We start from the raw sequence: 57,671 nt of genomic DNA on the forward strand, positions 1-57,671 counted from the left end.
ATAACCCAGATTAAAATGCGAATCTGTTGTATAATTTCCCCGGCTTGAATTGTGCCCATGTTCCTGCTCATGCAACCAGCGAGGCTCGCGTTCTTCCCTGTTATCGCGGTAATTTACATTTTCGTGTCTCATAGCTTTTAATTATAGTTTGTATCTTTTTTACGGCTGTTAAGCACCTTTAGGTTAGCCCGTTATCATGCACAATTGCAACTTAGCTTCTAACCCACAGTAGCAATTGCCCGTTTAAAAAGGTACAACAAAAGACAATTTGAGCTATGGAAGGAATAGATTGGTATAGTAAAACCGGATACACCGACTACCGAAACCATTACCGCGGAGACGACCAGCCTTTAGACCCAAGTGTATACAGGGGTGCATACAGACTGGATACTTACAGCCCTGAGAGGGATAGAACCACATACTATGGATTTGAAAGAGACAGGCACCAGGAAGAGCGGCATGGCAGAAACTATGCACTAAACCGCTCCGGCAATATGCACTATGAAAACATGAAATGGGATGAGCGCGACAGAGGCGATTACAACCGCCGTTCTGACTATGAATCTGAGAACCGTTTTGCCAGAAACCGTGACGAGCAATACAGACCAGACAGAGATGAAGCCCGGTATGGCAACCAAAACAGAGACAATTTCAGAGATGAGCGCGACTGGGACCGTGACCAATATAGAAACAGGCGCAATGAAAACTATGGCAACATGGCTGGCTCGCTGAGTGTTGGATATGATGGCGATTATTACCGGGAGCAGGAACGCACACGCCATTACGACCCACTGACCGGGCAACTGCGTAACCAGCCTCGCCGCTACAACTCACCAAACGAGTATGGCTTTAACCCTGATTACGAACAATATTAATAAACAACAGCATAGCGTACAGCCGTGCTTCCTAATTACTTAAACATAAACTCCTATGAAAGCGAACGAAAAAGATAAATCGAAGAACGAGAATAAGAACATGAACCAAGGCAATAAAATGCCTAATGTACAGGGCCAGAACGCAGACAAAGATAAGATGATGAAAGGCCAAGTGGGCGGCGCACCATCGCAGAAAAGCGGCAGCCGTGGAAGTGCCGATGTACAGGACGGCGGCCAGGATATGGGCAGCAGTGCCGGTAGCCACTAAGTATAAATTACAAACAAAAAAGCCAGGCAAATGCCTGGCTTTTTTGTTTAAAACGCAACGTAATCTTTTCGGCAAACAGCTATATGTAAACTAACTGATGAACCTCAATCCGTAAGCATAGTAGCCTTCGTACATTTGCTTAAACAAAGTAGTTTAATAGCTTGTTACCGGCGTGCAAATCTCCGTTCTGATGACCATACTTACTAAAAAATATATTGCTTCGCTTTTACAGCTGTTGCTTATCTCTAGTATGGTGTTGGCTTGCCAGGCACAACCGGCAGCAAACCAATTAAAGGCAAACCATATACTATGGACACAACTCTTACAAAAGCATGTTGAGCCCAATGGCAATGTCAGCTACAAAGGTTTTATACAAGACAAAGCAAAGCTGGATATGTACCTTGCACAGCTGAGTAAAGGCATTCCGGACGAAAAAACCTGGAGCACAGAAGAACAGCTTGCTTACTGGATAAATGCTTATAATGCCTTTACAGTAAAGCTTATAGTTGATAACTACCCTGTTAAAAGTATAAAAGACCTGAACGGCAAACTGGCAGTACCACTTATAAATACAGTCTGGGATAAGAAATTCTTTAAACTGGGCGGTGTTGCGTATTCACTGAATAACATAGAGCATGATATCCTACGCAGGAAATTTAAGGAGCCTCGTATTCATTTTGCTATCAATTGTGCTTCCAGGTCTTGCCCGGTATTACGCCGCGAAGCTTATACTGCTGCCAAACTGGAACTCCAGCTAACAGAACAAACACGCCTTTTCCTGAATGATCCTACTAAAAACAGGATTACGCCTGAAAAACCGAAACTTTCAAGTATATTCAATTGGTTTAGCAGCGATTTCACCAAGAATGGCAGCCTGGTCAGTTTTATTAATCAGTACGCGAAGGTAAAGATCAAACCTGGCGCCGAAATTACCTACCTGGACTACGACTGGAGTCTGAACGAATAATTGCCGATGCAGCAACACGAACATCTTGTTATAATTGGGAATGGCATTGCAGGCGTAACACTGGCGCAGCAGGTTCGCAAACGCAGTAACGTCCGTATCACGCTCATTTCAGCTGAATCTGCCACGCATTTCTCGCGCCCCGCGCTTATGTATGTTTACATGGGGCACATGCGCTACAAGGATATTGTACCTTACCCCGACTGGTATTGGCGCAAAAATAACATTACCCTAGTTCATGACCGGGTTGTAAGTATAGATTTTGAGCAGAAACAGTTGCATCTTCAAAAAGGCGAACCCATTACTTTCCATACTTTAGTACTTGCCACCGGATCTACCACTGCTTACTATAACTGGCCCGGCCAACACCTGAAAGGTGTGCAAGGGCTGGTAACCCTGCAGGACCTGGAGCAGATGGAAACGCAAACAAAAGGTATAAATGAGGCGGTAATTGTTGGCGGCGGACTCATAGGTATCGAAATGGCCGAGATGTTGAAGAGCCGTGGAATAGCAGTTACGATGCTGGTACGTGATAAACTATACTGGCAAAATGTCCTGCCAGGACAGGAAGCAACCCTGATCACACAGCACATTCAGAACCAAGGCATTAACCTGAAACTAACTACTGAACTCGATGAAATTTTGGGCGATACTGCCGGGCAGGTAGGCGCTGTAAAAACAAATACCGGAGAAACTATACCGTGCCAGTTTGTAGGCATTGCAACCGGTGTAAAACCCAATACAGATTTTCTCAGAAATACAGCGCTTCAGCTTAACAAAGGTATACTTATAGATAACCAGTTTAAAACCAATATCCCCGGTGTATATGCCATAGGCGACTGTGCCGAATTCCGAGAAAAATACGAACAACAACCAGCACTTGAACAGCTCTGGTATACAGCACGCCTGCACGGAGAGGCGCTGGCTGCTATACTATGCGGCAAAGCACAAAACTATGAACGTGGCCCCTGGTTTAACTCGGCAAAATTCCTGAACATTGAGTACCAGACCTATGGCTATGTGCCAAATAGTTGGGATGAAACAAAATACGATTCGCTTTACTGGCAAAACACAGCTGGCACCAAAGCTATTCGCTTATTTTATGAACGCGATACCGAAATGCTCAAAGGTATAAATCTGCTAGGTATACGTTACCGCCACGACCTCTGCCACCATTGGCTGAAGCAAAAGTATAAACTACAAGATGTAATCTATGAACTGGAAGCGGCCAATTTTGATCCGGAGTTCTATCGCCACTACGAGCCTGAGCTGAGACAACTTTACTTCAATAAATTTCCTGACAAAGCGCAGCAAAAAAAGCAAAATAGCTGGTGGCAGCTGCGCAAGAAATTTGGCTTGGCTATGCATCTAGAAAACTCCGATAAGCCACTATGACTACAACTTATACTTTCTACACTTCTGCCAAAATTTTAAAAATTGTTGGAGTTATACTTATGGCTGCTGGTTTGCTAGGTGTTTTAGTAGCATTTGCAGGGTATCAGGTTATTTCGCCGGTATACTTTGGACTTGGCGGAATTATGGCATTTTGTGCGGGTGGACTTATCACCATCTGGCAGTTAAGAATGCAGAAGCCGGTGGCTGAGCAAAACAATTATACCTGGCAAAAGGATATTACTGCACGTGGTATTACCGGCTGGGTAATAGCCTTGGTACTGACAGGCTTTTATATTTTACTCTATTGGTTTCCGAATACCCTGAAGGGACTTGTTTTGGCTGTTGAGCCACTCAGCCGCTTATTGCGCCATAAGCCCGCCGATCAGTGGTTCCTGTATGGCACGTTTTATACATTGGCGGTACTGGTAATGGGCGTGCACGCATTGCTTAAATATCGCAACAACCGTTACCACATTATCCGCACCATTTCGGTTATGTTCTTTCAGCTCGGATTTGCTTTTCTGTTACCTGCACTCTTACTATTGTTTAACAAACCAGAGTTTTACTTCAGCTATTTCTGGCCGCTTAAGTATGATTATCTTTTCCCGGGAACGGTAAGTTATTTAGTGCAAGATGGCGCTGCAATGGGCACATTTATGGTATTTTGGGGAGCTATTCTTTCCTTTATAGCCACACCTGTGCTTACCTACTTTTACGGCAAAAGGTGGTATTGTTCATGGGTATGTGGCTGCGGCGGTCTTGCGGAAACTGCCGGCGATCCATACCGTCATTTATCAGATAAAAGCCGTTCAGCCTGGCGCTGGGAAGTGGCCATCATCTACCCTGTTTTTGGTTTTATTATACTTACTACCCTGCTGCTCTGGCTAAATTCCTGGAGCGAGGGCCGCATTTTAGGCAGTTTATCCCAGGGCTTTTCGGCTACCTATGGCTTTTTTATCGGGGCTATTTTTTCGGGTGTGGTAGGCGTTGGTTTTTACCCTATACTTGGCAACAGAGTTTGGTGTAGGTTTGGGTGCCCGATGGCTGCTTACCTGGGTTTGCTGCAAAAGCATTTATCGCGCTTCCGGATTACAACCAATGGTGGCCAGTGTATCTCATGCGGAAACTGCTCAACGTATTGCGAAATGGGGATAGATGTGCGCTGGTATGCACAACAGGGGCAACCTGTTATCCGGGCCTCTTGTGTGGGCTGCGGCATTTGCGCACATGTTTGCCCGAGAGGAGTGCTTAAACTGGAAAACGGTCCTACAGAAAACCGGTATGCGGCATCAGTACTAATAAACCGGAACGATGTGGACTTTTTAAGCTAGGTTTATACTTTCATCAGCAAGTATAACATGCTCGATTTTTGTAAAAGCAAAGTCATACTTTATATAAAGGGACTCAGAAAAAGTATCTAAATATAAATTGCGGCTGGCTATTGAAGTTCTTCCTGCTCCATATACTCCCACATTGCATCTTCGCTGGCACCGTTCTTGGCAGCATAAATCAGCATGGTTGTATATACTCCGATAAGCAGTAAGCTAAGCGGGATTGAAAAGACAAAAGATACTATAAGCGTTTTCACCGGATCTGGCTTAGATTTCATTTTGGTAGAAGCATACCAAAAGAAAAGAATGTTGAAAATCCCAGAAAGTGCGATGAAATTGATAATATCTAGCATTTGCTAAAAGTTAAGGTTAAACCATCATAACCAAGAAGCATGCCATGCCGCTTTCCAGCCAATACATTTCCTCTTTTTTTGATTATAACAGCCACAATAAAACCAGTTAGTACTTAATTACTTAACCCTTTTCTAAAACAGGATAATGCAATTTAACAGCCACACGCTTAATATACAAGCTTATTCTCTAAAAAATTTACAAACCAAAATTCATACTGAATCCGAATGCTTTTGTAAATCCTGCTAAGTTGTGCAGCTTTCTGATAAATGACTTTTTCGGCTTAAAAGTTCAGCATGCATACTTTTAAAATCATAACTCTGCTTAAGCTTAGCTTAATACAGGTAAGTTTTTGTTATAACTTCAAAGTTGCACTTTAAGCTTAACAAGGTTTACAAATTATTGTATCGCAGCTATTTGCAAAATAAGCTAAACAGAAGAAAGGCATCTATAATATTATAGATGCCTTTCTTGCTGGTCAAAATATTCAGGTAAATCTTAGCTATATTTTCTTCTGGCGTGGTCTGTATCCGATACTGCAACAAAAGAGACAAGTAATATTAAAAGTTGTTTACTTATTAATGCGAATTTTTCCATAGTGATAGTATAATTTTAAATAGGCGGCTAAAATTGACGGAGCGCCTACCCTACTTAGCTTCCTATTCCGGCTCCGCCTGTAGGTTTAACGGGTTTTTGCCTGATACGTTCGGAAAATTTACCTGTAAATCTTAAGTTTTAGCCATTAAATTAGCTCATAAACAGCTTATTGCCGTTTTAAACGTTGTTACGCCATAGTTTTTATATATGTAATACTTCTCACTTTTTAGCCGTAATAAAAAAATCCGCCGAAGAATTAACCCCGACGGACTTTAATTGTATTATATTTTGGCTGTGTTAAAGGCTCATGGTCAGAATCTGCTCCACATCGCCTACCTGAATATCAGCACGCTCGCCCAGGTTCTTCACGCCACGTTGTTCAAACCGCTGCACAATCTCCCGGATTGTTTCTTTATCAACATCATAATCCTTCAGCCTGGTGCGTATGTCCAGCGACTCAAAAAAGTTTACCGTAGCCTGTATAGTCGCCTCAATTCGTTCTTCTTCCCTGCCCTCAGTAATTCCCCAAACACGTTCGCCATATTGTAGTAACTTTTCACGTTTGGTATCGCGCTTGTAACGCAGCAAAGATGGTAATACAATTGCCAGCGTACGGGCATGGTCTATACCATGCAGGGCGGTAAGTTCGTGGCCAATCATGTGCGTTGCCCAGTCGGTTGGCACACCTACCCTGATCACCCCATTCAGGGCCATAGTGGCACACCACATAAAGTTAGCCATTACATCATATTTAGTTGGTTGCGCCAATACCTTCGGGCCTTCTTCTTTCAAAGTAATAAGTATAGATTCAGCCATGCGGTCCTGCAGCGGTGCGTTTACTGGGTAGGTCAGGTACTGCTCCAGCACGTGCGTAAAGGCATCTACCACACCATTGCTTAACTGGCGAGGCGGCAAAGTATAACAGGTTTCTGGGTCAAGTACCGAGAACTTAGGAAAAGTGAACGGACTTCCGAAAGAAAACTTTTCTTTGGTTTCTTCGCGTGTAATCACAGATCCGGAGTTCATTTCAGAGCCGGTAGCCGGCAAGGTCAGTACCACACCAAAAGGTATGGCATGCGTTACCGGCGTCTTTTTGGAAAGGATGTCCCAGGGCTCTTCGCCTTTAAACGGAATAGCTGCCGCGATCAGTTTGGTACCGTCTATTACCGAGCCACCTCCTACTGCCAGGATATAATCGATCTGCTCAGCCTTTGCCAGTTCAACTGCCTTCATCAATGTTTCGTAGCGCGGGTTCGGCTCTATGCCGCTAAATTCTACAACCTTGTGGTTCTTCAGCGCATCCATCACCTGTTCATACACACCGTTCTTTTTAATACTGCCTCCGCCATAGGTCATCAGAACGCGGGCTTCGGTTGGTATTTCCTTGGCAACAGCTTTGATTTCGCCTTTTCCAAAAATGATCTTAACCGGATTATAGAATGTGAAATTGTTCATATTAATATGCTAATGATATACTTGTTACTACCTGGGGTAACCCAGAGATAAAATTTTTAAGGAAGAGAAATCAGGAACATACTTTATACTTGTTTTTAGGTATGCTAACGCCCTGCGCCACTATACTCGGCTACCTTTACGAGCTGTTTGCCAATGTTCTCGCCTTTAAACAAGCCCAGGAAAGCATGCGGTAATTGGTCGAAGCCTTCCAGAATATTCTCTTCGTACTGCAATTTACCTTCTTTTAGCCAACCTGCCAGCCCCGAGGCTGCTTCTCCAAACCGCTCCATATAATCACTGACTATAAAACCTTTCATCAGTGAGCTGGTCTTCAGGAGGATAGGCTCTACGCGCGGCCCTGTTGGGCGCGAAGTAGCATTGTAAAAAGCGATCTGACCACATACTGCAATGCGGGCAAATTTATTCAGCAAACTATAAACTGCGTCCGATATCTCGCCACCTACATTGTCAAAGTATACATCTACGCCGTTAGGGCAGGCAGCAGCCAGGGCCTCCTGTATGTTACCTGTAGTTTTATAGTTAATGGCTTCATCAAAGCCCAGGTCCTGCTTCAGGTAGTTAACTTTATTATCGGAGCCAGCAATGCCTATTACGCGGCAACCTTTTATTTTAGCGATCTGCCCGACAACCGAACCAACTGCTCCTGCTGCCCCCGATACAACCACCGTTTCGCCTTCCTTCGGATCTCCTATAAAGATTAAGCCGCAATAAGCTGTCAGGCCGGGCATGCCAAGTATACCCAGGTGGTAACTTAATGGCGCCAGATTAGGGTCGATTTGAGTTAGCCCGTTACCATTAGATATGCTATAGGTTTGCCAGGGCAGGTTACCCATTACCACGGCGCCTTGTGGCAGCTGCTTGTTCCTGCTTTCTACTACTTCCGCTACTATACCACCTGTTATTGGCTCGTGTAGCTGATAAGGCGCCACATAAGATTTTGCCTCGCTCATGCGCCCCCGCATGTAGGGGTCTACGGAAATATAAAGTGATTTTAGCAGCACCTGTTCCTCCTGCAATTCCGGTAAGTCGTCTTCAATAAATTTAAACGTGTTATCGGTTGGCATGCCCTGCGGGCGCTCATTTAGTAATATGCTTCTTGCTCTCATAGTTAATAAATCAGGTATACACTGATTACACGCATAACCAAAGACAGGAGTTATTGTTTGCCAGCTATACTGAGGATTCAGGACTTAAATAAGCATTCATGTAAAAGTAAAAACCTCCTGCTTATAGTCTATCATCAACTATAAACAGGAGGCCATAAGTTAACATCCCTATACTTCAGGATGCCGTTTTATACTTTAGATTGCCGGATCAGCTGGCGTATTCGGGTTAGTTAACCTTTCCTGGTCTGGGTAAGGATAAAAATTCCGGTTACGCTCTGTGGTATTATCAGGAGGACCAGGGCGGCCAAAACGACGGCTATCTTCCCACTTCTGGCCTGTTAAGTATAACTCAGCAGATCGTTGTTTGTATACTTCCAGTAACAAAGCCTCTTGTGTAACCGGCCCATTATAAGCTGGCAAAGCGGCATTTACACCAAAAGGGTCTCCGGAGGTTTGTGTTCTCACTTCATTGATAAAAGCCAGCGCCTCATCAAGCGAGCCATTGCTGCGAAGTATAGCTTCGGCTTTTATCAGCTTTATCTCATCTGTTAAGTATACTGGTATATTGGAAGTCTGTGTATCGAAGAAACCTTTCAGCGTTCTTACCGGATCGCCGTTCACAACCGCGCTTGGGTCTGTCAGGTAAAACGCTTCGCGTGCATCTCCTTCTTCAAATAGCCCAGCTGGCAATCCAAAGTTATCGCGGGGTCTGAAATACTTAAGTATAAAAACAGTATTGTAGATCGGGTTTGGGCTTAAGGTACTGTACACATACTCCGACTTTTTAGACAGATCTACCAGGTTAGCATTGGCAAGTGCAGCCGCATAGTTGCCGGCATAAAGGTTATACCTTGCATTGAACGCGTAAAGGGTATTCTTAAGGTCAAAAGCCGAGCCTGTTACCAGCGAATTAAACTCCGGTGAAACCGGGGTGGCATTAAGAAGAGCAATTGCCTCGTCCAGATGAGAAATGGCTGTCGCCAGTACTTCAGCTCTTGGCCTAAATGTTACTTTTTCAGTTGTGCTGGTTTCTGTGTTTGCCTGCTCAAATGCAAGGGCTAATGTACCTAAGGCCATTGCCTTATACAAATGCGCATGTGCTAAAACACCGCTTAAGGTACCGCCGGTTAAAGTAGAAATATTAGGAGCATTTACCAGAATCTGCTCACTCATACTCATGGTGCGCTGCATTCTGGACCACAAACCAAGTATGTTACCGTTAAAAGTAGGAAGTGCTGTGCCGCCTGCTTCCAGTTCCAGTACGTTAGTAAAAGTGGCAACGCCTTTCATCTCACGGCCTGTTACGCCTGGGTAAAGATAAGCTGCCTCTAACCCGGAAGTAGAGTAAAACTGCCTAACGCCTACGCTCAGGGCAATAATGCCATCACGTGAGTTAAGCACTTCAACATCACTTGCAGCATTGGGGTTTGGTATATCAAGGTCGCATCCGCTCGCAAGCATCAGGCAACCTGACAGTGCACCTATTTTTAAAAATGAAGTTATATTTTTCATGTAATTATCCGTTTGAAATAAAGAAGATTAGAACGATACAGTAACACCTAAGGCATAGGTTCTTGGTATCGGCACCTCTACAAAGTCAAAACCGCGAACAGCAGTAGTCTGGCCGGCAGCGTTTACTTCCGGGTCATAACCGCTATAATCATCTATGGAGAAAAGATTACGGCCAGCCAAAGTTAAACGCACATTACTGTTTCCTAAGAAAGCAGGCTTAAAATCGTAAGCTACCGAAAGCTCTCTCAGTTTTATGTAAGAGCCATCTTCTATATAATTCTCAAAAATACCGAACAGAGCAGCTGATGTACCTTTTGGCACTTCACCTCTCAGCTCCGGCTCGTATCCGGCTAAGCCACCATACAAATCGCGCTCGCCAACACGGCGGGTAAAGTTGAACACATCAAAACCATAAGCCGCGTCAAACTGGGTACGGAAAGAAAGACCTTTACCAACTGACAGTTCGTTTGTCCAGGAACCTGTCCAATCCGGGTTCGGGTCTCCGATTACTTTAGGTTTGGTGGCTCCTGTTGGCTGGCCGGTTTCCGGGTTACGACCTACTCGTTCGGCTTGTGGTAAACCAGCAGGATTCAGTAAAAGAGAGCCATCCGGGTTACGGGCAAAGTATGTACTATAAAATGCACCAATCGGGTAACCGTTTACTGCAGCAACCTGACCAAAACCACCAGGGAATGCTACTACACCTCCCGGAATATCATTTACTTCGTTCTTATTTCTGGAATAGATCAGGGTTGAAGTCCATTTCAAATTCTCTTTTTCTATCGGGGTACCTGTCACCATTAACTCAATACCTTTGTTCGTCATGGTACCAACGTTAGCATACTGGTTCAGGAAACCTGTAGATGGTGTAAGGCCTATAAATAACAGCAGGTCTTTTACATCTTTATGATAGTATGAGAATTCCATACCAAGTCTTCCGTTCAGGAAGCTCATATCGGCACCAACTTCAGTTTCTGTCTGTCTTTCCGGTTTGATACCAGAGTTACCTAACAGCGTTGAAGAAATAACACCCGGAAAACCAGGCAAAGAAACAGGGTTATAGTTTGTGTAACGGTCGTAAGCTCCAATTGCCGTTAAGTTACCTGCCTGGCCATAAGATGCTCTGAACTTCAGGATAGGAATTACATTGGTAATATTCTGCCAGAATTTCTCATTTGAGATCAGGTAGCTACCGCTAACTTTCGGGTAAAACTGCCATCTGTTATCCGGACCAAAAACAGAAGAAACATCATAACGGCCTGCACCTGTCAGGAAAAGACGGTCACCGATACCAAAAGTCTGTTGTGCAAAGAAACCAAGTATATTGATATCGACTCTTGATTCTCCCGCAACAACTGTAGCTCCGTTTGTTGAAATCTCAGCTATCGGGCCAAGTTGGGTGGCTGTTATACCTGTCGTATAATTCTTCTCGATCTGTGCTGTAGCTCCTGCTCCTGTTGTAGATACTAACCAATCTCCTAAAGTAGCCTTATAAGAAACATTCAGATCATTGTTTAACAGGTATGAGGTTCTATCGGCACGGCGCGAATAACCAGCGTCGTAAGAAGGTGTTGTGTTTCGCACCGGAATAAAGCCTGTCGCAATCTGTGTGGAGTTATCATAACCCAAAGTATAATTGATGTTCAGGTTATTGATCGGCGTCAGCATTACCTGGAAATCACCAATAAATCGGTTTGTTCTTTGGCCGAAGTCGAAACGATTTATTGCCTCCAGCGGGTTGGTTCTTCTAAGTATAGCTGTTGGCGCTGTAGAAGGGTATACACCGTTAACCGGCTCCGGATTAATAAAGTTATTGCTAAAGATAAAACCTGTTAGCGCACCGTATGCTTCGCTCAATCCACCATTCGGAATCTCTTTACTTGTACTCAGCACATAATTGGCACCTAAAGAAACCGACATCCAATCATTCAATGTCTGGTCGATTCGCAAGCGGGCTCCTCCCCTGTTAAATGCAGAACCATCTATAATACCCTGGTTGCTCAGAAAGTTGCCACTCAGGAAATACTGGGTAGTAGCGCTACCACCCGATACCGAAACGTTGTTTTCTGTACCATAAGCCGTACGGAAAATTTTATCCTGGTAATCGTAACGCTGCACCGGCTCCTGCGTCTTATCCAGAGGGTCTGTGTTGATAAAACGGAAAGGATGATCGTTATAATCCAGTGTTTTACGAACTTCACTAATTCTGAACTGGGTAGATGCTGAAACCTTAGGCTTACCTTCTTTACCACGCTTGGTAAAGATCTGCACTACACCGTTACTTGCCCTGGAACCATAGATAGCAGCCGCAGCAGCACCTTTTATGATCTCAATACGATCAATATCATTCGGGTTGATATCTACCAGACGGTTCTGAGCATAACCGCCCAAGTCAATCAGTTCCGGCGAGCCGTTGTTAATGATAACGCCATCTACAATGTATAACGGGTCTCCTGAGCCTACCACCGTACTGGTACCTCTTAAACGCACACTGATACCACCGGCAGGGTTACCGGAGTTCTGCGATATCTGGGCACCGGATACTTTGCCAGACAAGGCCTGGTCTACGGAGGTGGCTACGCTATTCTGGAGAGCAGCTGCAGAAACGGTAGAGATGGCATTGCCCAGTTGCTTTTTGCTGGTTGCCACCGACGTACCTGTTACTACTACTTCATCCAGGCCTACTACGTCTTCGCTTATCTGGGCATCTACAGTTACTGTAGCAGATGCGCCCAATACTACCGATTTAGTTGCCGGCTTAAAGCCTATGTAGGAGAAAGTTAACTGATAAGTGCCTGCCGCTAAATTAGCAGATAAGTTATACTTACCGCTTGCATCGGTAGCTGTGGCGGTGTTGCTGTTCTGAAATTTAACAACTACACCCGGCAACGGGCTTTTAGTACGGGCATCGGTAACAGTACCCGACACGGTGTAACGGGTAGTTTGGGCGAAAACCGGCTGACTTAGCAGCGCCAGCATCAGCACCCAGATCAGGGTTGCCTTTAGGTTAGGCCACCCGGGTAAGTAAATTTCTCTCATAGTAATTATTATTTAAACTGTACATAAAATCATCGGTTAAACGCATTACGCTGGTAAGCTTATCTTACCCATGTGCACCGAAGGTACACGGCTTTGTCCCGGCCCAAAATCTATTCTGTTGCCCACCAAACACTCATTGGCCAATGTTGCAAACAACACAGCTTCCTTGGCATCAGGAGAAACCCCCAGCTCAGCAGTATCTCTTATAACGGCACCTGGTAGCAACTCTTTGATATTCCGGATCAGCAACGGATTGTGCATGCCGCCGCCACTTAAAAATATTTCGAATTTCTCGCCTTTCAGCGACCGGGTTATAGCATCGCAAATACCAAGGGCTGAAAAACGATTCAGGGAAGCCATCACATCTTCTGCAGAAAGATGGGTTGTATCCGATCTTAATTGTGCCTGCTCCAGGTATGCCAGGTTAAATAATTCGGGTCCCGTTGTTTTCGGAAAGTCGTAACTAAAGAAAGGATCATCCAGCAAAGCGGCTACCAGCTCCGGGTTATACTTGCCTTGCATGGCAATGGCAGAGTCGGCATCATAGTATTTACCCGGAAACTGCGTCTGAATGTAAGCATCCATCAGGGTGTTGCCCGGCCCCACATCTGTAGAGAATATTCTGGTAGTGTCCAGGTCGCCGGGCAGGAAAGTAAAATTGGCAATGCCACCAATATTCAGCATAATCCGGTTCTGCCCTTCCTCTGAAAAAAGCAGGTAATCGCCGTACACAGCTAAGGGCGCACCTTCGCCTCCGGCTGCTATATGTTTTTGCCTGAAATCGCTTAATGTGATGATGCCTGTTTTAACGGCAATATGATCGCCGTCGCCTATTTGCAGCGTGGCATTGGGCATACCCTCTATCATGTGCAGGGAAGCCGGGGCGTGGTATATAGTTTGGCCGTGGCTGGCAATAATATCTACTTCGGAGGATGTTATACCCCACTTTTGCAGGCAGGAGTTTATCAGGTTGGCATGGAAAGTCCCGATGTAAGCATTCATCAGGCATACTTTTTCGAGATCAACCTGGCGCTTAGAGAAAATAGCCTTTACTTCCTGCTTAAAAGCGTTGTCGTATGGCATGGTGGCAAACTCACGGAGTGCCATTCGGGTTTGCGTTCCGTGGCCGGTAAACTCGCAAAGCGCAATATCAAGGCCATCCAGCGATGTGCCCGACATTAGGCCTATGATTACTCTTTTATCTTTTTTTACTACCTCAAATAGGTTACTCAGACCTTTGTTCATATTAAATAGTATGAAGAGAAGAACCTATAGTTTAAGCTAAGCTGAATTGGTTACTCAAACAATATAATTCCGTTTAAATATAAGTCCGAAACTATATAAAAGTTAACGTTTTACAATCAAATAAGGGCGAATTATTCGGCCTTATTTTTATACTTGCTACCGAATAACTAAAAAGTATAATTTCGCTCATCAGGCTAAACCGGCACTTAACAGGGCCTTTCACTTTATACTTATACTAACTTCCAGCTACTTTCTAACGGCGTTTTAATGCCGGATAATCTTACCATCTGCCATCTCTATAATCCGGCCGCTGCGCTCTGCAAAGCTTTGGTCGTGGGTAACTATAAGTAAGGTCTGGTCATGTACTTCGGCCAGCTCTTTAAATACCTCGAAAACGTGTTCGCTGTTCCGGGTATCAAGGTTACCGGTTGGCTCGTCGCCCATAATAATGTGCGGGTCGTTTATGAGGGCGCGGGCAATGGCAACGCGCTGTTTTTCTCCACCAGATATCCGGTAAGCTTCTTTGGTTGCCAGGTGCTCTATACCTAACATTTTAAGCCGTTCGAGGGCACGGTGCTCTACTTCCTGCCTGCTATACTTGTTCAGTTTCAGGCCGGGCAGCATTACATTCTGCAACACCGAAAACTCGTTCAGCAAATAATGAAACTGGAACACAAAACCAATCTTCTCGTTCCGGATCCTGGCCAGTTCAGTACCATTCCTGCCGGTCATTAACTCTTTATCTATCAGCAATTCCCCGGTATAGTCTGTGTCCATTGTTGACAGGATATAAAGCAGCGTAGACTTGCCGCAACCCGATTTACCAATCACGGATACAAACTCGCCTTTATTTACAGAAAAAGTAATATCTGTGAGCACCTGCACCGTTACCGGATCATGAAACTCTTTATTGATGTGCCTGGCCTCGAGTATGATTTCCTGCATGTTACTTGCCTCTTATAATTTCCACAGGATCTACTTTACTGGCTTTCCGGGCCGGGAAGAAACCGGCAAAATAAGTAGTAATTAATGAGAAGAAGCCACCTATAAAATAAAATGCAGGGCTATAGTTTACCGGGTATGTTTTTATAGTTGGCAGCGCGGCCGTGTTAAACGGAATGTTATCGATGATGAGTGAAAAGATGAAACCAAATATCAGCCCGACCATGCCACCAAAGAAACCTATACTTAGCGCAATCACCAGGAAGATCATGTTCACATCATTACCCGAAAAACCGGTGGCTTTAAGTATGGCAATGGAATCCATCTTCTCGTAGATCATCATGTTGAGGATGTTGAAAATGCCAAAGCCTGCCACAACAAGTAAGGTTATACCCACCGCATACGAAATAATGGACCTAACATTGCTGCCCGTTTCGAATTGCGAGTTGGCAGTCTGGATATCTTCGGCATCGATGTCGAACTTTTGATGGTACTCCCGGGCAACAGCCGGCGCCATGTTAAGGTCGTGCAGCTTTATCTGGATGTCGGTGATATAGTTAGATGGTTTGCCCAGAAGTTTTTGCGTAGTAACGATAGAGGCATAACTCTGCACTTTATCGATTTCCTGTATACCCGATTGAAAATAGCCAACTACTTTTAACGGGAAACGCTCGCCCTGCACCGTGGTTACCTGCACCACATCGCCAATGTCGGCTGCCAGAATTTCGGCCAGGCCTTTACCAAGTATAATGCTGTTAGCTACGTTTTTTGCATCAATGGCAGAACCGGAAGTTACATAGTCGCGGAATTTGAAAAGCCGCATTTCCTCTTCCACATCCACCCCGTTTATCACGCCGGTAATATCAATGGTGCCTTCGTTAAAAAACACCTGTGCCGTTAGTTTTGGCCCAGCCCCCAACACACGCGGATCGGATTTAACAGCTTGCATAATGGGCCCACTGTTATAAATTTCCTGCCTGGTTATACCTGATTTTACCGAGCTGATAAAGTTGTAAGAGTCTTTAAATTCGGAAGAGGCATTTATCGGTTGGTTTGCGCTGGGCTTTATCTCATTATAAAGGCGCACATGGGGTGTCCGGTTAAGTATAAGCCCATCGAGCATGTCGTTCAGGCCGTTCATAAAACTGAGCAATGTAACAAACATCGCAATACTGAACGCAACCCCAATAGCAGCCACCAGCGTTTGCCCCAGGCGGGCCATCATCATCGATCTGGCTATCCCGAAAATGAGCTTTTTATTCATTGGGCAGGTTTTACGATCACATCATCCTTCGTCAGTCCATCCAATATCTCTACTTTCTGATAATCCTTCAGCCCGGTTTTTACCTGCACTTTTTCTTTGTCTTCTGTCATCACAAAAGAGCCATCCAGCAGGTATTCGCGCGGAATGAGGAGCGCATTTTTCTTGGTTTGTATGAGGATATTTGCTTCTGTGGTAAGATTCGGGTAAAGCGCTGGGGGCGTGGTAACAAAGCTGGCTTCCACGGTAAACGAACGTGTTCTTTCGTTCATGGCCGGGTTAACTTTGTATACTTTGGCTTCAAATACCTGGCCTTTGTAACTGTCGAGGTTCAGCAACACTTTTTGCCCCGGCTTTACACGTGCTATGTCATACTCATCTACCTGCAGTTCAAGTATAAAATCATCGGCATCGCCAATTACAGCCACCGGCATCTGCGGGTTTACCATCTCGCCTTTCTCTTTCAGTACGCTGTATACTTTGCCGTTTGTCTCGCTTTTAACGGTGTAATCATCGGCCATGGTTTCGCTTATCTGCAGGCTTTTCTGCGATTGCCGGGCGGCGAAATTGAGTTGCTTCTTAAGGTCGTTGTAGCGAAGTATAGCCGACTTATAAGCTGTAACAGAGTTTTTATAGTTTAGCTCCCGCTGCTCCAGTTCAACACGCGTGCCTATGCGGTTCGCCCACAAATTGCGCTGCCTTACCAGCAGCAGCGAATCGTTTTGCTTTTTGCTCCTCGCCAGGTCAATGGCTTCCCGTATTTCGTTCAGCTTTTCGGAGTTGGCACTTACGCGGGCATACTCGGCGGCAATACGGGCATTTTCGGTGCTTAAGCGGGCGGCGTCGTTTTCCAACTTCATTAGCGGGTCGCCTTTCTTTACTACATCACCTTCTGTAACCAGTATCTGCTGTATTATGCCGCTCACCTTCGGAAAAACCTCGTATTGGTCTTTGCTCTTTACCACTCCGGACGCATACACCGATTCCGTAATATCTGCTACTGTTGGCTGCGTTTCTTCCTGCTTGCCGGCGCAGGCAGCAAGTATGAGCAGCATGAGGGCAAATCGGAAGTATAATCTCATTTGTCGGTTTTTGTGTAGCGGTATGATGAAGATTTTGTCAGCAGTTATGCTTTTAATTCATCAGGATGAAAAACTCAATTACACTAATAACGATTAAGACAATCCAAGTACTCAAAAAAACTAAACCCGCTTTCTTCAGTCTGCTTTTATCTTTCTTTATCACCCCCCATGCTAATAACGCAAAGGTCATTAGCAGCCCAATGATTGTTATTAATAATTTTATTATTGTTCCGACCACCATTATTAGTCAACAGAGATTAAATAAAATTCTTCAAATTCAGCCTTGCTCCGTTTGTATAAACTTCTTCTACCTATACTTGCGCCAGCTCGGTAGGCATTAACACATTTTGCTGGTACGTACTCAGAAACAGGCTTAGCTTGTCCATTGTTTGGCTTAGCTCCTGAAGTTCCGGTAAGTATACAATCCTGAAATGGTCGGGTTGCTGCCAGTTAAAGCCACTGCCCTGTACCAGCAATACGTGCTGCTCGCGCAGAAAATCAAGTACAAATTGCTGGTCGTTGTGTATGTTATACTTCTTCACATCAATTTTGGGAAAGAGGTAAAAAGCACCTTTTGGCTTAACGCAGGTAATACCGGGTATGGCAGTAAGTTTATCGTAACAAATGTCGCGTTGCTGGCGCAGGCGGCCTGTTGGCAGCACCAGGTCGTTTATACTTTGGTAACCTTCCAAGGCTACTTTTATAGCATATTGCGCAGGCACATTACTACACACCCGCAGGCTGGCCAGCGTGTTCAGGCCATCTATATAAGAAGCCGCTTTTGCTTTGTTGCCGCTCACCACCATCCAACCCGCTCTAAAGCCCGCCGCCAGGTAATTCTTGGACAAGCCGCTAAAAGTTACAGTTAAAATTTCGTCCGAAAATGTAGCCGTTGGGTAATGTTTGGTGTCGTCGTACAGGATTTTATCATAGATCTCATCCGAAAAAACCACCAGGTTGTGCCGGGCCGCCAGTTGTACTACCTGCTGCAGTAGTTCCGGGGTATACACCGCGCCTGTCGGGTTGTTAGGGTTAATAATAACAATGGCTTTGGTACGGCTCGTGATTTTGCTTTGAATATCTTTCAGGTCCGGGTTCCAGTCCGATGCTTCGTCGCAGAGGTAATGCACGGCTTTGCCTCCCGAAAAACGAACAGCCGCTGTCCAGAGCGGGTAATCCGGAGAGGGCACCAGCACTTCATCTCCCTCATTCAGCAAACCCTGCACCGCATGAAGTATAAGCTCGCTTACGCCGTTTCCAATAGAAACATCATCAGTATGGATGCCATGTATGCCTTTACCGGTATAATAGTTTTTGATCGCCTCGCGGGCGCTTAAGATGCCTTTATGGTCGGAGTAGCCTTGAGCCGGGTGCAGGTTGGTTATTATACTTTGCACTACTTCTCCGGAAGCCTCAAAACCAAAAGGAGTCGGGTTACCAATGTTCAGTTTCGTGATGCTGTGGCCCTGCAGTTCCAGTTGCTTTGCCTGCTCGTATACTGGCCCGCATAGTTCATAATGAACCGCATCGAGCCGCGTGCTGCGCTGTATCATTTTAAAAAATTACTAAAAACAAGGGTTTTGTACCCTTCACAAATGTAAATGCTAGTTAAGAATAAATACTGCTTATTGGATGGCAGAAGCATATATTTTTATACTTGCCAGCCAGGCGCCCGCACGTTACCATACTTCCCTGCCACTTCTCCCACACCCCATTTCAGCTATCAAATTTAGCAAAGTATAATTTATTGAGCCACTTAATAAAAATACACCTCAATGCCTTTAACCTGAGAAAAACACTGCAAACACTCATCCTGAGCACTAAGCAGAGTACTTTTTCAAAAACCAAAACTAATTTATTTAGTATAAATTGCTACATATATTAGCAAAAGCTATATTGGGCTCGAGTTATAAAACAGAAGAAACTATGGAAGATATACTTTACTTTAATCCGGTGAGCCTGCCGCACCCTTTCGAGGTTTTGCCGCTGCACGAGTTTGATCAACTGGAACTCCCTTTAAGCATGCCCTATGTGGCTGCGGGCTTTCCATCTCCTGCCGATGATTACCTCGAAGATAAAATTAACCTGCAGAGCGTACTCATCCGAAATCCTACTGCTACTTATTTAGTAAGGGTGCGGGGAGAATCGATGCGCGATGCCCGCCTGCACGATGGCGACATACTGGTAGTAGACCGCTCAGTTAAACCTGCCGAAGGGCACATTATTATAGGCGTGGTAGATGGTGAATTTACAGTAAAGCAACTCGTGCGCCTGAAAGGCAAACTATACCTGATGCCTGCCAACGAGCAGTATGCCCCGCTGGAACTGACAGAAGAAATGGATTTTAAACCGTGGGGCGTTGTAGTATGGTCGCTGCACAAAATAAACGGACAGCCATGACCAGCCTTTTCGCTTTAGTAGACTGCAACAACTTCTACGCATCCTGCGAGCGGGTATTTAACCCGAAACTCGAAGGCCAGCCTATTGTAGTGCTCTCTAACAACGATGGCTGCATAATTGCCCGCTCCAACGAGGCTAAAGCCTTGGGCATACCAATGGGCGAACCAGCTTTTAAAGCCAAAGATGTTATTGAGCAGCATGGGGTGCATGTGTTCAGCAGCAACTACACTTTGTATGGCGATATGTCGGCAAGGGTGATGCAGACGCTGGCACAGTTTACGCCTAACCTGGAAGTATACTCTATTGATGAAGCTTTTCTGGACCTGGGCAATTTCTACGGACGCGACCTTAACCAATACGCTCAGGAAATGCGCGAAACAGTAAGAGCCTGGACAGGCATACCTGTATCGGTAGGCGTGGCTCCTACCAAAACGCTGGCCAAGCTGGCAAACCGCTTATCCAAGAAATCGAAAAAGGCAGCCGGTGTGCTGGTGCTTACCGATGAGCGACATATAGAAGAAGCCTTGCGACGCACCGAAGTTGGCGATGTATGGGGTATTGGAAGGCGGTATGCGCAAAAACTGGCTGGTTTTGGTATCCATACCGCACTGGACCTGCGCAATGCACCGGATACTTTCATAAAAAAACACATGACAGTGGTTGGGTTGCGCACTGTGCGCGAGTTGCGCGGTGAGCCTTGCCAGGACCTGGAACTGGAAGCACCAAACAAGCAGAATATCTGCACATCGCGCTCTTTTGGCCGTCCTATTACCGGCCTATCAGAACTTCAGGAGGCTACCGCCAACTATGCTTCCCGCTGTGCAGCCAAATTACGCAGGCAGAAAAGCTGCACCGGCGCTATTACAGTATTTCTGCAAACAAACCAGTTCCGCGACGAGCCGCAATACTTTAACAGCAAAACCATTGCGCTGCCAACTGCTACAAACAGTACGTTGGAACTGCTGCACTACGCTAACCTGGCCTTGCTGGCGCTCTACCGCGAGGGTTACCGGTATAAAAAAAGCGGTGTGATTGTATCGGAACTGAGGCCACAAAACCAGGTACAGGCATCTTTACTTGATACCATAGACCGCGACAAACACCAACGCCTGATGCAGGCTTTAGATAAACTTAACAGCAGCTGGGGCCGCGACAAAGTTACCTGCGCTTCACAAGGCACTACCCGCCCCTGGCAATTAAAATGCGAGAAGAAGTCTCCGTGTTATACTACTAAGTTTAAGGAGTTATTAAGGGTTGGGGTGAGGTAAAGGAGAACATAGTTAAGTAGTTATAACATTTCGTTAAACCTGATTAATCAATAGCATTGATTTAGGTTTACTGCTCTTTGTTAGCTTTCGCCTCGCCGGCTGGGCCTCACTTTTCTCCTTGATGAGAAAAGTAAGCAAAAGAATCAAGACAATTCGAAACTCGCTGAACGCTCAAACATCGAATCGTCAGTAGATGCACCTGGTTGAGGCTTTTGCTTTGTAGTTCCACTACAAATACCCCTATAGTCCCCTCAAGGGGATACTTGCCTCCAGTTGCATAGTCGCAAGCTAAGCAGTATCAATCCCAGTCCTTAGGTGGAGCGCCTTCTATTGTTGCGGTGCTGAGCTTGCTCAGCAGCCCGCAGCGGAGCGAGGAGCAGCTTCAATAGACAGCGCGATGCCAAAGACGAGGCCGCCCGGCCATGAGGGCACCAATGTATAAAATGAAACAAATAGGCAAGTAAGACTAAGGATGAAAGCCAACTATGAAAGTATAGCCTGTTAGCCATAAACTAAAGTTTCAACTATAGAACATATAAGATTTCTCGACTATCGCTCGAAATGACAATAAATAAAACCATGAAAGCAGAAGAATATTTAAAAGGACGAGGTGCACAGTATAACCCTGCTAACCCATACTTGAAACAGGAATACGTAGCCGACCATATAGAAGGACTGGATGAGCCGATGCTCTCCAATTCTAAAACAGAGTTCTTTAAAGAACATCCTAAAAAGATAGTAAACCAGGTAGATAGCCCTGACCTGGGCCTCACTTATTCCATGAACCCCTACCAGGGCTGCGAACATGGCTGTATCTATTGCTATGCCCGCAACACACACCAGTATTGGGGTTATGGCGCAGGCCTGGATTTTGAACGCAAGATCATCATTAAAGAAAATGCCGCAGAAGTGCTGGCGCAGCAACTCGAGAAACCCAACTGGAAAGTAATGCCCATCATGCTGGCAGGCAACACCGACTGTTATCAACCCATCGACGCAAAAAAGCAACTGACAAGAAAGTTATTGGAGGTCTTGCTGCAGTACCGCCACCCGGTTAGTATCATCACTAAAAATGCACTCATACTTCGCGACCTTGACCTGCTCACAGCACTGAGTAAACTGGACTTGGTGCACGTAAGCATCAGCATAACAACCTTAGACGAGAAACTAAGACAAAAACTGGAACCGCGTACTGCCTCGGCAGCTAAACGGCTGGAGGTGGTAAGGCAACTAAGTGCTGCTGGTATACCTGTAAATGTAATGGTCGCGCCTGTTATACCCGGCCTAAACGATTCGGAAATTCCGGCCATTATTAAAGCTGCTGCTGAGGCCGGCGCCAGCAATGCAGCTTATACTATTGTGCGGCTTAACGGAAGTATAGGCCCTATTTTTGAAGATTGGATACAACAGGCTTACCCCGACAAAGCAGAAAAAGTGCTCAGCCAGATTGCCAGTTGCCACGGCGGTCAGCTAAACGACAGCCGTTTTGGCACCCGCATGCGCGGTGAGGGAAAATTTGCAGAAACAATAGCAACGTTGTTCAGAATAAGTAAGCAAAAATATATGAAAGGCCGGCAAATGACACCTTACAACTATACCCACTTCTGCACAAAAGCAGGCAAACAGCTGGGTTTGTTCTGATAAATTAGCTTAAACTATAAAACAAAGGCTTCACCGCACTAAATCCTAACTAAGCAGAAGTATAAAGTATACATGCAACCTATGCCGGCAATGCCAGTAATATGCTGTAGCCAACTACCAAAATAACCTAGAAAGCAAATAAGCCGATTCATGGAAGCAGGAAAAGACATAGTAGCAAAAAGTTGGGTAGATGTACAGAAAGTGCTGTTTGACCATAGTTGGGATGATAGCATAGGGCGATTCAGATCGGCATACGTGTACAGGGGCAACTGGAACAAAGCCTTCGACCTGACAACAAGCATTACAAGGCTGGGCAGTAATTACGGAAAACTGGAACCTCATATTCTGCGCAACTTCCGGAAGTATGCCCACAGCAATGCTTCGCCCGGCGACTCTGTCTGGAACTGGCTGGCAGTGGCGCAACACCATGGCCTGCCCACCCGCCTCCTCGACTGGACCTACTCCCCTTACGTAGCCCTGCATTTCGCTACCCAGGATTTATCGAAGTATGACCAGGACGGCGTTATCTGGTGCATTAATTATGTTAAATCGAATGAGTTCTTACCGGAGCCGCTGAAGAAAGCCATACAGGAAGAAGGCTCTAATGTATTTACAGCTGAGGTGCTGCAATCGGTTTGCTCTTCCCTGAAAGAGCTCGACGAGTACAAGCACGATCCGTTTGTTGTATTTTTAGAGCCACCGTCGCTAGATGCCCGCATCATCCATCAGTATGCCCTGTTTTCATTAATGTCGGGTGTGGAAGCTGAAATGGGAAAATGGCTGAAGGAGCATCCTGATTTATACTTCAGGGTAATTATTCCGGCCGAATTAAAATGGGAAATACGCGACAAACTGGACCAGGCCAATATAACCGAACGTGTGCTTTTTCCGGGCCTTTCAGGGCTAAGCCAATGGCTGAAACGGCACTATACACATCCGTAAATTATTTTACCATGTAAGCAGGAAAGTATAAGCCGATATTCAGGAAAATTTCCTATTTTGAGCACTGCAACACCCTTATACTTACCTTCATGAATTTGCTTAGGCTTACGCGTAAAAAGGAACAGACTGCACACCAGTCTGTTACAAAAAAATTATTAACCGGTTTAACAAAATACAATTACCCCGGAATAACTGCAACTACAAAAACACTGGCACTGGCAGGGCTTTTACTAACCGCCAACGCCTGTACCCAGGAGCATGAAGTGCAACAACTCACAGCTCGGCCACTTGAAAAAGCCACAGTTACAATACCTGCTACTGGCAGTACCAAAACAGATAGTGTAGAGAGCGCAACAAAGTCCACTGCAGATACAGCATCCTGGAAGTACCCGGGCCCTAAGCCATTGCCGGGCGCTATATTGCCGCACAAGCGTATACTCGCTTTTTACGGAAACCCGCTATCTAAACGAATGGGTATATTAGGTGAGCTGCCACCAGAGCAAATGCTGCAAAAGCTGGACGAAGAAGTAGCCCATTGGAGCAAAGCCGACTCGCTTACGCCGGTGCAACCTGCCCTGCACGCCATTGTGGTTACGGCACAAGGCAAGCCCGGCCGCGGCGATAAGTACCGGCTGCGCATGGCAAACAAAATGATTGAAGATGTAATTGAGCTGGCGAAAAAGCGGGATGCCCTGGTGTTTCTGGATGTGCAGGTGGGCCGCAGCACACTACAAGAAGAGTTGCCACGCCTTGCTCCTTACCTACAATTACCAAACGTGCATTTAGGTATAGATGCCGAGTTCTCGATGAAGAACGGCGGTGTACCGGGGCGCAGCATTGGCACCTTTGATGCCGAAGATATCAACTACGCAACTGAGTTTCTGGCCGGTTTGGTGAAGGCAAACAATGTACCACCTAAATTGCTGATTGTACACCGCTTTACGCAGCGCATGATCACTAATACCCCAAATATCACTCTCCGCCCGGAAGTACAGGTAGTTATGCACATGGATGGCTGGGGGCATCATGCGCTTAAAAAAGACACCTACCGCCGATACATCCAGAAAGAACCGGTGCAGTTTACAGGGTTCAAGCTATTCTACAAAAACGACCTGCGCAAAAGCCCACGCCTCATGACGCCGGAAGAAGTAATAGCCCTGCAGCCAAGCCCACTTTATATACAGTATCAGTAAGTTAAAGTATAAACAGGAAGGCCACATAAGTAACTAATACTTATTGCGGCCTTCCTGTTTATAACTGGTCAATACCGGTTCAGGCTTTCTTTAGCTTATCCTTTATCCAGGTGTCCAGTAAGTCTATTAGCTTATAGTTAAAATGGCTGGAGGCAAACGCATCGTATTGGCCTTCGGCTTGCAAACGAATATAATCAGCTTTGATACCTACTTCTACAAAACCATGATCGGTGCGCGGCAGCACGTAAGACTCCCCTTTACCCGGATGAAAACTGTTTACGACATCAGCAATCATGCGAGCCCCTTCCGCATCCAAAGACTGCACATCGGCCTCGCCGTAAATAGCTAACGTATAAGCATTTGCTTCCTTCAGGGCTTTATTAAACGGAATATCCTGTAGCTGTTGCAATACTTTATAGTTTCGGGCAAACAGGTGTCCTTTGCCATCATAGTCCAGGTTTTCTTGCAGCAGGGTTTTATACTTTGGATTCTGGGCAAGCTCCTCAGGCGTTTTCTTCTGCACCATCAGCTCGTACAACAGCGGAATAAACGTTTTCATATCGTCTTCTACCTGCACATAATCCACACTATACAAAGGGCGCTGCTCGCGGTAAAGGTCTATCAGGTACTCGAACCAGGGCATGGCCGCAGCGCCGTAAGTAATTATACCTTTTACCTTTTCTTCTGCAGCAATTAACGGGGCGGTGTTCCCACCAAGCGAGTGCCCGAACAGGAAAATATTATCGGTATCTACAGCATCGTAGGTCTTAAGCTTTTTGAGGGCGGCTTTAAAGGCATCAACTTCTTCCTGGTAAGTTATTTCGGAGCAGGGTTTTGTGCCTTTGGTGTCGCCGGTGCCGGGTTTATCGATGCGGTATACCAGGTAACCTTTCGCCAGCAGCCCGTCCATTAATCTGCGTTGTGTATCATCTTCCGGCAGGTTATCGATAGAGCCGCAATTAAAGCCTTGGATAAAGAAAACAGCAGGGAATTTGCCTTTGCCTTTTGGCTTTTTGATAATAGAACGTACATAACCGCCACTTGGCAATGCTACTTCATCGTAGATCACATCGCCGTTTACAGCGGTTTCCTGTGGCATTGGCTGTACTTTACCTTTTATACTTACTGCTTTGCCAGCCTTGAAAACAGAAAGAGCCAGCTTCTCGCCTACCTGCAGTTGGCGCGCCATGGCCACCAACTCCTGCGCACTGCCTACAGACTTGTTGTTCAGTGTAAGTATAATATCATTTGGCTGCAGTTTGATCGCAGCAGCGGTACTGCCCGGAATTACCCTTACTACCAAAGCGCCGGAAGCGGCAGGCAGCTTTCGGACTTTGGCCAGCGAATCAGTAATAGTAATTGTCTGCACACCCAGGAAAGCGCGCCGTTTAAGATTTTGTGCCTGCATGTAGTTAGCCAAAGGCAGGCATAGCAGTAACACAAAGGCTACCAATGCTTTACATTTCATAGTTTTATAAGTTTGGCAGAAATCAGCTCAAAGTATAAATCTCAGGAGATAACCATAGGCTTTTAGCTATAGCCCAGCTCCCTAACCTGTCTCATAGTTTGTTTTGCAAACACAGGGTGTAGCAGCGTTAAGGTTAAAAACCGCAGAATTTATACTTTAATATCGCTTTACTAAAAAAAGCCTTTCGAAATATAAAAATTATCCCGAACTTATAAGCACGATCATACCCTGAAAAATCCTAAAAAAATTTGAGCAGGAAGGAGCAAAAAGGCCCGGTGTTTGTGTTACCAGAAGTATAGTAGCAAAAGCTATTCTTTTAAAGCCGAAAGGCTTGTAGCGCCAACACCCAAAACATGGAGAATATGACGCAGTTCCTACAAACCTCGCATCTTAAAAATTTTGCAGTCAGGTTTATCCAGATCATCATCGTTTTCCCGATGGCTGTACTGATAAACTTTTACATGCCCGCTGTCAGCTTTATAAAGTATGAAATGACGTACCTGCTGTGCGTTATGATTGCGGCCACCATTTCTATTATAGTTACAAAGTATAGCCGCAGGCTTATTGTGCTTATGTTTTTTACACTGCTAGGCATGACGGCTTTTAACAGCTCTAACTATAGTATGGAAAGCCTGTACGACGACTATAATGCCGTACTGGTAAGTATGACCAACAACCCTAATAATGTATCATACTTTAAACCAGTGAAAGGTACTTATTTCCAGGAGCGGCGCGTTAAAAATGCCATGCAGCCTACACACCCGCAGGTACGTGCTTTTGCCGTAGAAAACTCCACACGCTACTATAATGGCGAGTATTACAGCAAGTATAACAAACTGGCCCGCTATTTTTCGCTCTTCAAACACATCCGCGTAAACTGGAAATATGTGAATGATCCGCGCAACACCGATTACTACTCTGCCCCAATCGAAAGCATAGGCCTGCTTGCCGGCGACTGCGATGATTATTCTATACTAATGGCCTCTTCGGTTATGGCTGTTGGCGGCGAAGCCCGCATCATAATTTCAGAAAGCCACATGTATACCGAGGTAAAAGTAGGAACCATGGATGACCTGGATAAAGTTAGCGAAGCTGTTCGTACACTTTTCCCGGACGAAGTAAACGGAGGCAAAATACACTACCACGAAACAAACGGCGAGCTTTGGATGAATTTTGATTACACAGCCAGCTACCCGGGCGGGCCTTTTCTGGAGCCGGAACTATACAGTGTGGTTACATTTGAGTAATCTACGAGTATAAAGTATAAGTAAAAGCACTGCCTTAGGGTAGTGCTTTTTTTATTTCTGAATCGGCAAGGCTTATAGAAGTATAGCTTTATCTTTGTTTCAGACGTACAAGTGCAGCAACCGCTCTTGACAAGCGCCTGCTAAATGTTTATACTTAACAAAAAATCATAAAGCATACATATGCCCAAAATCCTGATCATAGATGACGAGCGGGCTATCCGCAGCACCTTAAAGGAGATACTGGAGTTCGAGAATTATTCTGTAGATGAGGCAGAAGATGGCGCCAAAGGCCTCCAGAACCTGAGCAAATCGAAGTATGATGTTGTGCTCTGCGATATTAAAATGCCCGGCATGGATGGTATTGAGGTATTGGAAAAAGCCATGGAGATTTCTCCGGATACACCTTTTATTATGATATCGGCACACGGCACCATAGATACGGCAGTGGAGGCTACTAAAAAAGGAGCCTACGATTTCCTGCAGAAGCCACCCGATCTGAACCGCCTGCTGGTAACCGTGCGCAATGCCCTGGATAAAGCCAACCTCGTAACCGAAACTAAGATCCTTAAAAAGAAGATCTCGAAGACGTATGAGATGGTGGGTACTTCGCCAGCCCTTGGCCGTGTAAAACAAGCCATCGAAAAAGTGGCCCCTACTGATGCCCGCGTTCTTATTACGGGCCCCAATGGCTCAGGTAAGGAGTTAGTGGCACGCGCCATACACGAACACAGCAACCGCGCCAATGGCCCTCTGATAGAGGTAAACTGCGCTGCCATACCAAGCGAGCTGATCGAGAGTGAACTGTTCGGACACGAAAAAGGCTCGTTCACATCGGCAGTAAAGCAGCGCATCGGTAAATTTGAGCAGGCTAATGGCGGTACATTGTTTCTGGATGAGGTAGGCGACATGAGCCTTTCGGCGCAGGCAAAAGTATTGCGAGCCTTGCAGGAGCACCGCATTACCCGCGTTGGAGGCGATAAAGACATACAGGTTGATGTTCGAGTGCTGGCAGCTACTAACAAGAACCTGTTGGAGGAAATAGAAGCCAAGAATTTCCGCGAAGACTTGTACCACCGCCTGGGCGTTATACTTATACATGTGCCACCGCTTAACGAGCGCCGCGAAGACATTCCGGATCTGGTTACTAAATTCCTGAACGACATTGCAAACGACTATGGTAACAAAGCCAAAACCATAAGCCCTGATGCGTTGCAATACCTGCAGGGACTGGACTGGCGAGGCAATGTGCGCGAGTTGCGAAACGTAGTGGAGCGCCTGGTAATTATGAGCGGGAATGAAATTACGCTGGATGATGCAAAAGCTTACGCACGGCCAATTGTTTCGTAAACCTTTTGTAAAAACAACTATAAAACAAAAGCCCCTGCTGTAACCCGGCAGGGGCTTTTGTTTTATAGTATAATTAAACCCGTGCAGCTTAGGAACAAGGCGCTGGTTTTATACTTCAGGACGCCGCTGCGCCTTTTTTAAGCCAGCAACAGTTTTTATACTTATCGCCACTGCCGCACGGGCAAGGTTCGTTTCGGCCAAGGCGTTTGCCATAGGGATTTAAAAGGCTTCTGAAGTTTAACCGAAAACGGCGTTTTGGATTTTGAGAGAAAACCTTTGTCAGCATTTCATATAACCTGGGATGGTTTTCGGCCAGTTGCCCCGGCTTCTCAAAAAAATACTCGGTAACAACTGCAAAAAATTCGGCTTCGCTGGTAGCACCGTAAGGGTTAATATCAGATTCACCTTGCTTAATAGCTTTGATTTTGCGGTACATTAATTCCTTCCAGGGCTTTACCAGCTCATCGGGCATGTAGGCTTCCGGTATTCCATCAATTTCACCATCGGCCTGGTCCAGGATATGGGCAAATTCATGGATGCCTACATTTTTGCGGTCTGCCATGTCGTTAAAGCCCTGCTCCAAAGCTGGCTTTGAAAGCGTAACATAATGGTCGTTCTGAAACGGATTTACGCGCCCCAGCACCTCCGTTACGGCTTCATTGTCTTTATCCTGGTATCGCTTTATACTTCCCGGAAAAACAATTACCTCTCCCAGGTTCTGATACTCCCAATCGCGGAAGCCGAAAATCGGGATAATGGCACTGCAGCCCACCAAAACTTTGGTAAGATCGTCTATCTCTGTTTGTATACCTGTTATTCTTTTTTCAGATAAGAAGAGCTGCAGCATTTTCTCAAACCGGCGCTGGTCTTCCTCTTTTAAAGTATGGTAAAAGCCAATACGGTCCTTCAGAATTTTGCGCCACTCCACCGGAAAATCCTGCGCCAGCACCTGCTTACGCCTGCGCTGTTTGCGTGTAGCCCATCTATAAAAAAGCAGGAGCATACCTGCCACCAGTGCAATAAAAAATAAATAACCCATGGGCAGCTATAACGCAACAAGCCACGGAAAGATGCTACAGTACTAAAAGATTACAGCCCCTGATGTCAGAATTATCGAAACGGCCGAGCACTTCGAAAGTATGATTTTGGTGCAATTTGCCAATATCTTTGGTCTCGATAAAAGCGCAGGAATCTACGTTGGCCAGGTCGATTATATTTATACCTCCGGAACGGTGGTGTGGGCCAATATCAAACGGGTCGTTAAGATCGCGGAGCAGGATGCGCATTGTATACCCCGGATGGAAAATACCATCTCCTAAAGAATACCCCTGCGACAGCAGCTCCGTCATGCCATATTCTGAATGTATACCATCTTTTATTCCGAAACCTGCCATCAGTTGGGCATGAAGCTCTTCCCGGATCATTTCGCGGCGACGGCCCTTCATGCCACCTGTTTCCATAATGGTAACACCAGAGAAATCTTCGCGGCCCTTTAGTTTATCAGCCCAGTCCAGTAAAGCATAGGATACCCCGATCAGCAGAATTTTTTTACCGCGCTGGCGGGCTTGCTTTATACTTTGCAATAGCTTGTGGTGGTTGTTCAGGTAAAAGCCTTCTTCGTCCTGCCCTGTGCGTTTTACAAAATAATCAACCATAGCTACCAGCGATGAACCACCTTGCTCCAGGTATGAAGGCAACAGCGCCAGCACCACATAGTCCTGCAATGGCCCATAAAACTGGTTAAAAATATTTTCAGTAACCTGGTTATACCATGCCAGGCTGGCTACAAAGTGCCTGCTGCGTGTTTGCTGCGTAGTGCCGCTGCTGTAAAAAATAATTTCAGGTTCTACGGCATTAGTAACTACCTGGTGGGTTTTAAAAAACTCGATCGGCAGAAACGGTATCTGGTGCAGTTGTGTTACCTGGTCAGGTTGAACGCGCAAAAATTGCAGATACTCTTTATAGATAGCGTTGTGCTGCGCCTGATAGCGGAAAAGCTGCAAAGCTGTTTCGTCAAAATCGAAACCCTGGTTGTTATGCAGTTTCTGTATGTGCTGAGCTTTAAATTCCATCCAAATAAATTAATAACAAATCCTATATCTATCCGTTTGATTTAGTAAATTTAGCTTCATTTTCTGACATCCTACATGAAGTACATGCTAAAGTATAGTGCAGCCCTTCTGTTACTGATGCTGGCTTTCAGCTCCTGCCGCAAAGCGCCAAACTACCCGGACACCCCGGAGATAGAATTTAAACGCATTGAAAAGTATAGTTACATTAAAGACGGTGTACCCACTGATACGCTCGTTTTTGTGATTGGCTTTCAGGATGGAGACGGAAACCTGGGCCTTTCTGCCACTTCACCGGAAGATAAACAGGCTCCCTTTAATTTCGGATCGCCATACTATAATAACTTTATAGTTAAGTTTTTCAGAAAAGAGCAGCAACCCGACGGTAGTTCTGCTTTTGTAGAATACCAGTTTCCGGTTGCCGGTTTCGATAAAAGTGGTCGTTTTCCGCGCCTATCTACCGATGACCGAAGCGAACCTCTCGAGGGTGAGATCAGGTATAAAATGGAACTGACCCAGGATCTGCCGCTTTTCGACAATGGGAATACTCTTAAATTTGAGATCTTTATTTATGACCGCACAACGCCTACTCCCAATAAAAGCAATGTTGTGTTAACCGATGAAGTGACCTTATTTCAGTAATAAAGTATAAAGTATAAAAAAGCCCCGCAACTATTTAAGTTGCGGGGCTTTTTTATACTTTATACTTCAGGATTCCTTAGTAAATCCTTGGATAAGCTTCCGGATCAGCCTCGTTCAGAATTTCGTAAACGGTCTCGAAAACATCTTCTGCATTTGGCTTGGAGAAGTAATCGCCATCCGATGAATAAGGCGGACGGTGCGCCTGTGCGGCAAGACATTGTGGTTTAGAATCCAGGTATCGCCATGCGCCCTGCTCATCTACCACCTGCTGCATCATATAAGCAGTGGCACCACCTGGCACGTCTTCATCTGTAAACAATACACGGTTAGTCTTCTTGATAGAATCCGTGATGATATGTTCTATATCGAAAGGCAACAGCGTCTGCACATCTATTACTTCAGCAGAAATACCAAATTCTTCGAGTTGCTTGGCAGCTTCCAGAACAATGCGGCACATAGAGCCATACGTTACAATGGTAATGTCTGTACCTTCTCTTAGTATATCCGGCTTGCCAAGCGGCACTGTAAACTCTGCTATATTGCTCGGAATTCGCTCCTTTAATCTGTAACCATTGAGGCACTCTATAATAAGTGCAGGCTCATCTGACTTCAGCATGGTGTTGTAGAAACCAGCTGCCTGTGTCATATCGCGCGGCACCAGCACATGCATACCTCTGATACTGTTCAGGATCATACCTATTGGCGAACCTGAGTGCCAGATACCTTCTAAACGGTGACCACGCGTACGAACTATAAGCGGCGCTTTCTGGCCTCCTTTAGTACGATACTGCAGGCAGGCAACGTCATCTGATAGGATCTGGATCGCATATAACAGATAATCCAGGTACTGAATCTCTGTGATCGGGCGTAAACCGCGCAAGGCAGCGCCTATACCCTGGCCAACTATCGTACATTCACGGATGCCGGTATCGGTAACGCGCAACTCGCCATGTTTCTCCTGCAAACCTGCAAAAGCCTGGTTAACATCGCCAATGCGGCCAACATCTTCACCAATAGCAAATACACGCGGGTCGCGGGCAAGTATGGCATCAAAGCAAGCTTGTAAAACTTCACGGCCATCCACCATTGGTGCATTCTCGTCAAATTCAGGCTTAACTTCTTCTACTAATAGGGCAGCTTCTTCTGACTGGCTGTATAAGTATGAGTTAAAACGATCAGCATTTTCGCCCATTGCCTGCTCCAGCCAGCCAATTAACTCGCGTTTTGCCGGATTGCGCTCATCGCGTACATAACGAAGCGCTTTTCTTACGGCTCTAACGGCATCGCTGCGTATAGGCGTAGATGTTTTGCGAAGCTCTTCGGTTATAGTTGCAATTTCTGTGATATGCTCGCTGGCAGCAGCCAGGTTGTCTAACAGCTGTAAAGCTTCCTCATGATCTGTTTTGATAGCTTCGGCGAAAGCATTCCAGGCATTGCTACGGGCAACACGAACCGCATCTTTAGCCTCAGCTTCGATCTGGTCTAGCTGCTCTGCAGTGGCAATTTCGCTATCCAGGATCCATTCGCGCATTTTCTTCAGGCAGTCATATTCTGCTTCCCAGTCCAGGCGCTCTTTAGATTTGTAGCGCTCATGCGAGCCGGAAGTAGAGTGGCCTTGCGGCTGCGTTACTTCCTCTACATGAATCAGTACCGGAACATGCTGTTCGCGGCAAACTCGCACAGCAGCTTCGTAAGTTTCACAAAGTGCTACGTAATCCCAGCCCTTCACCCGGAAAATCTCGTAGCCCTGCTCGTTCTCTGCGTTACGCTGGAAACCTGCCAGAATTTCAGAAATGCTACCTTTTGTGGTCTGGTATTCAGCCGGAACCGAAATACCGTAGCCATCATCCCAAACAGAAACCAGCATAGGAATCTGCAACACACCAGCCGCATTAATAGCCTCAAAGAACATCCCCTCTGAAGTAGACGCGTTACCGATTGTACCGAATGCTACTTCGTTACCGTTTACTGAAAACTGTTGCAGCTCTTTCAGGGCCGGGTTCTGGCGGTATAGTTTAGAAGCGTAAGCCAGGCCAACCAGGCGCGGCATCTGCGAAGCAGTAGGCGATATATCAGAGCTTGAATTTTTCTGTTCGCTCAGGTTTTTCCAGTTACCCTCATCATCCAGCAGGCGGGTTCCGAAGTGGCCGTTCATGGCACGACCGGCTGTGGAAGGCTCTGCTTCTACATCGGTGTGTGCGTATAATTGTGCAAAATATTGCTGCAGCGTTAGTTCACCAATAGCAAACATAAAGGTCTGGTCGCGGTAATAACCAGAGCGGAAATCGCCGGGCATAAAAAATCTGGCCATTGCCAGTTGCGCCACTTCCTTACCATCGCCGAAAATACCGAATTTGGCTTTTCCCATAAACACCTCTTTGCGGCCTGCTAAGCTGGCCTGGCGGCTCGCCCATGCAATGCGGTAATCGCTGAGGATGTCTTCTGTACTTAGTTTTTGTGTTATAGATGCTTCAGCAGTCTGCATGTTTCTCACTATAAGCTATAAGTATATTTTTCAATCAAAAGTACAGAAGATTAGCCTAAATTCAAATTTAAGGCCGCCTCTGCCCACTTTGGCATTGTTTTAACTGGTGTTGTTTTGTTAAAAGATTTTGTATCTTTGCTTTGCTCAGCTATGCCGGGCGTGTTTAAATATTGTTTTTAACCTCATAGTATATGAATATAAAGTTTTACTCTATCCTGATGCTTTGCCTTTTGCTAGCCGGCTTTACTGCCAGTGCCCAGGGCGAACTGAAATTTGAAAAAGAAACGCACGATTTCGGTACTGTTGCCGAAGGTGTACAGGCTACTTACGAGTTTAAAGTAAAAAATGTAGGCAACCAGCCTGTGGTAATTGCCAATGTTCAGCCATCTTGCGGTTGCACTACCCCAGATTGGACTAAAGACCCGATTTTACCAGGTAAAACAGGCGTAATCAAAGCTATTTACAACACAGTTGGCCGCCCTGGTCCTTTTCACAAGTCTATTTCAATTACATCTAATGCTGCTACAGCTTCTAAAGTTCTCTTTATAAAAGGTGAGGTTGGCCCAAAAGATTTAAAAACCAGTTATACTCAGGAACAAAAGGCGAACTCGCCGCGTTTGGCTGTTGGAGTAACTACTCATAGCTTCGGAAAACTTGAAAAAGGCCAAAAAGCTGTAGCTAAATTCGCAATAAAAAACACAGGTCGGCAGGACCTGATAGTGCAGGGTATAAAGTCGGTTTGCAACTGCGTGAGCTATAAAGTATCGGTTCCGGCAATAAAACCAGGACAACAGGCAACTTTGGAACTAACGTATGTACCAACGGTGTTAAAGGAGCAAAACGAAGTAGTAACCATACTTTCAAACGATATTATAATGCCAGACCTCAAGCTTACGCTTAAAGCAAACGTGGTAGAGAGTCTGACTTCAAAGAATATGTTAAGGGAGGGCGGACAGCCGGTACCTTTCAGATAGTTTTTTTCATAGTTTTATTTTGTACTAATGGCAGTGATTTTATCGCTGCCTTTTTTCATTTTATACCCTTCCCTCCTCTCATTTCCAATGCTTTTTGATACAATTTCAGAATGCAGCTGCAGGCAATTAAACCTTGTTGCATTTGTTCTTTTAATTACCTGAAGTTGTGGTATATTTGCGCAGCTTTTCCAAAACTTAATATAGAACGACATGATTATTGGTGTTCCAAAGGAAATCAAGAATAATGAGAACCGCGTAGGTGCAACACCTGCCGGTGTAAATGAACTGGTACGTAACGGCCACACCGTATACGTGCAGGCTACTGCCGGCGAAGGCAGCGGTTTTGCTGACGAAGATTATGCGAAAGCTGGTGCGACTATACTTCCGACAATAGAAGAAGTATATGGCATCGCTGAAATGATCATCAAAGTAAAAGAGCCGATTGAGTCTGAGTACAGCCTGATCAAAGAAAACCAGTTGCTGTTCACTTACTTCCACTTTGCATCTTATGAGCCGCTTACGCATGCCATGATCGAGCGCAAAGCGATCTGCCTTGCTTACGAAACAGTAGAGAAAACTGACAGAAGCCTGCCTTTGCTGGTTCCTATGTCTGAAGTTGCTGGCCGTATGGCAATACAGGAAGGTGCTAAATACCTTGAGAAGCCGTTAAAAGGCCGCGGTATACTTTTAGGTGGCGTACCAGGTGTTCGCCCTGCTAAAGTATTGGTACTTGGTGGTGGCGTAGTTGGTACAAACGCTGCTAAAATGGCTGCAGGCCTTGGCGCTGATGTTACTATCCTGGATACTAACCTTGCCCGTCTGCGTTATCTGGATGATATCCTGCCTGCTAACGTTAACACACAGATGTCGAATGAATACACTATCCGTGAGCTTGTTCAGACACACGACCTGATCATTGGTGCGGTATTGATACCTGGTGCTAAGGCTCCTAACCTGATCACTCGTGATATGCTGAAAACAATGAAGCCAGGTACTGTATTGGTAGACGTTGCTGTTGACCAGGGCGGTTGCATCGAAACCTGTAAGCCAACTACACACGAGAACCCGACTTTCATTATTGATGATGTGGTTCATTACTGCGTGGCTAACATGCCAGGTGCTGTTCCTTTCACATCTACACAGGCGCTTACAAACGCTACATTGCCTTTTGCAGTGCAGTTAGCTAACAAAGGCTGGAAACAAGCATGTGCTGATAGCGCAGAGCTGAAGAAAGGCCTGAACGTTGTGAACGGTAAGGTAGTTTATCCAGGCGTGGCTGAAGCCTTTAACCTGGAATACACACCAGTTGATTCTATACTGTAAGCTTTAGCTTAGTAACTATAAAAAGGCGCCTTTTTGACTTTGTCAGGAAGGCGCCTTTATTTTGAGGCTTCAGGTATAAATTTATACTTAAACGAACTATACCAAACCAGCTATACTTTATAGTATAAGCACACCCTTATTATTGTATTGATGTTCGATTACGATTTTAAATTGATGCTGCGCAGAATAGGGCTACTTATAGGCTTATACATGCTGTTGCGGCTGGTTTTCTACATTTTCAACTACAGCACTTTTGCAGAAGCCGAGTTTAGCCAAACTATACTTGCTTTTGCCCATGGCCTTCGTTTCGACCTGGCTGCGCTTACCATCATCAATATACCGTTTATACTTCTCTCATTATTTCCGCACCAGACCCCTAGAAGCACAACCTTCCAGCGCATACTGCTTTGGCTATTTATACTTTCGAATGTGCCTTTCATTGCCCTGGGGCTGGTAGATGTAGAGTTTTTTAAATTTATAGGCCAAAGATCAAGCAACGAGGTTTTAACCATAACCGGCGACATTGCAGACCAATTGGGGCAACTGGCGCGCTATTACTGGTACCTGGGTTTCGGGTTTATACTGCTGGTAATAGGCCTGGTTAAAGTATACCCTCGAACAAAACAAGAACCGGCAAAAGAGCTTTCTTATATACTGCGCTACCTGCGTTTGCTGTTGGTGGCAGCCTTAGCTATACTTACCATCCGGGGAGGAATACAGCTGAAGCCCTTGCGCACCAGCCATGCATTCATACTTCAGCCGGCCGCACTTGGGCACCTTACCTTAAACTCGCCTTTCACTTTCTTTAAAAGTATAGGCCAGCAAAAACTCGAAGAGAAAAATTATTTCCCTGATGAACAAGCCTTGCAGCAGGCCCTGCATTTCAATCCGGACAAGTATAAAAACCAGCCCACTCCGCCATTCAATGAGAATGTAGTCATTATTATTCTGGAGAGCTTTGCCGGAGAATATATAGGCGCTTTAAATAGTGGCAAAGGCTATACGCCATACTTTGATTCGCTGGCCACGCAAGGTGTTTTGTTCAAAAATAATTTTGCAAACGGCCGTAAATCCATTGAAGCGTTACCTTCTGTTCTGGCAGGTTTACCATCATTTATGCAGTCGCCTTATATTACCTCTGCTTACCAGACCAATACACTTTATGGCTTGGGAACTGTACTTAAGGAGGCAGGCTACAAAACTGCTTTCTTTCACGGCGCCGCCAACGGCACTATGGGTTTCAATAACTTTTCTAAACAAGCTGGCATTGGTTCTTACTATGGCTTGGATGAATATCCGGCTGAACTAAAAGACAAAAACTACGACGGCCAGTGGGGTATTTTTGATGAACCATACCTGCAGTATGTGGCAAAAGAGCTTACTAACCTGAAGCAACCATTCGGGGCAACAGTTTTTACGCTGAGCTCGCACCAGCCCTACACCGTTCCGGCAAAGTATAAAGGCAAATTTCCGAAGGGCGATCTGGAAATACACGAATCTATTGGCTACGCCGATTACGCCCTGCATCAGTTTTTTAAAGCTGCCTCTCAACAACCCTGGTACAACAATACCCTGTTCATACTTACCGCCGACCATACCCAGATGAGCTCGAATGTGGCCTATCAGAATGAGCTAGGAAATTATCGTATACCCCTACTCCTCTTCCACCCCCGCAAGCAGTTTAAAAGTATAAATCCGGAGCGGGTTACGCAGCAAGCCGACATTTTCCCCACTATAGTGGATTACCTGAATTTATCTACAGACAAAGCATTGCCTTTCGGAGAGTCGGTATTGGATAGCACAGCCGCAGGCCGCGCCCTGTTTTATAATGGCAACTCATACTTTATGGTACAGCAGGATGGCGTAACGGAACTTCTGCCAGACGATAAAGCAAAATTCTATACTTTCCCCGACCTGACACCTGCAACTGAAAACCCAGCGCAGGAGCAGCAACTGAAAGCTTATGTGCAGTATTTCAGAAATGGGCTGGTAAGCAATAATTTATACTTCTGGCGAAAGGAAAAATAAGCGGTTTTATACTTCCTGCTGAAAAACCGGGATCTCCTGAAGCGGCAAATACCTGCGAGTTTTAAAATCTACTTCCCAACAAAAATGCTCCAGGCCGTTGGTTATGGCCACATATTTTGCCTGCAACGCCTGGTTATAAGTTGATACCTGTTTTACCACTTCCTGCGTAATAGGCACGTAAGCAGCTTTGCATTCTACTAACAAATGTGGTTGCCCCATGTTGTTGTAAATACAAATATCAGTGCGTTTCTGAAGCTTATTGTAAGTAGTGCCCCTCTCCACACTGATCAGGCTTTTAGGATAATGTAACTGGTTAAGCAAATAATGCAGAAAATGCTGCCGCACCCATTCTTCGGGTGTCAGCAGCACGTATTTACGGCGCAGTGCGTCAAAAATCAGCGAATTAGCTTCGGATTGTTTAAGTTTGTACTCAAATGGCGGCAGGTTCAGCGTATCCATGTCGCAAATTTACTCATTTATACTTGCAGCTTACATTTTGCAGGTATGTTAAAATAATTGTTAGATGAAGTCGAAAGAAGAAATCGTTAAAAACTGGCTCCCGCGTTACACGGGCGTGCCTTTAGATGAGTTCGGGGAGTATATTCTGCTCACGAATTTTATAAATTATGTGAAAATGTTTGCCGACAGGTTTGGTGTTGAGATCAGAGGGCTTGATAAACCAATGCAAACAGCTACAGCCAACAACATCACCATTATTAACTTTGGAATGGGTAGCCCAATGGCAGCAACCGTAATGGACCTGCTCTCAGCTGTAAAACCAAAAGCAGCTTTGTTTCTGGGCAAATGTGGTGGCCTTAAGAAAAAAACGCAGTTAGGCGACCTTATACTTCCTATTGCAGCCATCCGCGGTGAAGGTACTTCTGATGATTACCTGCCACCTGAAATTCCTGCACTGCCATCTTTCCGTTTACAGCGTGCCGTTTCTTCCATGATCAAGAAGCACGAAATGGATTACTGGACCGGTACCGTTTATACTACCAACCGCCGCGTTTGGGAGCACGACGAAGAGTTTAAAGAATACCTGCGCCAGATCAGGGCTATGGGTGTGGATATGGAAACGGCCACAATTTTCACGGTAGGCTTTATCAACGAGATCCCTCACGGTGCTTTGCTGCTGGTTTCTGATAACCCGATGGTGCCCGAAGGTGTGAAAACATCTGAAAGCGATAAGCTGGTTACCTCAAACTTTGTAGAAAAACACCTTAGCATTGGTATAGATTCGCTGCAGGAGCTTATAAACTCAGGCGAATCGGTTAAACACATGCGTTTTGAGTAAGAGCTAAAGTATGACTAAAAACCTACGCACCCTTGCCGCCGCCGTTTTACTTGGTGGCGCTTTTTTAAGTAGCTGCACCGGCACTAAATCCAGCAGCCAGACAGCCGCTGACCTGATCGTGTACAACGGCAACGTTTACACTGTAAATAACAGTTTCGGTAAAGCCGAGGCTTTTGCTGTTAAAGATGGCAAAATACTGGAAACAGGTACATCTGAAGCTATCCGCCAAAAGTATACGGCCACTGAACAGGTTGATGCCGAAGGCAAAACTATACTTCCAGGCCTGATAGATGCGCACTCCCACTTCTACCGTTATGGCCTGGCCCTGCAATCTGCCGACCTGGTAGGGACAGCGTCTTTTAAAGAAGTAGTGCAGAAAGTAACAGAACAGCGCGAAAAGTATCCGAATGCTGCCTGGATAACAGGTCGTGGCTGGGATCAGAACGACTGGGCTGTGAAAGAGTTTCCGGCTAAAGACACCCTGGATAAGCTTTACCCGAATACACCGGTTATACTTACCCGCATAGATGGGCATGCAGCACTGGCAAACCAGAAAGCGCTTGATCTGGCGGGCGTTACACCGCAAACTAAATTGGTTGGCGGCCTTGTAGAAGTTGAAAAAGGAAAGCTGACAGGTATACTTATTGATAATGCTGTAGATCTGGTTACAACTAAAATTCCGGAAGCGAGCGAGGCTGAAAAACGACAGGCGCTGGTAAATGCTGAAAACAACTGTTTTGCAGTGGGTTTAACCACCGTTGTGGATGCCGGCCTGGATAAGCCAACGGTAGAGCTGATGGATGCCATGCACAAAAGTGGCGACCTGCAAATGCGCGTTTATGCCATGCTGAACCCAACGCAGGAAAACCAGGACTACTATTTTAAGCAAGGCTTGTATAAAACTGACCGTCTGAATGTACGCTCTTTCAAAATCTATGCAGATGGTGCACTTGGCTCAAGAGGCGCTAACTTATTAAAGCCTTACCACGACCGTGCAGGGCATTATGGTTTCTTACTGGCTTCAGAGAAAGAGTTTCGTGACATAGCAGCCAAGCTATACCAGCATGGCTTCCAGATGAATACCCATGCCATTGGTGACTCTGCCAACCGCCTGCTACTGGACATTTATGGCGGCTTACTGAAAGGGAAAAACGACAGGCGCTGGAGAATTGAGCATGCCCAGATCATCAACCCTGCTGATATGGCCAAGTTCGGTAACTATAGCATTATACCGTCTATGCAGCCAACACACGCTACTTCGGATATGTACTGGGCTGCAGATCGTTTAGGTACTGAGCGCATCAAACATGCTTATCCTTTTAAAGAACTTATGCAGCAAAACGGCTACATTCCACTAGGCAGCGATTTCCCGGTAGAAGATATTAATCCGTTTTATACTTTCCATGCAGCCGTCGCGCGCCAGGATGCCAAGAATTACCCTGCAAATGGTTTCCAGATGGAAAATGCTTTAACCCGTGAAGAAGCACTGCGTGGCATGACCATTTGGGCTGCCAAAGCTAACTTCGAGGAAAACGAGAAAGGCAGCCTGGAAGCCGGCAAATTCGCTGATTTTATACTTGTAGATAAAGACCTGCTAACGATAAAGCCGGAAGAAATGAGAGGCGTTCAGGTATTAAAAACATATGTAAACGGAAAGCTGGTTTATAAGAAACAATAATTCCGTTATACTTCATAAAACAAAAGCGGCTGCAAATTTTGCAGCCGCTTTTGTTTTAAAGCTTAAGCTCGGATACTGGTTTATCTGACTGCAGCTTCCATCTTCGGCTCCAGGGTTTTCTTGCCTTTAACCATAAACAGGAATACTAAGCCCAGTGCGAAAAACGTGATCAGGGCAAGTATACTGTAGCGCATAGAGCCTGTCAGTTGTGCAATCAAACCATACGCCATTGTTCCTAAAACGATAGATACTTTCTCGGTTACATCATAAAAACTGAAGAACGAAGCATGGTCTATAGTTGTGGCAGGTATAAGTTTAGAATAAGTAGAGCGCGACATTGATTGTATACCGCCCATAACGGTGCCTACAACAGCTGCCAGTATATAAAACTGCATGGCACTTTCGGTAAAATAAGCAGCTATACAAATGCCAATCCAGATCAGGACACCAATAACCAAAGCTCTGATATTGCCATATCGTTTGGAGATAGCAGCAAACCCATAAGCACCTGCAATAGCCACCAATTGTATGATAAGTATAGTCAGGATCAGGGCATCGTCAGGTAGTTTAAGTTCTTCAATTCCAAATATGGTTGCCACGTACATTACAGTTTGAACGCCCATGTTGTAGAAAAAGTAAGCTAATAAGAAGCGCTTCAGCATAGGCAAATCCTGGGCCTGTGCCCATACTTTCTGCAGTTCCTTAAATCCATTAAACAACCAGTTGCCTGTTGCTTTACGATGGTACACATTCTCCGGAAGATGAAAGAAAGTATACTGTGCAAAACCAAACCACCAGATACCCGTGCTCAGAAAAGCTATGCGCGGCGGCAGACTTTTATTATCAGCAGCTATTCCAAACAGCTCAGGTTTCAGAATCATGGCCAGGTTAAATACTAGTAACAGCACACTGCCGATATAGCCCATCGAAAAGCCCTTTGCACTTAAGCGGTCGTATTGGTCTTCGGTAGCAATTTCGGGCAGGTAAGCATTATAAAACACAATACTGCCGCTAAAGCCTATGGTAGCAAGTATAAAAAGTATAACCGAAATGGTAAAAGTATTGGCTGTAAAGAAGTATAAACCGGCACACGAAAACGAGCCTAGGTAGCAAAAGAGCTTCAGGAATAATTTTTTCCGGCCACTATAATCGGCTATGGCTGTTAATATAGGGCTAAGGCAGGCTATAATCAGGAAAGCAGCCGAAATAGCGTAGGAGAATAAAACAGAGCTTTTTAACTCAAACCCCAGAAAATTAACAACATCAGTTCCGTCAGGTTTTTGCGCTACAGCACTAAAGTATATCGGAAAAATAGTGGAAGTGATAACCAGGGAATAAACAGAGTTAGCCCAATCGTAAAAGCACCAGGCCCTGGTAACGGTAGGATCATTTTTTTGCATTCTGAAATTTAGCAAAAATCTTTACTTCTATGCTATGCCCCGCTTTAACTTTTACAGGTTATGGAAGCATTTACCTTAGGCTTATTAGTATTTAAAACCCGGAGCTATAATCAGCTTGCAGGCAATTCAGACTTCTTTTTTAAGATATCCAGTACAAGCTCCCACAAATGCTCATAAGGTACAATTTCTACTTCGGCATAGGCTTCGCCGGGAGGCTTTGTAACTTTTAACTTTTTAAACATACTTTTGCTTTCCAAGCTTACCCGCAGGTAAGAGCACTGCTCCTTTAATATCTGGATCATAAATCGTAAGAAAAGCCTGGCGCGCTCAGCCATATACCCTCTCAGATAATTCGAGATGTATTTACGATACCGATCCATCAACAGCTCCGCCTCACTGTCGTCTATTTCTTTACACAGAAATTCAACAAACTCCAGCACCAGCAGAAATACATTAAACCCCTGTTTATCCTTCGAAATCATCGTAGCATTCCCTAAAGCTTCTTTATCTTCCGGGGTTAGCCTGTGCTGCATTACAATTGATAGAAAAGCCCGCATCAGGGCCCAACGTTCTTTGCTCAGGTTATTTTGCAGGTAATAGTGTGGGCTTTCATAAACCTTTGCAATTAATTCTGCAGCCAGGGCATAATTTTGGGAGTGCATCGCCAACAGAAAGTAATTCTCCATGTTGGCAAACCAGTTCACATCTGAAGGCGCTATTAATTCAAGGCTAGCCTCTGCTAATGTAAGGCCTTCTGTTAACCGGCTGGTTCTTAGGCAAGCATAAATCTGGACAAAAGCATTAAGTTGAACATTAAACCTTTTATGGTTCAATTCACCATTCCGGTGCATCAACTTAACTTCATTATTGAACTTTAAAATTTCTTCGTAATCACCGATCAGTTCTAAATAATGATTTTGCAGAAGAAAGAAATATTCAAATATTTTATAAGAGCCTGTTTTTAACCACATATCTTTTATCTGGTCAATTTTTTGAGGCAAATGATTTAATGAGGCTCTCTTTTTAGAAACATTAAAATTTAAATCAAACCTGAGATTAAAAAATATGTCTTCAGCATTTTTCTCCAGCCATACTATATCCTTAAAATATTGGATTTCCTGATTAATGCTTTGAAATGGGATTTGCTTGAGACTGTATAAGTCAACTTTACGCTTAATTTCTAGCGCCTCCAGTACAATATCATTGTAGACAGACTCTTTTGCCGAACGGATAACTTTATCTATGATCTTTCTTAAGAGATCATGTTCATTCAACATAAACAAGATTCTCGATTTGTGAAGTTCTTGTCTTAGCTCATGCTCCTCTAAAACCGAAGAGCTAGAATTTGTACCTCCCAGGTCGATCATCAAAAGATGATCGTAAAGCTTGCTCTTTAACCTGGATTTGAGCATTCTATAATTAGTTGGCAGTGCCTCTACGGTTACACCATATAAAGCTTTTACAGCTTCGATGTCTGAAGCAACAGCATTCTTTCTAACTAAATTATAGTACCGGCTTTCATAACTTTTATTATCAGCTAAATCTACAACAGGTTTGGAATTATGCCTTTCAATTATCCCGATAAGCCGTTGTAATTCGTCCATTTGTACTTAAAGTATAGTTCTAACCAAATATAGAAATGCTAAGTTTATTTTTCACGCTTTTTTAATATTTCCAGAATTAACTCCCATAAATGCTCGTAAGGCACTATTTCGATTTCTGCATAGGCATCTCCCGGGGCATGCGTTTCCAAAAGCTTTTGCAAATACTTATCCCCTTTATTCTTACATTTTGCAACATTAAAGTCTTCTGTTACTGTCAGCATCAGTAATTTCAGAAACGTTTTGCTCCGAAGGCTGAAGGCATCTTTCAAATGCGTTAGAATATACTTTCGCAAGCTCTCTATGCGATAGAGCAAAGCTTCTGCATCACCTTTTTTAAGGAAATATATAAATTGAAGAATTAAAATCGCAACATTAAACCCCTGCTTATCCTTGCTGTACTCTGGTACTGATATGGCAAAAGACTGAAAATTAAAACCACTTAGTTTATCTTCAGTTGGGGTTATAACCTGCAAGTATGTTTTGAACAGGTTCCATCTTTCTTTTGCCGTTTTTGTGATCCTGTTAAATGATGTATTAGTGAAAACTTTATCAATAAGCATATGCGCTAATTCGTAGTTACGCGAATGCATAGCCAGCAGGAAATAATTCTCCATAAATGCAAACCAGTTATGTTCAGCAATGTTGAAGTTTTCAATAAAGCGTTCGGCATAGCTTAGCCCTTTTACGAAATCCTTTTCCCTGAGCAAAGAATAAACAAGTATATACTCATTATACCTTTCATCAAACCTGTTTCCGTTAATAGCTCCCTTCTTCAGGAGTTCATAAGTATCCTGCGTAATGTTTATGATTTTTCTGAAATCGCCCAGCAACTCGTAATACCAAATTTGTAATTTATAATAGTTATCAAATAATGTGAATGTCTGGCCAAGTTTCCAAAGCCTTTCCAACTCATTTACAGTATCCCCTAACTGGGCCAGGAAAATAGTACGAGAAAGGATTGATTTATTTAATTTAATTTTAGCCTTTTGATAAATTTCAATAGACTGTACTTCATAAGCTCTTTTCGTTCTGTATTCTTTAAGTATCTCTAAGTTCTTATCTAACAGTTTACCATGTTCTTTATATGAATAATATTGGTTCTTTAGTTCTAAACAATTAATCAGTATTTCAGTATAAGAATTCTCCTGGGCAAGAGAGTATGCCTTATTGAGTAACCGTATCGTAATATCAAACTCTCCTAATAAGAGTAAAACCTTGGCATGGTGTAAATAATCAATACAAAGTAATTCATCCCGCACAGCAGAGCTCGATTTGGTACCGGGTAATTCAAGAAAAAAAAGATAGTCAAAAAGCTTCCTTTTAATTCTCGTTTTCAGCATCTTGTATCTGGTATCATTTGCATTTGAACCATAAATATCACTGGCTGCATTATCATCATTGGTGTAATTGCCCGCCAAAATGTTACTTAACAATTGCTTTTCTTTACCTTTTATAACCAAATCTACAGGTGGCAACACTGAATTTGGCTTCAAATTTTGTGTTACTATTTTTGATAATTTAACTATCTCTTCCAATGCCTATAAAGAATTAATATGCAATACCCCATTAATTTAAAAATTCACACCTGATTAACATGCAAAAACACCGTGTTACTTTTAACAACTAAATTCCTTTCAAGCTGTACCAGTTTCAACTAATTTTGATTGTTTACTCCAAATATAAAGGCGTTACTTTTTGATATTTTAGTTTCTAAATATACATTCAAATTTTTCTTAATTACAAACATTATCAGTTTCTACCGGCTATACTTTATAAAAACATAATAAAAGCCTAGTTACTTTTTAATACATATCTTCCTTTTTAGGTAGTTTCCAATCGCTCATATTTGTCCTGTTAATATTTGAAAACCAGGATTTAAAAATTATAAAGTCTACAGCTATGATATCTATCATTATTTCTATCCTCATTCAACTTGCTGTATTAAATGGTGGAACCACTGCCAACTCAACACAGAATAAAGGAAAAGATAAGCCTGCTACTTCTACTTCAGACAACTCAATGCAGACTTTTGGAGGTACTGGAAATTGGTTGAATCCTGATGCAGCTACTTCAGAGCAGCCTTAATAATTTTACTTCTTTAAGCTATAAAGCATTTTGCCTATCTTGCCTCAACAATTTATAGCCTGAGGTAAATTAAGATGCGATTTTTTGCTCTACTGCTTGTATGTATTTTACTCAGTTTCTGCAGCCAGCAGCAACGCCAGCCTGATGAGGTTCGTGTTAGGTTAGAAGCAGATCCTGAAACTTTAAATCCTGTTAGCTATAACAGTTCAGGCGGGCTTCAGATCATTAATCTGTTGTTTCAGAGCCTATTGGGTGCTGACATGGCAGATGCTGAACTAAAACCATTTCTGGCCGCATCTATGCCAGCAGTAACGAAACAGGACTCGCTGACTTTATTTACTTATCAGATACGGCAAGAAGCGCGCTGGGCAAACGGCAGCCCTGTAACAGCTAATGACGTAGCGTTCAGCTTAAAGGTATTAAAGGCTCCGCTGGTAAATAATGAAGGCCTGAAACCACAAGTCGAGTTTATTAAAGACATCAGGTTAACCACTGCAAACAACCGTCAAATCACTTTTGTATGCAGTGGTTATTCTCCTGAAATGGAGCTGCTCACCGGCGATTTTTTTATACTCCCCGAATATCTTTTCGACCCGAAAGGCCTGTTAAAACAATTCTCTGTAAAAGATTTAAACCACAATGCACCTGAGCTTCAGCAAAACAAGCAGCTGCAGGAATTTGCTACCCGATTTAATAGCGTAGACTTTGCCAAAAACAAGGACCTGTTAAAAGGTAGCGGCGGGTATGAGCTGGACAGTTGGGTTTCCGGGCAGTATATCACCCTTAAACGAAAGGAAAACTGGTGGGCCAAAACCTTAGATACAACGGTTAAACACCTGACGGCCAACCCGAAGCGCATCAGCTTCCAGGTTATACCAGAGCATGCTACTGCCTTGCTGGCCCTTAAAAGCAAACAACTTGATGTATTAGAAGGCATTCCTGTCGCTGAATTCAACCAATTACAAAAGGATAAGAACTTCAGGCAGGATTATGCGTTGCACACCCCCGATACGTACGAATTTGTTTATACCGGCCTTAACAGTCGCCTTCCAAAATTTTCTGATAAACGTACACGCCAGGCAATCGCGCACCTGCTGGATGTAGAAAACCTGATGGCCGTAACACAGGAGAACTATGCCACGCGTACAGTTGGTCCTGTTCCTCCTTCTGTAAAAGAGCTCTATCATCATCAGTTAAAACCTTATACTTATAGTGTGCAAAAAGCTGCTGATCTTTTAAAAGCTGCGGGCTGGACAAAAGAAAAGGATGGCTGGTACAAAAGCCTAAATGGCATCCGTGAGAAACTGACGATCGAGATAAGCTACAGAGCCGGTAATACGATATATGAAAACTCGTGTGCTATTTTTAAACAAAGTGCGGCTAAAGCAGGCATTCCGGTAACAATACAAGCAGTAGAAGGCGCATTACTCAGCCAAAAACTACGGGAACATGACTTTGAAATGGCATTTCGATCTTTAAATGGTAACCCCTTTATTTTCAACTTTAAACCGCTGTTTCATACTTCTTTTGCAGCCAAAGGTAATCTCAATTTCACAGGCTTTGGCACTCCGGAAAGCGACAAAGTTTTAGACCTGATAAATCAAGCAAATACTGCCCAAGAAAAAGCGATGCATCTTAAGAGGCTCCAGGAGATGCTGCACGAGGAAGCTGCTTTTATATCGTTATACTACCTGAAAGACCGCATAGCCATACACAAGCGCTTTGCCAATACCAAAGTATCTGGCCTGATGCCTAATTACGATGTAAGTGCCTTTTTGCTAAAAGAACAATAGGAACGGGTATGTTGCCATACTTGCTAAAACGCCTGCTGTTAATGCTGCCTGCTTTATGGTTAGTTGTTACGCTGGTTTTTTTGCTGAGCAGGGCCTTACCTGCAACATTCGGGTCGGAGAAGATTTTGCAGCAAAGCAAAGGTTATTATGCCTCCGGTTCCACTTCAGCCCGCGAGTCTGCTTACAAGGATTACCTGAGCCGAACGGGCCTGCAACTACCCCTTTTCTACTTTGGCATCAGTACGGCGTCAGAGCCTGACACTTTATACAGGGTGTCACCTGAAACAGACCGCAAGTTATTACAGCAACTAGCCTGGCAATTTAGTAACTGGCCTGCTATTTCGGTCTACTATCAAAGTATAAAAAGCCTGCAACAACATTTACCTGAGCAGGAGCAATTCCTGGTAGCACCTCTGTTTGCAGCAACAGACAAAACAGCTATACTTGCCGTAACCGGTAAACTGGATCAGATTAAAGGAGCTTCTGACGCATCTGCTTTAATAACAAATGTACAACAGAGCGCCAACAGACTTTACCAGCACGAAGCTAAGTATAGTTTTCTGGTACCGGCTATACAATGGCATGGTGCAGACAATCAGTATCATCAATGGTTGTCAGAGCTTATGAAAGGCAAGTTAGGCACATCTTACCGCGACAGCAAACCGGTAATCGAAAAAGTAGCTGAAGCTGTAGGGACTTCCTTCTGGTTGCTGATTTTAAGTATGCTGGCAGCATTTTTAATCTCTTTTAACACAAGTATACTGCTGGTACAAAGGCAGGAAACCAAACTGCAGAAATTTATACTTTCCGGTTTATACTTCCTGGATAGCATACCGCTTTTCGTACTTTGCCTTTTACTCCTTGTATTATTGGCCAGCCCTGATTTCCTGCAGCTGTTTCCGGCTTATGGATTGGGATATTATGAAAACCAGAACCAGAATTGGCTCGAAGGCATGATGCAACAACTGCCTTACCTGGCACTACCAATACTTTGCCTGACTATCGCCTACATACCCTATCTGACAAACATACTTTACAGAGCACTGGCTGATAATTCTCAAACCGATTATGCCCGTACCGCTCGTGCCAAAGGGCTATCAGAACAGAAAGTGATTCGAAAGCATTTAGTACGCAATGCTTTATTGCCTGTTATTACACTCCTTTCCGACTTTTTACCAGCATTGGTTGCAGGCTCTGTTGTAATCGAAACAATATTTGCCATACCCGGAATCGGTCGTTTGCTGCTCGAGTCGGTGCAGGCGCGCGACTACCCGGTTATAGTAACTATAGTGCTGTTAGTAGCTGCATTTAAAATGCTCTCTCACCTGCTGGCCGACATCTGGTATGGCATTGCAGATCCACGAATCCGTTACAACGCCAGATGAAGCTACTGTTTGCCGATATACAGAAGTTATGGCACGATAAGATCGCTTTCAGGCTGGCTGTTTGCTACCTGCTCCTGTTTGCTATTGTTGCGTTGTTGTTACCACTGCTTCCGTTACCATTTGCTCCCCAGCAACTCGACTTAAAACAAGTATTTCAATTTCCATTTAACGAGGGCGATTCCGGTTATCATTTGCTTGGTACTGATGCGTTGGGTCGTGATGTTTTGGTTGGCAGCATGTATGGTGCCCGAACGGCACTCTTTATCAGTTTTCCTGTAATGGTGCTAAGTACGCTGTTAGGTTTGTTTTTAGGCGCTGCAGCAGGCTATTTCGGTAATGTAAAACTAAAGATCAGCAGAGCAGGCTTACTGCTTTCTTTTGTGGCTTTATGTACAGTTTTATACTTTGGCTTTTATGTACCGCTGCATGTGTTGTCTTTGAAGTTGGGCAATGAGGCACTTACTATAAGCCTGCTGGTTTTAGCCGGTATATTTGTTATACTTTTCGGTGTGCTTTTACCTGCCTTTAAACGTCTTAAACTGTTCAAAAAAACGGTTGCTTTTCCTCTCGACTGGGTTGTTTTGCGCCTCATCGAGACTTTTACCAGCATTCCTACCCTGATTTTTATACTTGTATTAGCCTCTTTTGCACCGCCCTCTATACTTGTACTGGCAGTTATACTTATACTTACCACTTGGACAAATACAGCCCGCATTGCCCGTGCCGAAATGTTACGTGTAAAACAACTTCCTTATTTCGAAGCTGCAGCCAGCATTGGAGCTACGGAGTACCGGCTTATACTTCGGCATGCCTTACCCAATATTATTTCCCCGGTAGTGGTAACATTTGTTTTCGGGCTTGCAGGTATACTTGCCTTAGAGTCTACCTTATCATTTTTGGGAATTGCGGCTTCAGGCTCACTTATCAGTTGGGGCGGCATCATGGCCGGAATCAGGTCTAATACATCTGCCTGGTGGCTGGTGTTTTTTCCAGGTATGTTTTTGTCTGCTACAGTGCTTGCGCTACAGATCTGTAGCTACTATTTATTGTGGGCTATGCAGCAGCGTAAGCGATAAACCTGTGTTACTTTTCAGGCAAAAAACAGCAACAAGATCGCATTATCCCTATTTCTGCTTTTTAATCAAACTATAAATCAAGGGTTTAATCAGAATAAATTTCTGCTGCGCCTGATTTCGGTCTGTTTATTGCTTTTCATCCAATGTTACTTTGCCTTCTTAATATTCCTGTTTTCTATTGCTTAACGTTCGTAACATTGTTCACTCCAAGAACCTAAACCTATTGTCACATGACAATTGCTATGAATCCTAATTTTACATACACGGCAGAAAGCAGCTATGCTAATAGCAGTTTGCCTGCTTTACCTACATTAAAAGTAGCGCTATCAGAAGAGCAGGGAACTGATTTCTCGACAATAGACGGGAACGTAGTGACATATAATGCAGGGGCAACCGCCGTAAACATAGGAACTGGCATTTTTATAGGCGATTATTTTGTTGGCGAATCAGAAAACCAGCAAACCATTAGCAGTTTAGCCTGTATCCGGTATTAAATATAAAGCTCTCCAAAAGAGCTACAGAAATTAAAGAAGTGTAAAGTGTAGATTGTTTGTGTTTAGATTAGTCAGGTTGCCCTGTAGCGTTAAGTTACAGGGCATTTGTCTTTTATGGCGGTAACAGTTTTACCAACAATGGTTATACTTTGTACTTGCAATTCCCTATTATACAAAAAGTTGTACTTGCAATTCCCTATTATACAAAAAGGCCTGCCAGTAAATAATGCTGGCAGGCCTTTTTACTTGTATCTACTCTAAACAATTATAAGTAATTCCCCAGGAGATGATAATATTAGTTTTTGCCGGTGTGTGCCAACACAATCTGGCGAAGCCACTTCAGCATCAGGAAGATTGCAAAAGCTGCCATTAGCGAGCCTATACAGTTAACCAGGAAGAAAAGCGCTTTGTGATCATACTTATCCCACATACTTGCCAGCACGCCAGACAGTTTATTACCTATAGAAGTAGCCAGGAACCAGCCTCCCATCATCAGGGCGGTCAGGCGCGGCGGGCTTAATTTTGAAACCAATGAGAGTCCCATCGGGCTCAGGAATAGCTCCCCTATCGTGATCACGGCATAGGAGCCAACCAGCCACATAGCAGAACTCTTTTCGGCACCGTTCATGCCGGCAAATACAGCACCTACCATTACCAGCGTACTCATGGCCGTAATCACAAGTCCCCACATAATTTTAGCAGGCGTAGAAGGCTCTTTACCACGCTGTCGTAAGTATGAGAAAAACCACACAACCAGCGGCGTAAGCAAAATAACAAAGAACGGGTTAATGGATTGGAAAAGCTCTGTCGATATCAGTGAAAGTGGTTTCCCCTCTTCCGGCCAGCGCGACTCCGGCAGGTTATTCAGGTATGGGGCTACACCTTCTTTGGTGATCACTTTACCATCTGCATCGGTACGAGCTCTGAAATTCTGATCGTAATCCGGAACTGTGGCCACGCTCTGGTCTACTTCCTGCACCATACCTATAGCACCTGCAGGCCCAGTAAGACCTTCAGCCATTTCACGATCCGTATAATATTCAGCCCATGTAGTAAGTGCTGTGCCATTCTGTTTAAATATCGCCCAGAAAACAATAACCACTGCAAAAATTGAAAGCAATGCCGCAATAGGTCTTTTATCTTCTGATGAGGCACGCGCCCACAACGAACCATAAAACACCATGATCGGGATAGCTCCGAAAAGGAAGGCATCCGTAGAATCTGAACCGAAAATGCTTCCAGGTATAAGTACCCAGCCCAACACACCGGCAATAACTGCAGGAAGTATAACAATACCGAAAATGCGCGACAATGGCATATCGTTAGCGGCAGCTGGCTTCAGTACATCGGCTTCTTTATAATGCTTGTTACCAATCCAGAAGATTACCACACCAAGCAACATACCTACACCGGCAGCAGCAAAAGCATAGCCCCAGCCATAGTTGTTACGCAGGTACGAGGCAATAAATGGGGCAATAAATGCACCCACGTTAATCCCCATATAAAAGATGTTATAACCGGTATCTTTCTTGTCCTGGTATTCGGGGTTAGAGTATAAACCACCCAAAAGTGTAGAGATATTAGGCTTAAAGAAACCGTTACCAATAATAATCAGGCCTAGCGAAATGATCATTGCCCAATCGCCTGGCAAGGCAAGTCCAATATAGCCGATAGCCATCAGTATACCGCCGATAGAAATTGAAAGCCTGTAACCCAATACACGATCTGCGAGCAAACCACCCACAAAAGGTGTTAAGTATACCAGTGCTATGAAGGTACCAAATATATCAGATGCATTTTCTTTGGAAATACCCAGGCCACCGTTCTGCGCATCAATCATGTACAGGAAGAAGATAGCCAGCATCAGGTAGAAGCCAAAACGCTCCCACATTTCAGAAAAGAATAAATAGTATAATCCCTTAGGGTGTTTGGATTTTGTGTTGGTCATGGGTAAAAATTGTGAATTAACTATGTAATTAAGCCTTTTTCTGCTATTCTTCAAAATTTCTGGCTGGTACTATGCTACAAAGTATGGCTTACTTTACTAAATGTTCTAAATCTTTTTACTGCTGATAAAGCTCGACCTTTCTAACTAACCTCCTTAACCTTAATTATATCAGAATAATAATTTAGTAAGTGAATTTTAATCGAACATTAGTAATGTAGGTACCTTATGAGATAAAAGCATTTTTGCTACTACATTAAAAGATTCTCAGGATGTCGAAAAGCTGTGTATTAGAAACTGGTTTCACTTCTGAACAACTAAGTATAGGCTGGGATTTATTCAGAATCCTGGCAAGGTTATGGACGCCCAAGTAAACAGATAACACCTCTTGCATATTGCCGTGGGCAAATTCAAAAGGCATTAGAAATTGCCAAAGCAAGCCGATAACAGTGCTCGTTTCGTCTCCGGTTTCTTCTGAAATGTCAGAACAGGTAATTACTTTATACTTTGCACTTAGCAGCCATCATAAAAAAAGCCTGCAGGTCAAGCTTCTGCAGGCTTTATACTTACGGCTTTACTGTTTTAGAAACGCACTTAAACAGCTTCTTTCAGTGTTTGCATGTCAATAACATAGCGGTAGCGGACTTCCTTCTTCAGCATCTTTTCAAATGCTTCATTTATATCCTGCATCGCAATTACTTCTACTTCAGGCAGAATAGCATGTTTGGCGCAAAAGTCCAGCACTTCCTGCGTTTCCTTTATGCTGCCAATAAGCGAGCCTGTTACTGATCTGCGATGCAGAACCACCTCCATGTTATTGGTCGCTTTTTTGAAAGGTGTTAAAACCCCTACCGCAACTAAAGGCGCATCGCGCTTCAGGAGTTTTACATATAGATTGATGTCGTAAGGGTCTGGGATCGTGTTCAGGATAATATCAAATGAAAGTTCCTGTTTGGCCATCGCCTTCTTATCAGTGGATAGCACCACCTCATGGGCTCCCATCTTTAAGGCATCATCCATTTTATCTTTTGAGGTAGTAAAAACAGTTACTTCGGCTCCCATGGCTTTGGCCAGCATTACGGCCATGTGGCCCAATCCGCCAAGACCTACTACCCCTACCTTGTCTCCATGCTTTACCTTCCAGTGTTTTAAAGGCGAATAAGTAGTAACCCCGGCACACAGGATTGGCGCAGCCGCTTTAATGTCCAGCGCAATCGGGATCTTAAGTACAAAAGATTCCTTTACAACAATATTAGTAGAGTAACCGCCGAACGTATTGTAGCCGCTACCGTCTGGTTTCATATACCCGTTATAGGTTGCGGTCCAGCTTACCGGGCCTTCGCAGTATTGCTCGTCTCCTTTTTTACACGAAAAACATTCGCCGCAGGAATCAATCATACACCCTACTCCTACCATATCTCCCAGCTTAAATTTTGTAACCCCACTGCCTACTTCTATTACTTTGCCAACTATCTCGTGGCCGGGCACGCATGGGTATATGGTGTTGTTCCAGTCGTTACGAACCTGGTGCAGATCGGAGTGGCAAACCCCGGTATACAAAATATCGATCAGTACTTCGTCTTCTTTAGGTGCTTTGCGCTTAAAGTTAATGGGCTTTAGTTTCTTAAAAAGAGCGCTGGTAGCTCCGTAACCTTTTGTTTTGATGTGTTTCATAGTTTATTTTCAGCTTTATAGTTTGGTGTCTTACTCTCTGCTTACCCGGCTCAGACTGATCGAGTTTATACTTAGCAACAACAACTGCCTGCAGTTGTTTTCGGTCTACTTCGGTTAGTAATGTTAAAAAGGAAAGCCACATTGAGGTTTGTGTGTGGCATACGCTCCATGTGACTTGCTTTTATAGTTATACTTTTAAGTGTCTATAAATACACCAGACGGTGTTGAAGGTTACATAATCGCAAGTATAATGCAAACTAAGTACTTGAGTGGTAATGCATAAAGCTGTAATCAGAAGTATAAAGTATAAACATTAGTTAATTTTATAGGGTGGCAAATATGATAGTACAGTAAAACAAGAAATCATCTTAAGCCTTTAAAGCACCCAGGGATATCCTGTTTCCGCTAATTTTGAAACGAAGTATTTGAGCAGTATTTTTGCAGGGTGAAAGTTTTAACTATCATATTAGCACTTTTAGTTGTAACGCTCTCGGTTTCGCCCTGCTGCATTACTGATGGCTGTGCCTCTGATGATGCTAAGACCGAGCAATCAGAAAACCATAAAGAAGATTCTGATATCTGTTCCCCTTTCTACAGTTGCTCAACCTGTATAGGGTTCACATTTTCTGATTACTCAGTAGAGCCCGCTACATTCTTTCAACATAAAACAATTCACTTTGCAGATTACAGGCAAAGTATGTTTCCTCCGTTCTACAATTCTTTCTGGCAGCCTCCAAGGCTAAGCTAATGCCATAACCAGCATAATTTATCGGGTGGTGCGTTATTGTGCCAAGCCTAATCCTATTGTAGCATTAAATCTCAAAAATGAAAAAGTACATCTTTGTACTGCTCTGCTTATTGAGCAGTACAATGGCGTATAGCCAGCATACGCTTAAAGCCATTATTAAAGATGGTGAATCAAACAAACCATTAGCAGGTGCAACTGCTGCCGTTCAGGGCACAACGATAAGTGCCAGCGCTGATGCCAATGGCGCACTTGAACTGAGCGGTATTCCTGGTGGCAGGCAGGTTATCAGGTTCAGCTACATCGGCTATGAAGACAGGTTTGATACACTTACCTTTCCACTTGCCCAGACAACTCCACTGATCGTTTTAATAAACCCCGGTGACGAGGAACTGGAAGAGGTAGTTATCTCAACCACCCGCAGCAGCCGCACCATTGAGGACATTCCGACCCGAGTAGAAGCCATTACGCTGGAAGAACTCGGCGAGAAGGCAAACATGAAACCAGGCGACATCAGGATGCTGCTAAATGAAAGTACAGGCATACAGACCCAGCAAACATCTGCTACCAGTGCTAATGCAAATATCCGTATTCAGGGACTTGACGGGCGTTATACCCAGATACTACAGGATGGTTTCCCTCTCTACTCTGGCTTTTCAAGCAGCCTGAGCATTATGCAGATCCCTCCTCTTAACCTATACCAGGTAGAGGTCATTAAAGGGAGTTCTTCTACGCTGTACGGAGGTGGCGCGATTGCAGGACTTGTTAACCTGATTACCAAGAAGCCTTCTAAAGATGGAGAACTCAGCTTTATGGCCAATGCCACCAGTGCAAAGGGTCTTGATCTGAGCAGCTTCTACGGAAAAAAGTTCGGTAAATTTGGTGTGACAGTATTTGCCTCCAGAAATGCTAACCAAGCTTATGACCCTGCCGACATTGGCTTCTCGGCTATTCCTGATTTTGAGCGCTATACGGCAAACCCTATCTTATACTACTACCCGAGCGAGCGAACCCAGCTTTCGCTTGGCCTGAACGCCTCCAAAGAAGAGCGCTTGGGTGGAGATTTGAGTTACATTGATGGAAATGAAGGTGATTTTTATTTCGAACAGAACAACACAGAGCGCCTGTCTACACAGCTCTGCCTGGAACATCGCTTATCAGAAAGCTCCCTGCTATCAGTTAAGAACAGCCTGAGTTACTTTAACAGGGATATCGCAGTTCCTGACTTTAACTTTGATGGAAAACAGATTGCCAGCTTCAGCGAAGTGGCATACAACCTTAACCGAGAAAGAATGGATTGGGTTATAGGCACAAACCTCTGGACTGACAAGTTCTCCGAGCGAAATGCAGATGCCGTTGAGGCAAGAGATTACAACATTACCACCATCGGTGCTTTTGCACAGAATACATTTACGCCCGTTGATTGGATTGTACTGGAGTCTGGTTTAAGGGCCGATTACGTAACGCCTTCACCAGCCAACAAATCAAAAGGCTTGTTCATTTTGCCACGAGTTTCCGCTCTGTTCAAAATAAGCGACCGACTTACTTCCCGTATCGGTAGTGGCATGGGTTATAAAACACCGACCATCTTTACACAGGAGGCGGAAAACATCACATTCCGCAACATTCTCCCACTAAATATCAGCCAGACAGACGCGGAGACTTCCATAGGCGGTAACGCAGACATTAACTATAACACCTTTATTGGGGAAGATGTAACGTTCAGCATCAACCACATGTTCTACTACACATACCTTAAAAACCCGCTTATACTCACGTTGCGCCCTGACAACCTGTATGAGTTTAAAAATGCCAGCGGTTATGTAGATACCAAAGGCGTGGAAACGAACATGAAGTTAGGCTACGAGTGGGTGAAACTGTTCCTTGGCTATACTTACACCGATGCCAGACAGCATTACAACGAAATGGTTTCAGACATGCCGCTCACTCCAAAGCACAGAGTAAATACGGTGCTGATGCTGGAAAAAGAGGACAACTTCCGCATTGGTCTGGAAGCGTACTAT

General features: G+C 44.4%; 46 protein-coding genes (2 of these 46 only partly in view). 25 read left to right on the top strand and 21 right to left on the bottom strand.

Annotation, left to right across the window (positions count from 1 at the left end):
- A protein-coding gene (locus tag LWP20_RS11745) for a hypothetical protein (protein ID WP_242928336.1) crosses the window boundary here: on the bottom strand, nucleotides 1-132 show its 5' end (the start). The gene continues 555 nt to the left of window position 1, outside the view; 132 of the gene's 687 nt are visible here — the first part of the coding sequence; the start codon lies at nucleotides 130-132; the stop codon falls past the left edge of the window.
- A gap of 143 nt (nucleotides 133-275) precedes the next feature.
- On the opposite strand from LWP20_RS11745, the gene LWP20_RS11750 reads away from it, so the two are divergent.
- The 5 genes from LWP20_RS11750 to LWP20_RS11770 all read left to right on the top strand — a co-directional run bounded on the left by LWP20_RS11750 (nucleotide 276) and on the right by LWP20_RS11770 (nucleotide 4,833).
- Nucleotides 276-875, top strand: coding sequence for a hypothetical protein (locus LWP20_RS11750; RefSeq protein ID WP_242928337.1), 600 nt, complete (start codon nucleotides 276-278; stop codon nucleotides 873-875).
- 55 nt (nucleotides 876-930) lie between these two features.
- A complete protein-coding gene (locus LWP20_RS11755) occupies nucleotides 931-1,143 on the top strand; it encodes a hypothetical protein (RefSeq protein WP_242928338.1) in 213 nt (70 codons plus the stop codon).
- Between the two features lie 172 nt (nucleotides 1,144-1,315).
- Nucleotides 1,316-2,110, top strand: coding sequence for a DUF547 domain-containing protein (locus LWP20_RS11760; RefSeq protein ID WP_242928339.1), 795 nt, complete (start codon nucleotides 1,316-1,318; stop codon nucleotides 2,108-2,110).
- A 6-nt stretch (nucleotides 2,111-2,116) separates the two neighbouring features.
- Nucleotides 2,117-3,502 (top strand): NAD(P)/FAD-dependent oxidoreductase, encoded by a 1,386-nt coding sequence (locus LWP20_RS11765; protein ID WP_242928340.1) that lies wholly within the window; start codon nucleotides 2,117-2,119, stop codon nucleotides 3,500-3,502.
- Nucleotides 3,499-4,833, top strand: coding sequence for a 4Fe-4S binding protein (locus tag LWP20_RS11770; protein ID WP_242928341.1), 1,335 nt, complete (start codon nucleotides 3,499-3,501; stop codon nucleotides 4,831-4,833). Before LWP20_RS11765 ends, LWP20_RS11770 begins: the two co-directional genes overlap by 4 nt.
- A gap of 107 nt (nucleotides 4,834-4,940) precedes the next feature.
- Here LWP20_RS11770 and LWP20_RS11775 read toward each other — a convergent pair whose 3' ends face one another.
- The 10 genes from LWP20_RS11775 to LWP20_RS11820 all read right to left on the bottom strand — a co-directional run bounded on the left by LWP20_RS11775 (nucleotide 4,941) and on the right by LWP20_RS11820 (nucleotide 18,997).
- On the bottom strand, nucleotides 4,941-5,186 hold the full coding sequence (locus tag LWP20_RS11775) for a hypothetical protein (protein WP_242928342.1): 246 nt from the start codon (nucleotides 5,184-5,186) through the stop codon (nucleotides 4,941-4,943).
- Between the two features lie 892 nt (nucleotides 5,187-6,078).
- Complete coding sequence (locus LWP20_RS11780; protein WP_242928343.1) at nucleotides 6,079-7,236, bottom strand: iron-containing alcohol dehydrogenase; 1,158 nt, start codon at nucleotides 7,234-7,236, stop codon at nucleotides 6,079-6,081.
- A 104-nt stretch (nucleotides 7,237-7,340) separates the two neighbouring features.
- Nucleotides 7,341-8,363 (bottom strand): NADP-dependent oxidoreductase, encoded by a 1,023-nt coding sequence (locus LWP20_RS11785; protein ID WP_242928344.1) that lies wholly within the window; start codon nucleotides 8,361-8,363, stop codon nucleotides 7,341-7,343.
- Between the two features lie 195 nt (nucleotides 8,364-8,558).
- Entirely contained in the window at nucleotides 8,559-9,875 is a 1,317-nt protein-coding gene (locus LWP20_RS11790; protein WP_242928345.1) for a RagB/SusD family nutrient uptake outer membrane protein, read from the bottom strand.
- A gap of 27 nt (nucleotides 9,876-9,902) precedes the next feature.
- A complete protein-coding gene (locus LWP20_RS11795) occupies nucleotides 9,903-12,914 on the bottom strand; it encodes a SusC/RagA family TonB-linked outer membrane protein (protein ID WP_242928346.1) in 3,012 nt (1,003 codons plus the stop codon).
- A 45-nt stretch (nucleotides 12,915-12,959) separates the two neighbouring features.
- Entirely contained in the window at nucleotides 12,960-14,159 is a 1,200-nt protein-coding gene (locus LWP20_RS11800; RefSeq protein ID WP_242928347.1) for an anhydro-N-acetylmuramic acid kinase, read from the bottom strand.
- 264 nt (nucleotides 14,160-14,423) lie between these two features.
- Entirely contained in the window at nucleotides 14,424-15,104 is a 681-nt protein-coding gene (locus LWP20_RS11805; RefSeq protein WP_242928348.1) for an ABC transporter ATP-binding protein, read from the bottom strand.
- Between the two features lies 1 nt (nucleotide 15,105).
- A complete protein-coding gene (locus LWP20_RS11810) occupies nucleotides 15,106-16,365 on the bottom strand; it encodes an ABC transporter permease (protein ID WP_242928349.1) in 1,260 nt (419 codons plus the stop codon).
- Complete coding sequence (locus tag LWP20_RS11815; protein WP_242928350.1) at nucleotides 16,362-17,444, bottom strand: efflux RND transporter periplasmic adaptor subunit; 1,083 nt, start codon at nucleotides 17,442-17,444, stop codon at nucleotides 16,362-16,364. Before LWP20_RS11815 ends, LWP20_RS11810 begins: the two co-directional genes overlap by 4 nt.
- Before the next feature lie 311 nt (nucleotides 17,445-17,755).
- A complete protein-coding gene (locus LWP20_RS11820) occupies nucleotides 17,756-18,997 on the bottom strand; it encodes a pyridoxal phosphate-dependent aminotransferase (RefSeq protein WP_242928351.1) in 1,242 nt (413 codons plus the stop codon).
- Nucleotides 18,998-19,370: 373 nt separating this feature from the next.
- Here LWP20_RS11820 and LWP20_RS11825 point away from each other — a divergent pair, with 373 nt between their 5' ends.
- The 5 genes from LWP20_RS11825 (at nucleotide 19,371) to LWP20_RS11845 (ending at nucleotide 24,888) form a co-directional block, all read left to right on the top strand.
- On the top strand, nucleotides 19,371-19,844 hold the full coding sequence (locus LWP20_RS11825) for a LexA family protein (protein WP_242928352.1): 474 nt from the start codon (nucleotides 19,371-19,373) through the stop codon (nucleotides 19,842-19,844).
- Nucleotides 19,841-21,112: a Y-family DNA polymerase gene (locus tag LWP20_RS11830; protein WP_242928353.1), complete on the top strand. Its 1,272-nt coding sequence runs from the start codon at nucleotides 19,841-19,843 to the stop codon at nucleotides 21,110-21,112. The genes LWP20_RS11825 and LWP20_RS11830 overlap by 4 nt, the downstream gene beginning before the upstream one ends.
- A 579-nt stretch (nucleotides 21,113-21,691) precedes the next feature.
- Nucleotides 21,692-22,753: a PA0069 family radical SAM protein gene (locus LWP20_RS11835; RefSeq protein ID WP_242928354.1), complete on the top strand. Its 1,062-nt coding sequence runs from the start codon at nucleotides 21,692-21,694 to the stop codon at nucleotides 22,751-22,753.
- A 150-nt stretch (nucleotides 22,754-22,903) separates the two neighbouring features.
- The gene (locus LWP20_RS11840) at nucleotides 22,904-23,695 is read left to right on the top strand and encodes an FRG domain-containing protein (RefSeq protein ID WP_242928355.1); all 792 of its coding nucleotides are present in this window, start codon (nucleotides 22,904-22,906) and stop codon (nucleotides 23,693-23,695) included.
- 89 nt (nucleotides 23,696-23,784) lie between these two features.
- Nucleotides 23,785-24,888: a hypothetical protein gene (locus LWP20_RS11845; protein WP_242928356.1), complete on the top strand. Its 1,104-nt coding sequence runs from the start codon at nucleotides 23,785-23,787 to the stop codon at nucleotides 24,886-24,888.
- Between the two features lie 79 nt (nucleotides 24,889-24,967).
- Here LWP20_RS11845 and LWP20_RS11850 read toward each other — a convergent pair whose 3' ends face one another.
- On the bottom strand, nucleotides 24,968-26,356 hold the full coding sequence (locus LWP20_RS11850) for an alpha/beta hydrolase family protein (RefSeq protein WP_242928357.1): 1,389 nt from the start codon (nucleotides 26,354-26,356) through the stop codon (nucleotides 24,968-24,970).
- 353 nt (nucleotides 26,357-26,709) lie between these two features.
- Here LWP20_RS11850 and LWP20_RS11855 point away from each other — a divergent pair, with 353 nt between their 5' ends.
- Both LWP20_RS11855 and LWP20_RS11860 read left to right on the top strand, forming a co-directional pair.
- Nucleotides 26,710-27,603, top strand: a complete 894-nt coding sequence (locus tag LWP20_RS11855) for a transglutaminase-like domain-containing protein (RefSeq protein ID WP_242928358.1) — start codon at nucleotides 26,710-26,712, stop codon at nucleotides 27,601-27,603.
- A 180-nt stretch (nucleotides 27,604-27,783) separates the two neighbouring features.
- On the top strand, nucleotides 27,784-28,950 hold the full coding sequence (locus tag LWP20_RS11860) for a sigma-54-dependent transcriptional regulator (RefSeq protein WP_242928359.1): 1,167 nt from the start codon (nucleotides 27,784-27,786) through the stop codon (nucleotides 28,948-28,950).
- 115 nt (nucleotides 28,951-29,065) lie between these two features.
- Here LWP20_RS11860 and LWP20_RS11865 read toward each other — a convergent pair whose 3' ends face one another.
- Nucleotides 29,066-29,989: a zinc-dependent peptidase gene (locus tag LWP20_RS11865; RefSeq protein WP_242928360.1), complete on the bottom strand. Its 924-nt coding sequence runs from the start codon at nucleotides 29,987-29,989 to the stop codon at nucleotides 29,066-29,068.
- Between the two features lie 34 nt (nucleotides 29,990-30,023).
- Entirely contained in the window at nucleotides 30,024-31,022 is a 999-nt protein-coding gene (locus tag LWP20_RS11870) for an acyl-CoA synthetase family protein (RefSeq protein WP_242928361.1), read from the bottom strand.
- A gap of 75 nt (nucleotides 31,023-31,097) precedes the next feature.
- Here LWP20_RS11870 and LWP20_RS11875 point away from each other — a divergent pair, with 75 nt between their 5' ends.
- Entirely contained in the window at nucleotides 31,098-31,661 is a 564-nt protein-coding gene (locus LWP20_RS11875) for a hypothetical protein (RefSeq protein WP_242928362.1), read from the top strand.
- Nucleotides 31,662-31,737: 76 nt separating this feature from the next.
- Here LWP20_RS11875 and LWP20_RS11880 read toward each other — a convergent pair whose 3' ends face one another.
- Nucleotides 31,738-34,146 (bottom strand): alpha-ketoacid dehydrogenase subunit alpha/beta, encoded by a 2,409-nt coding sequence (locus LWP20_RS11880; RefSeq protein ID WP_242928363.1) that lies wholly within the window; start codon nucleotides 34,144-34,146, stop codon nucleotides 31,738-31,740.
- A gap of 191 nt (nucleotides 34,147-34,337) precedes the next feature.
- Between LWP20_RS11880 and LWP20_RS11885 the strand changes: the two genes are divergently transcribed.
- The 3 genes from LWP20_RS11885 to LWP20_RS11895 all read left to right on the top strand — a co-directional run bounded on the left by LWP20_RS11885 (nucleotide 34,338) and on the right by LWP20_RS11895 (nucleotide 38,471).
- Entirely contained in the window at nucleotides 34,338-35,120 is a 783-nt protein-coding gene (locus LWP20_RS11885) for a DUF1573 domain-containing protein (RefSeq protein ID WP_242928364.1), read from the top strand.
- 210 nt (nucleotides 35,121-35,330) lie between these two features.
- Entirely contained in the window at nucleotides 35,331-36,443 is a 1,113-nt protein-coding gene (ald, locus tag LWP20_RS11890) for an alanine dehydrogenase (RefSeq protein WP_242928365.1), read from the top strand.
- Nucleotides 36,444-36,617: 174 nt separating this feature from the next.
- Nucleotides 36,618-38,471 carry an LTA synthase family protein gene (locus LWP20_RS11895; RefSeq protein WP_242928366.1) on the top strand — a complete coding sequence of 618 codons (1,854 nt, stop codon included), beginning with the start codon at nucleotides 36,618-36,620 and terminating at the stop codon, nucleotides 38,469-38,471.
- A 6-nt stretch (nucleotides 38,472-38,477) separates the two neighbouring features.
- Here LWP20_RS11895 and LWP20_RS11900 read toward each other — a convergent pair whose 3' ends face one another.
- On the bottom strand, nucleotides 38,478-38,930 hold the full coding sequence (locus LWP20_RS11900; protein ID WP_242928367.1) for a type I restriction enzyme HsdR N-terminal domain-containing protein: 453 nt from the start codon (nucleotides 38,928-38,930) through the stop codon (nucleotides 38,478-38,480).
- 64 nt (nucleotides 38,931-38,994) lie between these two features.
- On the opposite strand from LWP20_RS11900, the gene LWP20_RS11905 reads away from it, so the two are divergent.
- Nucleotides 38,995-39,768, top strand: a complete 774-nt coding sequence (locus tag LWP20_RS11905) for an AMP nucleosidase (protein ID WP_242928368.1) — start codon at nucleotides 38,995-38,997, stop codon at nucleotides 39,766-39,768.
- A gap of 10 nt (nucleotides 39,769-39,778) precedes the next feature.
- Nucleotides 39,779-41,446 carry an amidohydrolase gene (locus LWP20_RS11910; RefSeq protein ID WP_242928369.1) on the top strand — a complete coding sequence of 556 codons (1,668 nt, stop codon included), beginning with the start codon at nucleotides 39,779-39,781 and terminating at the stop codon, nucleotides 41,444-41,446.
- Nucleotides 41,447-41,526: 80 nt separating this feature from the next.
- Here the strand turns inward: LWP20_RS11910 and LWP20_RS11915 are convergent, their stop codons facing one another.
- The 3 genes from LWP20_RS11915 to LWP20_RS11925 form a co-directional block, all read right to left on the bottom strand.
- On the bottom strand, nucleotides 41,527-42,846 hold the full coding sequence (locus LWP20_RS11915; protein ID WP_242928370.1) for an MFS transporter: 1,320 nt from the start codon (nucleotides 42,844-42,846) through the stop codon (nucleotides 41,527-41,529).
- Between the two features lie 110 nt (nucleotides 42,847-42,956).
- Nucleotides 42,957-44,450, bottom strand: a complete 1,494-nt coding sequence (locus LWP20_RS11920; RefSeq protein WP_242928371.1) for a hypothetical protein — start codon at nucleotides 44,448-44,450, stop codon at nucleotides 42,957-42,959.
- 44 nt (nucleotides 44,451-44,494) lie between these two features.
- Entirely contained in the window at nucleotides 44,495-45,985 is a 1,491-nt protein-coding gene (locus LWP20_RS11925) for a hypothetical protein (RefSeq protein ID WP_242928372.1), read from the bottom strand.
- 364 nt (nucleotides 45,986-46,349) lie between these two features.
- On the opposite strand from LWP20_RS11925, the gene LWP20_RS11930 reads away from it, so the two are divergent.
- From LWP20_RS11930 to LWP20_RS11950, 5 genes are all read left to right on the top strand, one after another.
- Complete coding sequence (locus LWP20_RS11930; protein WP_242928373.1) at nucleotides 46,350-46,535, top strand: hypothetical protein; 186 nt, start codon at nucleotides 46,350-46,352, stop codon at nucleotides 46,533-46,535.
- A 74-nt stretch (nucleotides 46,536-46,609) separates the two neighbouring features.
- Entirely contained in the window at nucleotides 46,610-48,328 is a 1,719-nt protein-coding gene (locus LWP20_RS11935) for an ABC transporter substrate-binding protein (protein ID WP_242928374.1), read from the top strand.
- 41 nt (nucleotides 48,329-48,369) lie between these two features.
- Nucleotides 48,370-49,713, top strand: a complete 1,344-nt coding sequence (locus tag LWP20_RS11940) for an ABC transporter permease (protein WP_242928375.1) — start codon at nucleotides 48,370-48,372, stop codon at nucleotides 49,711-49,713.
- Entirely contained in the window at nucleotides 49,710-50,789 is a 1,080-nt protein-coding gene (locus LWP20_RS11945) for an ABC transporter permease (protein WP_242928376.1), read from the top strand. The genes LWP20_RS11940 and LWP20_RS11945 overlap by 4 nt, the downstream gene beginning before the upstream one ends.
- 230 nt (nucleotides 50,790-51,019) lie before the next feature.
- A complete protein-coding gene (locus LWP20_RS11950) occupies nucleotides 51,020-51,283 on the top strand; it encodes a hypothetical protein (protein WP_242928377.1) in 264 nt (87 codons plus the stop codon).
- 295 nt (nucleotides 51,284-51,578) lie between these two features.
- On the opposite strand, the gene LWP20_RS11955 is transcribed toward LWP20_RS11950, so the two are convergent.
- Both LWP20_RS11955 and LWP20_RS11960 read right to left on the bottom strand, forming a co-directional pair.
- A complete protein-coding gene (locus LWP20_RS11955; protein ID WP_242928378.1) occupies nucleotides 51,579-53,231 on the bottom strand; it encodes a peptide MFS transporter in 1,653 nt (550 codons plus the stop codon).
- Between the two features lie 591 nt (nucleotides 53,232-53,822).
- Nucleotides 53,823-54,902 carry an NAD(P)-dependent alcohol dehydrogenase gene (locus LWP20_RS11960; RefSeq protein ID WP_242928379.1) on the bottom strand — a complete coding sequence of 360 codons (1,080 nt, stop codon included), beginning with the start codon at nucleotides 54,900-54,902 and terminating at the stop codon, nucleotides 53,823-53,825.
- A gap of 445 nt (nucleotides 54,903-55,347) precedes the next feature.
- On the opposite strand from LWP20_RS11960, the gene LWP20_RS18370 reads away from it, so the two are divergent.
- Both LWP20_RS18370 and LWP20_RS11965 read left to right on the top strand, forming a co-directional pair.
- The gene (locus tag LWP20_RS18370) at nucleotides 55,348-55,650 is read left to right on the top strand and encodes a DUF6660 family protein (protein ID WP_367615749.1); all 303 of its coding nucleotides are present in this window, start codon (nucleotides 55,348-55,350) and stop codon (nucleotides 55,648-55,650) included.
- A 77-nt stretch (nucleotides 55,651-55,727) separates the two neighbouring features.
- On the top strand, nucleotides 55,728-57,671 hold the 5' portion of the coding sequence (locus tag LWP20_RS11965) for a TonB-dependent receptor (protein WP_242928380.1). It continues 243 nt past the right edge of the window; 1,944 of the gene's 2,187 nt are visible here — the first part of the coding sequence; its start codon is at nucleotides 55,728-55,730; the stop codon falls past the right edge of the window.

The organism is Pontibacter vulgaris (genome assembly GCF_022758145.1).
Taxonomy (GTDB): domain Bacteria; phylum Bacteroidota; class Bacteroidia; order Cytophagales; family Hymenobacteraceae; genus Pontibacter; species Pontibacter vulgaris.

Excerpts from the sequence above, each read along its gene's own strand:
- LWP20_RS11795 (WP_242928346.1), bottom strand. The coding sequence starts at position 12,914 with ATGAGAGAAATTTACTTACCCGGGTGGCCTAACCTAAAGGCAACCCTG.
- LWP20_RS11815 (WP_242928350.1), bottom strand. The coding sequence starts at position 17,444 with ATGAGATTATACTTCCGATTTGCCCTCATGCTGCTCATACTTGCTGCC.
- LWP20_RS11955 (WP_242928378.1), bottom strand. The coding sequence starts at position 53,231 with ATGACCAACACAAAATCCAAACACCCTAAGGGATTATACTATTTATTC.
- LWP20_RS11820 (WP_242928351.1), bottom strand. The coding sequence starts at position 18,997 with ATGATACAGCGCAGCACGCGGCTCGATGCGGTTCATTATGAACTATGC.
- LWP20_RS11940 (WP_242928375.1), top strand. The coding sequence starts at position 48,370 with ATGCTGCCTGCTTTATGGTTAGTTGTTACGCTGGTTTTTTTGCTGAGC.
- LWP20_RS11865 (WP_242928360.1), bottom strand. The coding sequence starts at position 29,989 with ATGGGTTATTTATTTTTTATTGCACTGGTGGCAGGTATGCTCCTGCTT.
- LWP20_RS11960 (WP_242928379.1), bottom strand. The coding sequence starts at position 54,902 with ATGAAACACATCAAAACAAAAGGTTACGGAGCTACCAGCGCTCTTTTT.
- LWP20_RS11800 (WP_242928347.1), bottom strand. The coding sequence starts at position 14,159 with ATGAACAAAGGTCTGAGTAACCTATTTGAGGTAGTAAAAAAAGATAAA.
- LWP20_RS11905 (WP_242928368.1), top strand. The coding sequence starts at position 38,995 with ATGAAGTCGAAAGAAGAAATCGTTAAAAACTGGCTCCCGCGTTACACG.
- LWP20_RS11830 (WP_242928353.1), top strand. The coding sequence starts at position 19,841 with ATGACCAGCCTTTTCGCTTTAGTAGACTGCAACAACTTCTACGCATCC.
- LWP20_RS11770 (WP_242928341.1), top strand. The coding sequence starts at position 3,499 with ATGACTACAACTTATACTTTCTACACTTCTGCCAAAATTTTAAAAATT.
- LWP20_RS11855 (WP_242928358.1), top strand. The coding sequence starts at position 26,710 with ATGGAGAATATGACGCAGTTCCTACAAACCTCGCATCTTAAAAATTTT.
- LWP20_RS11915 (WP_242928370.1), bottom strand. The coding sequence starts at position 42,846 with ATGCAAAAAAATGATCCTACCGTTACCAGGGCCTGGTGCTTTTACGAT.
- LWP20_RS11785 (WP_242928344.1), bottom strand. The coding sequence starts at position 8,363 with ATGAGAGCAAGAAGCATATTACTAAATGAGCGCCCGCAGGGCATGCCA.
- LWP20_RS11870 (WP_242928361.1), bottom strand. The coding sequence starts at position 31,022 with ATGGAATTTAAAGCTCAGCACATACAGAAACTGCATAACAACCAGGGT.
- LWP20_RS11935 (WP_242928374.1), top strand. The coding sequence starts at position 46,610 with ATGCGATTTTTTGCTCTACTGCTTGTATGTATTTTACTCAGTTTCTGC.
- LWP20_RS11900 (WP_242928367.1), bottom strand. The coding sequence starts at position 38,930 with ATGGATACGCTGAACCTGCCGCCATTTGAGTACAAACTTAAACAATCC.
- LWP20_RS11875 (WP_242928362.1), top strand. The coding sequence starts at position 31,098 with ATGAAGTACATGCTAAAGTATAGTGCAGCCCTTCTGTTACTGATGCTG.
- LWP20_RS11840 (WP_242928355.1), top strand. The coding sequence starts at position 22,904 with ATGGAAGCAGGAAAAGACATAGTAGCAAAAAGTTGGGTAGATGTACAG.
- LWP20_RS11920 (WP_242928371.1), bottom strand. The coding sequence starts at position 44,450 with ATGGACGAATTACAACGGCTTATCGGGATAATTGAAAGGCATAATTCC.
- ald (WP_242928365.1), top strand. The coding sequence starts at position 35,331 with ATGATTATTGGTGTTCCAAAGGAAATCAAGAATAATGAGAACCGCGTA.
- LWP20_RS11950 (WP_242928377.1), top strand. The coding sequence starts at position 51,020 with ATGACAATTGCTATGAATCCTAATTTTACATACACGGCAGAAAGCAGC.
- LWP20_RS11885 (WP_242928364.1), top strand. The coding sequence starts at position 34,338 with ATGAATATAAAGTTTTACTCTATCCTGATGCTTTGCCTTTTGCTAGCC.
- LWP20_RS11835 (WP_242928354.1), top strand. The coding sequence starts at position 21,692 with ATGAAAGCAGAAGAATATTTAAAAGGACGAGGTGCACAGTATAACCCT.
- LWP20_RS11790 (WP_242928345.1), bottom strand. The coding sequence starts at position 9,875 with ATGAAAAATATAACTTCATTTTTAAAAATAGGTGCACTGTCAGGTTGC.
- LWP20_RS11825 (WP_242928352.1), top strand. The coding sequence starts at position 19,371 with ATGGAAGATATACTTTACTTTAATCCGGTGAGCCTGCCGCACCCTTTC.
- LWP20_RS11805 (WP_242928348.1), bottom strand. The coding sequence starts at position 15,104 with ATGCAGGAAATCATACTCGAGGCCAGGCACATCAATAAAGAGTTTCAT.
- LWP20_RS11860 (WP_242928359.1), top strand. The coding sequence starts at position 27,784 with ATGCCCAAAATCCTGATCATAGATGACGAGCGGGCTATCCGCAGCACC.
- LWP20_RS11930 (WP_242928373.1), top strand. The coding sequence starts at position 46,350 with ATGATATCTATCATTATTTCTATCCTCATTCAACTTGCTGTATTAAAT.
- LWP20_RS11880 (WP_242928363.1), bottom strand. The coding sequence starts at position 34,146 with ATGCAGACTGCTGAAGCATCTATAACACAAAAACTAAGTACAGAAGAC.
- LWP20_RS11810 (WP_242928349.1), bottom strand. The coding sequence starts at position 16,365 with ATGAATAAAAAGCTCATTTTCGGGATAGCCAGATCGATGATGATGGCC.
- LWP20_RS11945 (WP_242928376.1), top strand. The coding sequence starts at position 49,710 with ATGAAGCTACTGTTTGCCGATATACAGAAGTTATGGCACGATAAGATC.
- LWP20_RS11775 (WP_242928342.1), bottom strand. The coding sequence starts at position 5,186 with ATGCTAGATATTATCAATTTCATCGCACTTTCTGGGATTTTCAACATT.
- LWP20_RS11780 (WP_242928343.1), bottom strand. The coding sequence starts at position 7,236 with ATGAACAATTTCACATTCTATAATCCGGTTAAGATCATTTTTGGAAAA.
- LWP20_RS11755 (WP_242928338.1), top strand. The coding sequence starts at position 931 with ATGAAAGCGAACGAAAAAGATAAATCGAAGAACGAGAATAAGAACATG.
- LWP20_RS11850 (WP_242928357.1), bottom strand. The coding sequence starts at position 26,356 with ATGAAATGTAAAGCATTGGTAGCCTTTGTGTTACTGCTATGCCTGCCT.
- LWP20_RS11895 (WP_242928366.1), top strand. The coding sequence starts at position 36,618 with ATGCTGCGCAGAATAGGGCTACTTATAGGCTTATACATGCTGTTGCGG.
- LWP20_RS11750 (WP_242928337.1), top strand. The coding sequence starts at position 276 with ATGGAAGGAATAGATTGGTATAGTAAAACCGGATACACCGACTACCGA.
- LWP20_RS11765 (WP_242928340.1), top strand. The coding sequence starts at position 2,117 with ATGCAGCAACACGAACATCTTGTTATAATTGGGAATGGCATTGCAGGC.
- LWP20_RS11845 (WP_242928356.1), top strand. The coding sequence starts at position 23,785 with ATGAATTTGCTTAGGCTTACGCGTAAAAAGGAACAGACTGCACACCAG.
- LWP20_RS11910 (WP_242928369.1), top strand. The coding sequence starts at position 39,779 with ATGACTAAAAACCTACGCACCCTTGCCGCCGCCGTTTTACTTGGTGGC.